The following is a 57,671-nucleotide window of genomic DNA, read 5'->3' on the forward strand; positions in this document are numbered from 1 at the left end:
AACAAGTATAGTATGGTCGTTTCCTTTATCAATACCGTAGGCTAACGCTGCGGCTGTTGGTTCATTAATAATACGTAACACTTCTAAACCAGCAATCGTTCCAGCATCTTTTGTTGCTTGACGTTGACTGTCATTATAGTAGGCAGGTACGGTAATAACAGCTTGTGTTATCGTTTGACCTAAATAAGCTTCTGCATCAGCCTTTAATTTTTGTAAAATCATCGCGGAAATTTCTTGTGGGGTATATGATTTATCATCAATTTTTACTTTATGGTCAGTCCCCATATGTCTTTTAATCGAGCTGATTGTGCGTTCTGGATTAGATACAGCTTGACGTTTTGCTAATTGACCAACTAAACGTTCATCTGTCTTTGAAAAACCCACTACAGAAGGGGTAATTCTATTTCCTTCAGCATTTGCAATAACAACAGGTTCTCCACCTTCCATTACTGCTACACATGAATTTGTTGTACCAAGATCTATACCAATTACTTTTGCCATTGTGTATTCCTCCTTGAAATATGTAAAATTTATTTTTTAAATGAAGTTTCTATTAAGTAACTTCTAATTACTTACTACTTTTACCATACTAGGTCTTATTACTTTACCTCGTACAGCGTAGCCCTTTTGCAATTCTTCGACAATAGTACCATCTGGTTGTTCAGCATCCTCTACTCTCATAACAGCTTCATGCTGCTGAGGATCAAAACCCTTACCAACTGCCTCTACTGTTGTCAAGCCACTTTTTTCTAAGACTTGTGCCAATTGACGATAAATCATCTCTACTCCAGAAAGCATCTTATCCGCATCCTGAGTAGCAACACTGCCTAAGGCACGTTCAAAGTTATCAAGCACTGGCAACAACTCTAAGATAACATTCTGCGCCACAATATTTGATAACTCTTCCTTTTCTTGACGAGTCCGTCGCCGAAAATTATCAAAATCAGCCTGTAATCGCTTATAACGATCATTGGCTTCTTCTAAAAGGCGATCTTTACCAAGAAGTTCTGCCTCTAATGAAGTGCCATCGGCTTCTTCTATCACTTCTACCGTCGGTTCCGATGTTGTAGCGTTATCTTCAATTTCCTGTTCTAACTTTTCTTTTGTTTCACTCAAATATATCACCCCATATATAAAATTCCATTGTTTATTTTAATTTTTGCCACCAAGATTAGCTGTTTTGCTGCTGTTCTCTTCTTTTTTCTTAATAATCGTATCTATACGCAAAATAGCTACTGCCACTTCACCAGCTGCTTTAACTGCATGTAGTTTCACAGTTGCTGGATCCACGACTCCAATGTCCAGCATATTAATGATTTCCCCAGTATCACAATCTATACCCAAGGAGTCTTTTTTCTGCTTTGCATGGGCGGCAATAACCTCTTCTACTTTTTCTAGCGGGTTGTAACCAGCATTTTCTACGATTTGTGCTAAGGGCCTACGTAAAGCTTGGGTGACACAATCAACGCCATATGCCGCCATACCTTTTACTGCCTCCCGTGAGGCATTGATCTCACGGCTAATGGCAACCTCAATGGAGCCACCACCAGGAACATAACCACCTTTAATGGCAGCTTGCACACTAGAAGCTGCATCTTTGGCAATACGTTGTCTCTCTCCTACAACTTCTTCTGTTGCAGCACCTACCAAAATTGTCGCCATTGGCTTACCAGCGCCACCTAAAATACGAATATGTTTTAACTTTTCATCCTCATATACCCTTGCTGCTACGCCTAAATAACCAGCGATATCGGTACACTCTTTTTTAAGACCTGTGCGTTTTATCATTCGGGCCCCTACATGTTCAGCGGCACGTCGTAATTCCTCCGCAGCCACTCGCTGAATCACCAAAACGCCAGAATCTGTAAGTATTTCCTCAGCAATATCATGAACACCTCTGTCTACCAAAACGACCTTAACGCCAAGCTCCACAATTTTATGTATATTATTTTTAAATTCATTTTGCAGCTCAAGATAACGTTTAAAACCAGATTCGGTACGCAGGGCTTCATCCCCTATTTCTTCAGGTTCTAAAGCATCATCAATAACTAACACTTTTGCCTGACTTACTTCTAGGGGCATCTCTGTAGTCATTCGTTTCTTATCAATAATAACACCCATGAATACTTCGTTCTCAGCACCTTCTTGAGATAGGATAATGTCTGCTAATTTAAAATTATTTTCGCATAATTTTTCAATTCCTATAAGGCCTGCAGCTCGAATCACTAGTTCAGCAATATCTTTATATTCACGCCCAGCAATCATGGCAATATTAAGTAACACAGGATCATGTAAGTCATGAATTTGATGGGCCCGTTGTTTTATTCCTTCTAATGCTAGAGCAATACCGTACTTAATACCTTCAATAACTCGGGCAATAGGTACACCTCTTACTACTTGGTTTACCCCTTCTCCCACCAAGCCACCAGCCATAATCGTAGCCGTCGTTGTACCATCTCCTACTTCAGCTTGCTGGGCTCTAGCTATATTAATCAGCATCTTAGCGGCAGGATGATCTACATCCATTTTTTCTAGAATGGTAACACCATCATTTGTAATAATCACTTCACCAAAAGAACCAAGCAGCATAGTATCGAGCCCCTTAGGGCCAATTGTTCCCTCAACAGCTGCCGTTACAACACGAATCGCATTGGCATTTGTCATAAGTGCTGCCAGCCGTTCATCCGCTTCAGAACCATTGCCAGCTTTATTTAGCTTCATTCCTGGTTCCTCCCAATTACAGTTATATTATATGTATGATAGAGTTAGCAATACCTTATTATGGTGAAAAGTTATTCTAACTCTATCGTTTTACACTTTATATTTTTTCAGTACTTCACCTAAATGGTTATGCATAAACTCCAACACTGACATCACTTTACCATAATCCATTCTTGTTGGACCTAATACAGCTACAGTCCCAACTACCTGCCCATCAATACGATAGGTAGCCTGCACCATGCTGCAGTCTTGAATGCCACTATATTTATTTTCATCACCAATCGTAACAATAACACCATCATTTTTTTGATTCTGCAAGATATTCGATAAGAGTTGTTCTTCTTCTAACATATCCAGAAATGATTTTACTTTGTCGATGTTCTTAAATTCGGGCTGGCTTAACAATTGCGTCGTACCACCAAGATACAACCTTTCGTTTTTTTCCACCACTAAAGCCCTTTTTAAGATCCCCATGGCAGTTTCAAATAAATCCACGTCTACTAACATATCATTTTGGATATCTCTCAAAATAGACGCTTCAATGTTGTCAAAAGACAAACCAGATAAACGTCGATTGATATGTTCTGCAATACGTTGTAAATCATTAAAAGAAAGACCTTTGGGTATATCGATTACCTTATTCTCGACAAAGCCTGTGTCAGTTACAACTACTAAAATAGCACGACAATCATCAAATGGCAGGAACTTTAGGTATTTAAAGGCACACTGTGATACCTGAGGCACCAACACTAACGAAATGTTACTAGTAATTTTCGATAAGATTTTCGCAGTTTCCTGAAAAACTTCCTCAACGTGACGAGTTTTTTCCTGATACCAGTTTTTTATTAATGTGATTTCTTTATCTGACATCTGAGTTGGCTCTAATAAAGAATCTACATAAAAACGATAACCTTTAGCAGAAGGAATTCGTCCTGATGAAGTATGGAGTTGTTCAATATAACCTAATAGTTCAAGATCAGCCATTTCATTACGAATGGTTGCTGGGCTAACACCCAAATCATGCTTTCTAGCAATCGTGCGTGAACCAATAGGCTCTGCGGTGGAAATATAGTCATCAACAATCGCTTGGAGAATACTACGTTTTCTCTTATCTAACATACAAGTTCCACCTCCTATTGTTAGCACTCTACACTGTAGAGTGCTAACGCCTATTAAAAAAATACCACTCCTACGCTCGATTGTCAAGATATAATAATCAGTTTTACGCAGGTAAAAATGCACGAAATACTACGTTGCCATACTTCATACCTATTGTTGTTAAATATATTTGATTTTCTTCTACTACAATCAACTTTTGTCTTGTTAGTTTTTCAAGGACATCTTGGTATTGTTCCATAAAATTATACGGAAAATATTTGTTAAACTCATTCATCGATAAACCTTGTACTGTACGCAAAGCTAAAAATACATATTCAGCCATAGCCACTTCTATAGCTGGTGTCTCTCGGTCTTTAATTGGCGATTTCCCCATTGAAAGACATGTTATATATTGAGATACATCACTTATATTAGAAATCCGCTCTTTGTGCAAAAAAGAATGAGCAGCTGCACCTACCCCCACATAAGGCTGATATTGCCAATATTTTAAATTATGACGGCACTCAAAGCCAACTTTCGCAAAGTTCGATATTTCATACCTCATAAATCCATTTCTAGGCAAAAACTCCGTTGTATATTGATACATTTCCTCATCAATTTCTTCATCTGGCAGCATAAGTTTTCCTTGCTTTTGCATTGCCTGAAAAGGTGTCCCCTCTTCTACCTTCAATCCATAAGCCGATATATGGGTAACATTAAGCTTAATTGCTTGCCGCACACTAGCCTCTAAGTCCAAAAGAGATTGTCCTGGTAATCCATACATTAAGTCAATATTAATATTTTCAAACCCTGTACTTTGTGCTACTTGTATCGCTTGCATTGCCTCTTGCCCACAATGTATTCTACCAATTGACTGCAGTAGTTTATCAGAAAAGGTTTGTACACCAAAACTAATTCGATTCACACCACTTGCCTTTAAAGCCCGTAGTTTGTTTTGATCGACTGTACCAGGATTCGCTTCTATACTAATTTCAGCGTTTTTATCAATAACAAAGGAATTGTGTACACATTCTAATATCTCCCGCAAGGAATCCGTTGCTAATACGGTAGGAGTTCCACCACCAATATATATTGTATCAATAACATCCCCAGATAAAACACCGCCCTTGCCAGAAATTTCCTGACATAAGGCGGCAACATAGGGCAGATATAAATGGGTCAAATTGGCCTCGGATGGAAAATCACAGTATAAACACTTTTGCTGACAAAAAGGAATGTGAATATATAGACCCATTTTCATTATCCTAATCACCTTTTTAATCAATCTTTAATATGGCCATAAAGGCTTCTTGCGGCACTTCCACACTACCTACCTGTTTCATGCGCTTTTTACCTTCTTTTTGTTTTTCCAATAATTTTCGTTTACGGCTAATATCGCCACCATAACATTTTGCCAATACATCCTTACGCATTGCTCTTACAGTTTCCCGCGCAATTACCTTATTGCCAATAGCTGCTTGAATTGGAATTTCAAACATTTGTCTGGGAATAATTCCTCTTAATTTTTCTACCAATATACGTCCTCGATAGGTTGCCTTATCTCGGTGTACAATGATGGACAATGCATCAACAGGTTCACTATTGAGCAAGATATCAAGTTTGACAAGTAGGGATTGCCGATAACCAATTAATTCATAGTCTAAAGAGGCATACCCGCGAGTAGCTGATTTTAAACGATCAAAATAATCATAAATAATCTCACTCAAAGGTAAATGATAGGTGAGCATGACCCTAGTCGTATCTAGATATTTCATATCCTTGAATTCGCCACGTTTTTCTTGGGACAACTCCATAACTACACCTACATAGTCATTCGGGACAATCACCATAGCTTTAACATAAGGTTCTTCAATATGTTCAATTTCTTGAGGAGTTGGTAATTTGGAAGGGTTTTCAATTTCGAAAATTTCCCCATCTGTCTTGAACACTTTGTAGATAACACTAGGTGCTGTCGTAATCAGGGTAATACTATATTCCCTCTCCAAGCGTTCCTGTATGACTTCCATATGTAAAAGTCCTAAGAATCCGCAACGGAAACCAAACCCTAAAGCGCTAGAAGTCTCAGGTTCAAATACCAGTGATGCGTCATTCAGCTTTAATTTTTCCAAAGCATCGCGAAGCAGATCATATTCAGAACTATCTACTGGATACAAACCACAATAGACCATAGGAGTAACCTTACGGTAACCTGGTAAAGCCTCAGCAACAGGACGCTCAGCATCAGTGATTGTGTCACCAACTCGAACATCCTTTACATTTTTAATACTACCTGCCACAAAACCAACATGACCTGGAGCCAGTTCACTGACATTGGTCATAGCTGGTCTAAAAACGCCTACCTCAGTCACTTCGACTATCTTATTGGTAGCCATCATTTTCATTTTCATACCAGGTCTAATTGTGCCGTTTATAACCCTTACATAGGCGATGACCCCTTTATAAGCATCAAAATGGGAATCAAAAATGAGTGCACATAATGGCTCTTCCACCGTGCCAGTAGGTGGTGGAATCTTCTTCACAATTGCCTCTAGTACTTCTTCAATACCAATACCCGATTTCGCACTTGTTAACACAGCTTCAGAAGTATCGAGACCAATTACATCTTCGACTTCCTGTTTCACTCTCTCTGGATCAGCGCTTGGTAAATCAATTTTATTAATAACTGTAATGATTTCTAAATCATTATCTAATGCTAAATACACATTGGCCAAGGTTTGTGCCTCAATACCCTGGGCAGCATCTACAATCAATAGCGCTCCTTCACAAGCTGCCAAACTGCGTGACACCTCATAAGTGAAGTCAACGTGTCCTGGTGTGTCGATGAGATTTAACATGTAAGTCTCACCATCTTTTGCCGTATATTCTAACCTTACAGACTGTGCTTTAATGGTAATACCACGTTCACGTTCAAGATCCATATTATCCAAAACCTGGGCTTCCATTTGCCGGGAAGAAAGAGTGCCTGTATACTCAATCAACCGATCGGCTAGAGTAGATTTTCCATGATCTATATGAGCAATTATCGAGAAATTGCGGATATTATTCGTCTTCATATAGGCCTCCTCTCGAAATCAATAGCATAATTACTGCTCTTGATTATATCACTTGGGACCTAACACCTGCAAGTATTACCTGAATTGTTACTATAAACATTTATAGATAGGAAGCCGCTTTGAATAATGGCGGCTTCCTTCTAATAGAACACAATTACCATATATACGAGATTAGAACTTGAGGTGGGCTAACTCTTTCTTAATCATTTGCCATCCCGCCACAATATACGTTTCTACTTCTCTGCTTTCGAGACTCAGCCATGCGATACCTTCTCGGCAATCAAAGTATATATATTTAGGAATTGTTAGCGTATAAAATGGTGTCTTTATTCGTAAATTGTTCTCTTGATTCATAATTTCTGCTACTTTATACATTGCACTTACCTTATAGCTGGCCCCTAATACCTCTAAATTGTAAATTCCCTCACTATTACGATTCATATTAAAAACATATGTATGATTCTCTCTCTCTGTTAAGCTATTTAACTGTTGTTCTGTAGCGACTATACCTAACATAATCGCTACAACTAAAATTAATAAGCCACGTCCAATAACCATGGTATCGCTATAAGCTAAGCGGCAAAACATATCCTCACCTCTATTCTTACATGAGGAACAATTGGATTGCTATTGTTTGTTGCTCTCTTCAATAATTTCCGCCAATATATCACCAAACATTTCAATTCCACGCTCTGCTTCCTCTTTACTACTTTCCTGGCACCCTATTTCAATTAATAATGCCCGTGGGTGAAGATGTTGGTTATAGCGCCAATTTTCCATCTGAATTCCACGGGAAAGACCTGGATAGCGTTGATTCAACTTGGCATCAATTAATTTAGCAAAGGCATGATTTTGCTGCCAATGGGGTTGCACTAAATCCTGTTGTCCTACACAAACGATTATCTTGATTTTTGCGACCTCTACACCATTTACAATAGCCGTATAATTTTCTCGTTTATCGGCATCACGATGAATATCAAAGAGCATCTGAATGGACGGGTTTTCGGCTAACATCTTCCTCACAGTAACTTCTGAAGCATCATAAGCTTTCATAAAACTAGGGTAATCATGAATTGTCGTATTCTGTAGTGTGGAAATACCATAAGTACCTAACTTTTTTGTTAAGGCTTCTCCCACATCTACAATATCTCCTCGCTGACCACCCGGCTTGTGCGCTGCTCCAGAGCTAGGAATAAAGGACTCCGCTGTGTGAGTATAATATAACCCTACCACGGGTTTGCCACTTGGCAAACTGCTTTTCGTTTCAAATTTAGGAAAGTTAGGCAGACTCATAGCACTTACTGTTTGCGGCCCCGCTTTAAATTTTGCTAATATAGGAATTTCAGCCTGAAAGATAGATCTCATATCTTTAATATCCACACCGATAAAAAATAACAGTGTCTCTCTAATGACTTGTTGTATACTATCTTTATTTTTTATCGTAACTGGATTTTTCAATTCTGTAGCAGTATTTAGTCCTGGAACTCCTGAGAATAATATATCACGCCATTGTGGCACTCTATACTGTTTTTGTTGTATTGAACTATTGGCACTCACTGCTAAAGCTTCTTCAGATATCCCAAGATGAGGCCATATTGCTACACATAACAAAAATAACAACAGAAGAATTACTGCTATCCTTTTAGATGATTTATACTTTTCTCTATGGCGAGCGCGTCTTGTTAACATCCTTTCCTCCCACTGACATCTATGCTAAGAATAACAGCAAGCACAGGTTGTCACACTTTTTTGTTTACATACAATGTATATGCTTTGGAGGAGAAGGATAGTACTGATTACGATATAAGAAAACAGCGAGTCATCTTAACCATGTAAATAGGTATGTATGTTTTCATAGTCAATATGCGGGTGCATAGCTTGGTTGATCCCCCCAGCTAAAACGACGGCAATATCATCAATGAAACGATCTACTTCCTTAGGGGTAACCATTAAATCGCCCAACACTTCTGGTAGAACTTGGCCGACAATTGTACGGCGATCTGTATCTGATAAATTCTCCATACTTTTAAAATAACGTGCAAAAGGAGCATGTTCTTGCAATGTATTAATCGTATCCATCGCAATCGTAGAGGCATGAACAACAGTAGGTACCCCAATGGCAATAACAGGCACGCCTAAAGATTCCTTCGTTAATCCAAAGCGTTTATTTCCTACACCTGATCCAGGACTGATTCCTGTATTTGCCAGTTGGACTGTCGTAATCACTCTGCGAGTAGATGCCGCTGCTAATGCATCAATGGCAATAACCAAATTAGGTTTTATTTTACTAACTAGCCCTTGTACAATTTCCACCGTTTCCATCCCTGTAATGCCTAAAACACCTGGTGCTATGGCACAAACGGATCGCACCCCACCCTTAAGTTCAGGTGACAACATTTCCTGCAAATGACGAGTCACTACTATTTTATCAATTGCTCTAGGTCCTAAGGCATCAGGCGTAATATTCCAATTTCCTAGACCGATAACCAATACAGTAGCATTTTTTCCCAAGTCCGCCATATCGACCAGTTCTTTCGCTAAGAGTTTCATAATCTTTTGCTGCAAAGGAGTATTTTTATAGCGAAGCCCCTGGGCTTCAATAGTCACATAAGTCCCTTTTCCTTTACCCATTATTTTCTCCGCCTCGGGAGTCGTAATATTAACCTTAGTAATAATAACTTCCTCATCCTCTGCCGTTTCCACTAGAACACCTGGAATATCTTCACTAACTTCTTTAGTTAACATCTCCCGCACTTCTAGCGCTAAGTCAGTACGACTGCTTCCTGTGAAATGGCCCACCCTCATCACTCCTTATTTATAAAATCAAGGTTATATTACCCTAAATTAATAATAGCTATACAAATCAATACCAGCCTTCACAAACCTTGCCCTATTAGGGCAACATAACTACTCTAAAGAATTCCCAACTTATAGTTATAAATTTATTAAATGTTACTTGCATTTTCCATAATCACATGCTAAGATACTATAGGTAACATGCTCTTTAAGGAGGTGAATCACTTGCCAAACATTAAATCATCTGAACGTAGCGTAAAAACTGATGCTGAGCGACGCGCTAGAAACTTTGCGGTGAGATCAACCATTAGAACTGTATCTCGCAAAGTAGTTGAGTCCGTAGCTGCTGGTAAAAACGATGAGGCGAAAGCCCTTCTAATTAATGCTAGCAAAACGATTGACAAGGCAGCCAGCAAAGGTGTTGTTCATAAAAATGCCGCGGCCCGCAAGAAATCGAGATTAGCTCGTAAACTTAATGCCTTAGCTAAGTAATTAAGAAAAAGCCCCTGTTCATTACATAATGAACAGGGGCTTTTGCGTTTGATTTAACTATTTATCCGATGACTAAACCGCTCTAAGACTCCCATCTTCATCTCGTTAACAGCCTGTAATATCCTGCCCTCTGGTTAGGATAACAGTCTGTAAAACTCGAAGTAAGTTCGCTCTAAGGATTTTCGAATCCAAGGCTCACTTATATAAGTGGGAGTTAAGAGCGGCTAAGTCCCTGGATAAGTGCGCCTAAGATTCAGATGGAGTTAAAACTCCATCTGAATCAAGTCTTCTTTATCTACAAAGGGCAATAATAATTTGTTCAATTACGGAATGATTGGCTCTACCTGATTTTAAATCATAATCCGCAGCTGCCAAAGCCAAGGTTGCTTCTTTCAAGACCTCTAGCCTAAAATTTTGACTCTGTTTTAGCATCTTTTCACCAATGAAGGGCATTACACCAAGCTTTTCTGAAATTTCTTTAGTGCTACGTCCATCTTGTGCCATTTCTCTAGCTTGCCACATAAGACGCACTTGACGTGCCAGTAAAGATAATAATTTAAGAGGATGTTCTCCTGATTTAACCTGTTCTCCCAGCAATTGAAGTGCTTTTCCTAATTGCTTCTGGCTAACAGCATCAATCATAGAAAAGATTGATATTTCTGGAATGGAAGACATGATTTCCACTAAATCATGATGACTAATCATATTTTTTCCTTCCGTAAACAGGGCTACCTTCTCCAATTCATTCTCTAAGAAACCTAAAGATACTTGAGGCATGATACTAATAACTCCCAAGAAGTATTCCATCGCGTCAGAGGCCATTCTTTTATTAAGTTCACTCAGCTTCGGTATAAGCCACCCTCTCACGTCTTTTCCTTTTAAATTAGCAACTTCTACGGCAGCTCCATGCTTTTCTATCATCTTAAAAAGCTTCCGGCGCTTATCCACTTTATCCGTTGTGGAAAGAATAACATGTGTGTAATCTGGCATATTGCTAATAACGCTTAGCAAACGCTCATCCAACTTATCCACAGTTTCGACTTGTTCATTACTTCCTGTTTTTCTTGGACGAAATAAGGAGGTACCACGTACAACAATAACATTTTTTCCACCCATAAATGGAACTGTTTCAATTAAAGCGATAAACTCATTTATAGTAGGATCCTTTTCTAAATGCAAAAGGTTCATCTCTATTTCCTCAGGTGCCAGTACAGCCTTAATAACAGCCTGTTCAATTTGTCTAATAAAATAAGTCTCTTCACCATGCAAAAGATATATTGATTTTACTTGCCCTTTTTTAATTTCTTCTAAAACTGCTGCATAACTCATAACGTCCCCCTATTGCAATCGAATCACTTTATATATTGAAGACTTGATTCATAGATTCTTTAACTACTTGAATCAATCTTACTTATCTAGAACTTAGCTCTGCCCCCTATTTATATAAGATAGAAATCTTATAGCAGGTTAGTCAGAAGATAAAAAAGTATCCACTTCCATTTTTGTACCGTTTGTTTTAAATACGATAGCCCCTTGTCTATCTGTACGATATATTGTAATATGTTGTGCCTCTAAACGTCGAATGGTATCGCCGTGAGGATGCCCGAAAGAATTATTATTTCCTACAGAAATAACTGCATACTTAGGCGCTACAGCTTGCAAAAATTCCACTGTTGAGGAAGTTCTCGCCCCATGATGACCTACCTTAAGTACCGTACTGGAAATATCCTTATTACTTTGCAGCATTTGTTCCTCACCATGGGCTGGAAGATCACCCGTAAATAAGAAACTATACTTCCCGTAACTCGCTCGTACTACGCTTGAAACCTCATTCCCACTCTGTCCATTCATTCCAGTATCAGCATGTAACACCTCAATAACAACACCATCAAGTTCTATCCTCTGTCCTTCGTAAGTAGCAATGATAACGCTACTGCGAGGTATAACATGCAATAAATTAACAACTGCTTGTGTATATTTTTCCTGAGATAACATAACATTTTTCACCGGAATTTCTCTCGCTATCCCCGCTGCTCCACCAGCATGATCTTGGTGACCATGGGTCAAAAAAAGATAATCAAGCCCTTGTATTCCATAATGCCTCAAGTAAGGTAAAACGACGCGGTAGCCAATATCAAACTCTACAGTTTCTCCTATCGTGCCGCCAGTATCCACTAGAATTGCCCGTCCATGGGGCGTAACGATCAGAGCAGCATCACCTTGACCCACATCAATAAAATGAACCGATACAGGGCGAGGATAGACCGTATAGCCTATTATACACAAAACAAGAAATAATACGACAACTGCACTTTTTTGAGGCCATTTTTTAATCGTCTCCCTTAAGGATAACACATTTTTCGGTTTATACCCATACATCCAGCATAGCAATCCATAATAAAGTATACTGCCCAAAATCCCAATAGGCGGTACATATAACTTTGCAGCGGGCATTGCAGCCAACCATTTCGTTAATTGAAGAACGAGTCCAATCAGCAAACTGCAGATAACCATACTTACATTCCCTACAAATCCTACCAGCAAACCACTAAAAGTACCAAACAGTCCTAGTATCAAAATACCTTCAATAATAGGAACAATGATCAGATTCGCTATAAAAGAGCTAAGGGAGAAACTATTAAAGTACCAAGCAATAAAGGGTAATACTCCTACCTGGGCTGAAATGGTGACGGCTAAGGGGCTGGCAAGCCAAAGAGGCAAAAAACGCAATTTACTCACAGTCTTAGCATTTAAGAAAACCAGTCCGGCCGTTGAAGCAAACGATAATTGGAAACTCAAATCATAAATCAGAGCTGGCTGATAAATCAGCATACCAAGCACAGATAAACACAATGCCACTGCAGCATCCTTTTCCCGTTCAAGGCATACCGCCCCTAATCCAATCAAGCCCATAATGAGAGAACGCAATACTGGAGGGGTCAGTCCACAAAAAATCGCATATAAAGCAATAAAAAAAGCTGCGAATAAAGGTACTATTTTATTGGCAAACATAAACCCTTTGAATGCATTATTACCTAATACGGTAATAATCCCCGCTACTAAAGCAATATGAGATCCTGACACAGACAAAATATGTACAATTCCTGTTGTTGAAAAATCAGCTACTATCTCACGCGGAATACCCCCATATCCACCAAATAAAATTCCTTCTAGAATTGCTTCATGACTTTCAGGCATTACCTTTTTTATATTTTCGATTATTTTTTCTCGCCATCTCGTCGCTACCTGTTTCCATGAGTAACTATTATCTACAATACTTATTTCCTTCCCGTAAACAGACATCCTCCCTCGAATGCCTTGTAATTGTGCCGCGGCAACACTGTCGTATTGCCCTGGGTTATTATAGCCATGCAGCATAATAATTTCGCCATTTACTTGCACCATATTTCCTTGCTGGAAGATAGTTTCTTTGTTAGATTGCCTACTAGAAACAAATAACCTCCCTGTGGCAGCCACTGACGGCTTCTCCCTCTGCACTTTTTTTGTTTCTATTATATATCTAACTTTATTTGTTTCTTCCTCTAAAGCAGTTACCTGGGGTGTTTCCACGATCGTACCATAAACAGTCACTTTTTCTCCCGTATAGTGGCTAATATCTACCAGACTTAAGGCATCATCATGAATAAAACGTAACATGCCAATGATAAAAAACAATGTGGCAAACAACCAAGTCGTCTGCTTTTGTCTATAGATTTGTCTGACAAGAATAAACATGGTAACAAAACTACTAACATATATAAAGGGTAACAACCATCTAAAATAATTGGCACACCATATACCTGCAGTAAAAGCAGCTGTAATGAGTACAACTAAATTAGGCATTTATTATTACTCCTTGTCTAATTATTTCACTTTCGACTATCAATTTTAGAAGTCAACTTCTCTTTTCTTCTACTTTCATCTCTATAATTTACCATTAAAATACAAAAATCCTGCATGAATTCATGCAGGATTTTATTACTTCTCGTCCTATAAAATTTTTATCTATCACTTACCTTTGTTTCTGCATTTTTTATTAAGTCATAACTTTCCATGACCCATAGCCTGCTCTAATCCTCCTATTTTACAACCGCAAGGGCCTGTTCAATATCAGCAATAATATCGACACTATCTTCAATACCAATTGATAAACGAATCAGCTCATCGGGCACTCCAGCAGTAGCACGTTGCTCAGAAGTAAGTTGGGAATGTGTTGTACTTGCAGGATGAATCACAAGGGATTTTGCATCTCCAACATTGGCAAGTATTGAAAACAAATTTAACGAATCGATAAATTTCCGGCCTGCCTCTAATCCACCTTTAATGCCAAAGGTTAAAATGGCACCCGCACCTTTAGGAAGATACTTTTTTGCTAATTCATAGTCAGGGTGACTTGCCAACCCTGGATAACTCACCCATGTAACTTGTTCATTTTTTTCAAGATACTCTGCTACAGCTTGTGCATTCTCACTATGACGTTTCATGCGCAAATGCAACGTCTCTATGCCTTGTAAAAATAAAAAGCTATTAAAGGGACTAACTGTAGCACCCAAATCACGCAATACTTGGATACGTAAACGGATAATATAAGCCAAAGGGCCTAATGCAGTTGTATAGCTTAATCCGCCATAACTTGGGTCTGGTTCGCTAAGCAATGGGAATTTACCATTATCCCAATTAAATTTACCACTGTCAATCACTAAGCCACCCATGGAAGTGCCATGCCCACCAATAAATTTAGTAGCAGAGTGAATCACAACATCCGCCCCAAATTCTATAGGGCGAGAAAGATAAGGTGTAGCAAAGGTACTATCAATCAATAAAGGAATATCATTTTCATGTGCGATAGCAGCTACTTTTTCAATATCAAGAACATCAATTTTAGGATTTCCTATGGTTTCTGCATATACTGCCTTCGTCTTATCTGTTATTGCTTTACGGAAATTCTCTGGATCACTAGGATCAACAAAGGTCACTTTAATGCCTAAGCGAGGTAAGGTATAAGCAAACATATTGTAAGTACCACCATACAAAGTAGCGGAACTAACAATTTCATCCCCCGCTTGCGCAATATTAAATATAGCAGCACTAATGGCAGCATGACCTGAAGCAAATGCTAACGCTCCCACGCCACCTTCCAAAGCAGCAATACGCTTTTCCAATACGTCACTAGTAGGATTCATAATACGAGTATAAATATTTCCAGACTCTTTTAAACCAAACAAATTAGCTCCATGCTCGCTATCGCGAAAATTATAAGATGTTGTTTGATAAATCGGTACTGCCCGGGATCCCGTAGTAGGATCAGGTTCTTGCCCACCATGCACTGCTACTGAGTTAAAACGTAATTTTTCTGGTAATGTCATAGTAATATCCCTTCCTTTTTTTCATTTAATATATTTTAGCAAGTCTTGAATTTTTCATATTATCCGAGACTGTACCAAACGAAAAAATCTTTGCTTTAGATTTGTTTAAAAATAGCAACTAGATTTTCAGGTCGCAATTCATTGAAATTTAAAAGTAAAAGACTAAAGAACCCTCCTATTGAAGATACTTTAGCCTTCAGTTTTTTCTGATCAGCTCTTTGTATTTTGCTGTAAAATTATATATATTCGACTTATCCATTGAATACTAAAAACAAAAGACTAAGGAAGCTCCACATATTGGGAACAATTCCTTAGCCTTCAGTTTTCTGATCGACTAACCGTTTATAATTCTGTTATTAACACTATCATAAATAACCATAACTGTCAATAAGTAGCTATTCGTCAAACTAAAACATAAATTTGTTATTTATTTGATCCAGAAGCCTTTGTCCCGATTCGGATGACTTGATCTACTGGTGAAAATTCATCTGTAGCGATAAACTCACGATCAATTTCCTTCCCCTTATAATGCTTGACTCGGTATGTAGTTACTTGGAAACCTTTTAGGCCCTCCTCTTCAACCACCTCTTTGCCGATCTCGAGTTTCGGATCTTGTTTTATAATAGTGTTAGGCTCTAACACCCTTTTATCGGTTGCTACTATTTGAATGTCTGGTGGATTTTCAGTCCTTTTGCCAAAAATCGTAATGTTAACGGTATTACCCAGTACTTCCGAAAGTACATAGATGTTAGATTTTGAGGTATTTTTGAATTTGAAATCTAATAGATTATCTGCTACAGTAGCATCCCGCCCAATAGGAACATAGCCAGGCGGCCTAAAATGCGATGTACGTTCCTCAACCGCCATATCTGCTAATAGAATCGCATTATACAATGTACTACTAACCTGACATACACCACCACCAAAATCAGGTAGTAACTTACCATTGATGAATACTGGTGCTTCTTTGTAACCATACTGCGCTAACCGCAAACCAACGTAGGTATTAAAGGAAAAAACATCGCCACTTTTTACAAGAACACCATTAATGTTTTGGGCGGCAATAAGAATGTTCTCACTACGATTTTTGTCAGAAGAATCGAATTGTGTACTATAAGAAGCAAGGACTCCATTAACATCTGCTAGGTCGCTGGCAATGATCTTCGGCTGGATTTCATTCACTGCTAGCGATAAGGTTAGGGGTAGTCCTGAATTTAACCGATTAGCAATTTCAGTACTATTCCTTACTATATCAACCTTTTTACCAATAGTCTCCGGCAAAATTTCAACTGTATTGTTAGTATAACGTAGTATAGAACTCTGCGCCTCACAGTCAATACTACTCGCTATGCTAATTAATACGGCATTCAGTTTATCCTTATTATATGAGGGCGTAATCGGTATCATATGGCCTTGAATAAGTGCAAAGTATCTCTCCTGGAGTTGACGGATCATGCTTCCTTGACGCCCCACGGCGTAAGCTTGCTTAGCTAGCAGGTCAGCATCGATGTTCAGATCAATTTCTGCTGCGGTCACTGACCATTTATTGTTATAAACTAAGTTAAGTACGGATTGCTGAGTCTTTTCTTTATAGACATCACTAATTTTCCTCTCAGCCTGATCAATAGACAAACCGCCCACATCTATATCCCCAACTCTTACTCCATTATAGATGTCGCCAGTCATCATATAGACAACATTAGTAGCTACAAAACCAACGAGGCTAAATACCACAATTATGTTAAAAAATATTATAAATTTAGTAATTCGTTTCGATTTCACAGGCTGCACAACACCGCACCTTTCTAAGTAAAAAGTATAATAATGAGAGGCCCCAAAAGAAGGAGCCTCTTATTTTAAATATTCATTGATAGTTCGACAAGTTTACCAGCGTTTTGTGCTTCTTGAATAACTTCCTTAGTGATTTCGCCGCCCTGTTCAACAATTACAACACCGTTATCAGCTTCAATTCGACGAGTGGCTTTTTTCCCTAGTAAATATGCCCGTTGTTTTTCTTCAAATTTCTTGACCGAATCGTCACTAGACTCTACCGCAACAGGTTGTGGCATTTCTTCCACAACTGGATTTGTGGTGTTGTTAGTAGTTGGTGTTGGCCCTGGATTAATAGTAACTGTTTCACCCTGAACTATAGAATCTGGGGTAACACTGCTTTTATCGTCAGAAATGATCAAAATCTCTTTACCAAAGGTGCGAATGCATTGTCCTTGTATCTGATCAACTTCTCCATTCGGCCCTTCAATTTGACAACTGCCTATTTTACCAGTTTCATCTACACTATATTCGGATACTCGTCCCTGAAAACCACCACGTTGCGTTAGCACTTTAGCCCCAATCACCTTAACATTAGCGTCAAGTAGTTTTTCAATTTCTTGGTCATGGGCAATAGGAACGATGCTAGAACTATTTTCAACAGTGATAGCATTATCTCCAACACCAATAACAGCTGCAAAAGGTAATAGTTTAGCACCTACTTTATACCAATTATCGTCTTCAATTACCATAGCGGCAACAGCACCTTTCGCTGCGTTGATGACAAGACATTTCACCCGCCCTAACTCGCTACCTTCAGTAATGCTAATAACAGGCAACCCTAAAATTTCACTATTTTTTTTCACAATAATGCCTCCTAATAATTAGATACGTTAGAGAAACTGCGCCATTCACGAAATTCATCATCAATTTTTTTAAATATTTCAATAGGTATTTCACCAATCGGCAAGTGAGCCAAATGATGCTCCGCTAAAGTATTTTTGATGATACGTAAATAAGCAATAGTATTAATAAAATCCTGGTCTAATCCATGATTCTCGCGGATTGCTGATAAATTTCGGCTTTCAGTTAACACTGCAATGGCATCATCATAGGAACCTTCCTTTTTTAGAAGGTTGGCCATCTCAATAACAAGGAAAGGCGCAATTTCCTTGTCTCGATGAAGTTTGAGAGCATATTTGAAGGTAGCAAGAGCGCAGGCATCATCACCACGTTCTTTATAACTAAAAGCACATTCTACTAAATCATCAAGAGAGTCCGAAGCCGGACCAAGTTCAGACTGGCTCTTCTCAATCTCTTCGAAGGTAGTATTTTTGTCATTATCTAAAACTAAGACTTTATTATCGGGCATCATCTCAGCCTTAGATACAGAGATTGAGTCCTCCTCGCAAGTGGAAAAATCCTCCACAATTTCATCTATTATTTTGGGCGAGACAGCAATCTCAACATTCTCCACAATGACTTTTGCTATTGAAGATTCAACAGATGTAGTTTTTACCACGTCAGGTTCTAACAGGTATTCAGATTTTAGCTGTTCTTCAGCGTCTTTAGAACATTCAGGCGTTTCAGCTTCAATGCTTTCATCAGCAGGACTATTGAGCAAATACGGCCTAGTTGATTCCTTTGTCTCGACTCTATTGGCTAGCATTTTATCAACAACTACCTGGGCCTCTTCGTCTTGGCATACCTTCTGGTAAAGATATTCAAACTCAGACAATGAATCCGGTTCAATTTCTACAATCTGGCCACGGCTAGAAATTGAATCAAGTTCTTCCTCACCATCGTAATAAACTATAAATCCAGCAAGTATTATCGCGAAGACAGCAAAAAAAGCAATTGTAACTGCTATACTAGTAAAATTCACTATGATGCGCGGAAGCACTAGACTGAGCAATAGGGCGCCGAATCCACACATTATAAGTGATTTTGGCCGCAGCTTGACACCAAGTACCTTATTCCCTAACGTATACATGATGATTACATTTACCGAAATAGCCACTACTGTAATTACTATGTATTTCATACAATCCCACCAGCCATTCAAAGTTCAGTGGATATATCCTAACGTCAAAAGCTTACCTATTGCAAAGTTTGCCTTATACATCCCCCGGGAATTATCTTACAATAAACTCAACTTCAATTGTTTCTCTTTACTATCGTTTTTGCCCTTTGTACCAAAGTCCTTTTTTTCGAGACTTTATTCCTATCTTTTACCTTATTTTTTTCGAAGTATCCTTTTTTCATGTTTTATAATGCCATCCTATCTTCGTACTAAACGCTTTAATTTATAGATTGAGCTGTGGGACCAAATTTCTATATCACAGAAGTAGCAAAGGGACTTTCGAGCCACCTTTTCTCGAAAATCCCTTTCTACGGTTTTAACCAGTTATCATTCTTGACTACATTTCGTTAAAATCGATAAATCTTTTCATTTTTTACTCTTTTTTGACAAACTGTATGTTTTAAAGAAATGATAGGAGTTATAATGAAAAACAGGGGTAACATTATAACATCAACAAGGAGGGTATATATTGAATCTAAGGCTTATTTTCATAGCCTGCTTACTTCTGATTTCAGCTCTTACCATGGGATGTAGTGAAAAAAGTAGGAGCGCCACTATGAATACTTCCCAGTCCCAAAACACAAATACACCTTTCGTAATTGCAGGATCTGGTACGAATCTCCCTGTTACCGCTAAATTGGCAGAAGGTTATTATGCTAAAACAGGTATTAAAATTGATGTCCCTGGAAGTATCGGCTCTGATGGAGCAATCAATGCAGTAAAAAGTGGGAGCTTAGAGCTAGGACTAATCTCTAAGCATCTTACTTCTAATGAGCGTACAGCAGGATTAAAAGAAATACCTTATGCAAAAGTAGCTGTTGTTTTCGGCTCACATATAAATACACCTGATTCAACACTTTCTGACGCAGATATTATTTCAATAATAAAGGGCTCTAAAACAACCTGGTCTAATGGTACCAAAATACATGTCTTTCTAAGACAAAATAACGACAGTTCCAACTCGACTCTTTTTAATGTAGTTCCAGGTTATCGAGAAGCATTAATGGATGCTTATGAACAGCAGCGCTGGCAAATCGTCTACCGTGATAGTGATATGTCCGAAGTTCTCAAAGAAAATAAGGGTGCTTTTGGCTTAACAGTTTCTACAGAAATCGTAAAAGAAGGTGTAAAAACAAAACCATTAGATTATAATGGCATATCTCCTACTACTGAAAATATCCGCAATGGTACCTATAAGCTAACAGAAGATCTTTCCTTTATTTACAAGGATACTCTTAGTAATCGCGTTGCTGACTTTCTGGAATACGTATTCTCAAAGGAAGGACAAGAAATACTTGAAAAATGGGGCTCTAGCCCAATTAGAAGGTGATTACCATGTCAACACGCCTACAATTTTCTCAAAACTTTTCTCACCAAATGGCTATTCTAGCTACAATAATCGGCATGGCAATCAGTTTAATGACCCCTGTTACTTATGGTATTATGGCTTGGCGGGATTTTAATGAAATTGCAGTTCGCCATACAGAAGATATTGCCCGTAAGGTAGGAAGAAGTGCCATGGATGATCCTGATTTATGGTATTACAATATAACTAAGTTTATAGAGTTTATTAACGCAACAAACTATCAACATGAAATTAAATCAATTAAATCATATGATAAAAATTTGAACCTAAAATTCGAGCATGTTCTAAATGAGAAGGTTAGTCTAACCTATGCTTTTCAAACACCCGTTAAATATGGTAATGAAATTTACGGATATATTGAAATTGAACAAAATATCCAGCCTCTGCTTATAACAATTACGGTTCTACTATTTTTCTTTACATTTTTAGGACTCAGTATAGGCATTCTTCTATACAGGTTTCCAGTCAATATCGTTAAACTAGCGGAAAAAGATGTCCAAAGCCATGCAGACCAAACGAAAAGACAAACTGATTTAGAAGTAGCGCGCCTTGATCGGTTAAGTCTTGTCGGTCAGATGGCAGCTGCTATTGGACACGAAATAAGAAACCCACTAACAACAGTTAAAGGGTATTTGCAATTTCTTTCGCAAAAAACAGTTTTTGCCCCTTTTGCATCCCAATTTAACTTAATGCTTGATGAGTTAAGCCGTGCCAATAGCATTATTGCGGAATTTCTTTCTCTATCCCATGAGAAAGCGATCAATATGACTCTCTGCAGCCTAAATCAAATTATTGAAGCTTTTCAGCCACTCCTTGAGTCAGATGCCCTACTCCACGGAATGAAACTAGATATTGATTTAAAAAGTATACCAAATCTGCTATTGGATGAAAAAGAAATAAAACAGCTGATATTAAATCTTACTAGAAATGGGTTTGAAGCAATGCAATATGGCGGCTGTTTATCAATTCGTTCCTATACTCTAGACAACTATGTTGTTCTGTCCATCATTGATCAAGGGAAAGGAATTGATCCTAACTTGATTACAAAGCTGGGAACGCCTTTTTTTACTACCAAAGACACGGGTACTGGATTGGGGCTTGCTGTTTGTTATAGTATTGCTCACCGTCACAAAGCCAAAATAGATTTCGTAACAAGCAAAGATGGTACAACCTTTTCAATCTTTTTCCCACAAATAGTCTAGATAAGAAAAGTTTTTACTATCTCATAAGATAATTCTCTAGAATTACTCGCAGGGAAACCGTAGACCCCAATCGGAACGAATTTTGTCCATTAGACTCATTACATCTATAGTGTTTTTGTGTGTCATAACACTACTCTCTACTGCATGATTTCTTAGACATCTTTCCACCTCATTGATTTGGTATTCAAAACCATTTATAACAAAAGGAAAATCTTTTATGTATTGAGTACCATTATCCAATACTACCTGGAAACTTTGCAATGCAGAGAATTCACGTAATAAGATATGACCTTTTGTACCGAAAACAACTGCCTGGGGATCAATTATCGAACCAATTGTCGTTATCAAATGGGCTGTTACGCCATTTTCGTAATCCAGCATAATACTGTTAAACGTATCTGTTCCATATTCGCCAATAATCCCTTTAGAATGTACCTCTTTGGGATTATATCCCAAAACCATAGCAGCAACCCCTATAGCATAAACTCCAATATCTAAAAGAGCTCCACCAGCTAACTGAGGGTCAAATTTTCTTATATATCTTGCACCTGTTGGTGCGAATCCATATTGTGCTCGAAAGTGAGTTATCTCTCCGATTACACCGTCCTTAATGATTCTATGTAACTCCTGGTAAGCAGGTAGAAACTTTGTCCAAAAAGCCTCCATAATGAACAGATTCTTTTCTCTAGCAAGTGCTATAAGTTCTCTAGCTTGTGTAGCATTTGTAGTAAATGATTTCTCGCACAATACATTTTTACCATTTTCCAGGCAGAGTTTTGCGTTTTCATAGTGGAAAGAATGGGGTGTAGCAATATATATTACATCAATTTCTGGATCTTCTGCTAACTCTCTGTAGTTAGTATATGCCTTTGGAATTTGATATTCTATTGCAAACTGTTTTGCAGTTTCTTCTTTTCGCGATGCAACTGCGATGATATTTCCACATTCAGATAATTGAGAAATGGTGGTTGCAAATTTCTTGGCAATCGTGCCTGTTGAAAGAATACCCCAGTTTGTTCTTTTCATATTACTAGCCTACCTTTTCACTGATTTTACACAAATGAATCTAGTTCACATCAACATGTTATATTGATTCTATCATAAAAACAAGTAGCTAATCCTAGAACCATATCATAAACTTTCTTACCTTTACCTATAGTAGAGAAATCCTGCCACTGTTTGATGGCAGGATTTCTTTATTATAGATCAATAACGATCTCATCAACTGGATAACAAAGTAGGTGTTAAATATTAAATAATGGCTAGTTCCAACTTTAATAAAGAGAATGCGATCTCTGGCAATATGTCTATTTTGTGCCATTTATCATACTATCGGAAACATTAGATAACTCCCCAGCCATTGAAGCCAGCTCTTGGCTAGCTTTTGCCATCTTTTGAATAGAGTTTTCTTGACTTTGAACTGTGTTATCTATATTGGCGACCTTTTTATTCATAATCTCAATTGAATCCTGGGTTTTCTTCAAGGAAGAATTAATGTTTTTAACTGATTCAGCACTTACTGTTGCCAGTTTACGAATTTCTTCTGCAACTACACCAAAACCTCTGCCAGCTTCCCCTACACGTGCTGCCTCAATTGCCGCATTAAGTCCAAGAAGATTCGTCTGATTTGATATATTTTTTATGAAGTCCACAATATCGTCCGTTTGTTTAATTGTAGCAGCTAATTCTTTACTCAGATTGCCCAAATCATTACACAGGGCTGATAATTCATTCGCGCCTGTAGCCAATGTATCCATGCTAGCGGTAAAATCATCAGATGATTCTGCCAAGGTTCCAGCTATAGTATGAACCTTTTCCTGATTAATAACGGCCTGGGTTGTTATCACACATCCCATTGCCTTATTACCTTCTTTTATCGGAAAGGCACAGGCAATATAGGGAACATCAAAAGCTGACTGTTCTCGGGATATCATACGGACAATGCGCTTCCCTGACCCGATACATTGCTCGCAGACTTGTCCTTTCATCGGTTCTCCCGGTCTAACACCTAAATCAAAGCTCTTCCCTGGTACATAGGCTGTATACATGCCCTCCTTAATAACCGAAACACCAACATCTTCCACAAATATTTCATTGATATAAGGCGCCAGTTCTGTGAACATCCTCACGATTTCCTGTCCCGAAAGATTTGACACTAGCTTTCACCTCACTATTTCTATTTTCCTACTGACCAAGCCACTCAACTCCTCTTTATAGAAAAGGTAGGTTAGATCGCCTTGGTTATTTAGATAAACTTTTTCATTCTGGATTCCAAAGGATTATTATTGATCTGCTCAAAGTCCTTCTTGTATTTTTCCAAAAAACCAGTATTAAAATCGCCCTTGATAAACATCTCATGATTGAGCAATATCTGATGAAAAGGAATAGTCGTATGAATTCCCTCGATAACAAATTCCCTTAGCACTCGCCTCATTCTTTGAATAGCCTCTTGGCGATTTTTCCCCCAGACAATGACTTTTGTTACCATGGAATCATAAAAATGGGAGATCTCATAGCCAGGGTATACAGCGCTATCAATTCGTACCCCAAATCCGCCCGGCGGCAGATACTTTTCCACCCGACCAGGTGATGGCATAAACTGATTTGCTGGATTTTCAGCATTAATCCGGCATTCTATCGCCCAGCCATTGATTGTTACCTCTTCCTGGCTAAAGGAAAGAGGTCTGCCTGCAGCTACAGCAATCTGCTCTTGGATTAAATCAATACCGGTAATGGCTTCTGTTACCCCATGCTCTACTTGAATGCGAGTATTCATCTCCATAAAATAAAACTTACCATGTTTATCTAATAGAAATTCTACTGTTCCTGCTCCGTGATAATTCACTGCCTTAGCTGCCAGTACGGCGGCCTTCCCCATTTGCTCTCGCAATGTTTGATCAAGAGCAGGCGAAGGAGCTTCTTCCACCAGTTTCTGATGCCGGCGCTGAATGGAGCAATCCCGCTCACCAAGATATACCACATTACCATGTTTATCAGCCATAAGCTGTATTTCCACATGTCTAGGCTCTTCCAAATATTTTTCCAGATATACGCCAGCATTGCCAAAAGTAATCTCTGCTTCCTTCTGGGCCTGACGAATAGCTTTGATTAATGCTTCCTCATTTTCCGCCACTCGCATTCCTTTGCCGCCACCGCCAGCCGTTGCCTTCACAATGACAGGATAGCCAATGTTTTTAGCTACCTTGATAGCGGTCTTCACATCTTCAATAATTCCATCCGTACCAGGAACAATGGGTACATCTGCCTCTTGCATGGTTTCCCTGGCAATCGCTTTCGCACCCATTTTGCGAATAGCCTCTGCATCCGGACCAATGAATGTAATATGACAGCTGGCACAAATCTCAGCAAACTCTGCATTTTCTGCCAAAAATCCATATCCAGGATGAATGGCATCTGCCTGGGCATTCGTCGCTACACTTAACAAACTGCTTATATTTAAATAGCTGTCTTTCGACGCAGCAGGTCCAATACAATAGGCCTCATCTGCCAACTTTACATGTAATGCTTGCTTATCTGCTTCTGAATAGACCGCAACAGTTGCAATTCCCATTTCACGGCAAGCCCTGATAATTCTCACCGCGATTTCGCCTCGATTGGCAATCATTACTTTTTTAAACATTTTTTCTTCCCCTTTAGCTGTTCTCTTTTTAAGTGAATGCTAAAACATCTGTTAGAATACAAGAAAGTACATTAGAAACACATTCACGGTCAACAACATCAGCGCTGTTGGAATTTGCGCTTTAATAACACCATTTTTATCCGGTAAATCCAACAATGCTGCTGGTACAATATTGTAGTTAGCAGCCATAGGTGTCATCAAGGTTCCACAATATCCTGAAAACATACCAATTGCCGATAAAACAGCAGGATCTCCGCCATGCAGTTTGACAATAAGCGGCAAGCCAACGCCAGCGGTCATAACCGGAAAAGCAGCAAAAGCATTTCCCATTACCATCGTGAATAACGCCATACCTACGGTATAGGCAAAAACAACCAAAAAGCGATTATCTACTGGAATTGCTGCACTTACTAAATTTGAAACAACTTGCCCTACGCCGGCAGCAGCAAATAAAGCTCCTAAGGTTGCCAACATCTGAGGCAGCACAGCGGCCCAGCCAATGGCGTCGATTAAACGTCGTGACTCTCTAATGGGCTGCATCCCTTTTTCCTTGGTTAACAGCATCGTTGCCAGCAAGGCAATTACACAAGCAACACCTAAACTGACAAGGGTAATATTGCCTTTATCAAATAAATCTAAGCCTGCTATCTTAACATCTTTTAATCCTACTGTACCAAATACGGTAATGATCGGTATGAGCAGTGCAGGCATGAACAACCAATTGCCTAGTTTCTGGGACTGAGTCATACGCTGCTGTTCTGTGGCTTCCACATGTTTACCCATACCTACGCCGCCAAAACCAGCAATAATCGCCATTAGAATGACCATGCCGCCTACATACATAGGATCAATGACGGTACCAAATAAAAAGGAAATAGCATAAAGTGCCCAAAATATACCTGTTAAAATTCGTTTAGAATTCCCATTATCTCTTATTGCCAGCAATGCAATCAATGCTACAAAAAGACCTGCAATATAGTAAATATAAGTAAGACTAATAATCATAATGCTGCATCCCCCTTTACTTTGTCATGAGTAGCAATACCGTTTTGCACATCACGCTCAATCTTACGGTCGAGCAGAAATAATCTCACACCATGAATAACAAAGGCAGCAATTGCTGTTGGAATGCCCCACATGGCAATGTGCAAAGGCTCCATTATAATTCCGTTTTGTTCAAAGAAGCCTTTCATCAGCAGTATGGCACCAAAGGCAATAAAAATATCTTCGCCAAAAAATACTCCTATATTATCGGCAGATGCCGCAAAGGCTTTAATCTTATTGCGGGTATCCTCCGGTAAATTTCCATGCTTATTTTCGGCTGCCGCTTCTGCCATTGGTGCAATTAGCGGACGTACCATTTGAGCATGGCCTCCGAGAGCCGTCAAGCCAATAGCTGCTGCCAATTCACGAATAAAAAGATATAAGATGAGTACACGACCAGTAGTCGCAACTTTTATGTTTCCAATTAATTTTTGGGCCTGTTCTTTCAGGCCATTTCTTTCCAACAGTCCAATAACAGGTAGAGTAAGAATGAATATAGAAAGATAACGATTTTTAATAAACGCATCACCGAAAATGGTGAGAATCTTATCCAATGGCAGATTTCCCGCTAGTCCCGTTACAATACCAGCAACCACTACCACCAGCAACGGATTGAATCGTAATACAAAACCAACTATAACAACTGCAATACCAAGAAGTGTCAACATGTTCTTTGCCCCTTTACTTACTTATTTATTATCTATCTCACGCACTAAAGCAGCTCTATTGAAGGCATCTTACTACTTAAACCCGCTATTTTACCCTGCACTGTTTACGCTCTTTAGTGCCCTCTATTTATCCTTCCGTTTTCACCTGAAATAAGGGCTGCCCATATTCAATAAAATCCCCATTGCGGACCAATAACTCTACGATTTGCCCCTTTACACCTGCTTCTACCTCATTAAATAATTTCATGGCTTCCAATACACAGACGACGGTCTTGTCCTGGATTTGCGTACCTACTTGCACAAATGGATCTGCCCCTGGCTCTGGAGCCGCATAAAAGGTTCCCACTGTGGGGGACACAATTGTGTGCAAGGTTTCTGTTTTAGAATCCGTAACCTCTTCTGTAAGATTTTGCGTTCTCTCTAGCGCTTTAGGTGCGGTGAATTGCGGTTCCTGCGGCGAATCAACCGGCATTTTTTGAACTGCTACTTTTGAAATTACAAGCTTACTTTTCTTCTGCTCCAATTCAAAATGTTGTATAGAAGACTGTTCTACTCTGTTGATAATCTCTTTTATTTCATCAAATGTAAGCATGACATTCACTCCTTTGTTCTATAATAAATGATATTGAATTGCGATTTTAAGCTGCTCCATTTCCTTTTCCCTTGCCACGTATAATCCTTCAGCCTCAGCCAAAGAAATTTCTTGGAATCGAATGGTTTCGCCTGGTTTTACCTGAGCAAGGTAAGCATTATCCACCGCTGCTACCTGAGCAATTTTCGGATATCCCCCTACCGTTTGCCGATCCGCTAATAATACAATTGGATTTCCATCGGGCGGTACCTGAATGGTTCCAAGTGCAACAGCTTCAGAAACCATTTCTAGCGGTTCCGCCAGCTGTAAGCGAGGTCCTGCTAACCGGTAACCCATTCTATCCGATTGAGTGGTAATCTTAAACGCCTGCTGGAAAAAGTGTTCGCGGCTGTCTGAGGTAAAGAATTCAAATTGACTGCTCGGCATAACCCGAATGATATACTCTTGGGATTTCTGAGACGTATAGAATTTTCCTACATACCAGGACGTAAAGGCAAAGGAGTGACTCCCTAGTTTTTTGCTTAATGACACCAACAATGGCAGATCTGTTTGCGGCTCTTTTATTAAAAGAACATCACCCGCTAGCAAAGCCCTGCCTTGATAACCGCCAATACCAGCCCTTATATAGGTACTCTTACTGCCCATCACCTCTGGAATGTTATAGCCGCCTCGAACAGCTAAATAAGCACGGCACCCTGATTGACATACACCAAATTTCAAAACACTTCCCTGCTTAACCAAAATCGGTCTCCCCATGGGAATTGGCTGGCCATTAATAGTGGGTGACAAATCTCCTCCTGTTATAGCCAACAGAATATCTTCTTCTAGGAGCAGGGTCGGCCCCACTAATGTTATTTCTAGAACTGCTTCGCCCTCCTCATTGCCAACTAACATATTAGCAAGACGCAAGGAGTAAGAATCCATACCGCCACTGACAATGACGCCATATTTTTGATACCCAGATCTCCCCAAATCCTGTATGCTGGTTAGAAGACCTGGTGTCATCACTTTTATGCTCATGATCTTCCTCCCTTATACGCTTCATATTCCTTACGGGAAATAGGATAAAATCGGATGTGATCACCGGACTGCAAGAGACTGGGCGGATTGTTATGGGGCTGAAATAGTTTTAGGGGCGTATTACCGATTAACTGCCAGCCGCCAGGTGTTGCAATAGGGTAAACCCCAGTCTGCATACCAGCAATCCCTACAGAACCTGCCGGAATGGACATGCGGGGCGATTGACGCCGGGGAGTAGTAATGGCTTCTGACATTCCACCTAAATAAGGAAAACCAGGCGCAAAACCAATCATATAAACAAGATACTGACCACTTGCATGAATTCGGATTACCTCATCCACGGTAAGATGGTTATATTCTGCTACATATTCTAAATCAGGGCCGAATTCTTCACCATAACACACGGGGAGTTCCACCGTCCTTGGAGTATAATCCACTCCTTCACCCAATTTTGCAATAATTTCTCTTAACAAAGGAGCAAGGATATTAAAGGAGAGCGGCACTTGTCCTTCTATCCTTTCCCCATGCATTTTTTTAATTTCCAGTGGATTATAAAATATCGTAACGCTGGAAAATGCAGATACATATTCAATCATTCCTAGTAAGGGATAGGTATCCAGATATTCTGTCAACACTTTAACTCTATGGTGTATTTCAGGATGAATCCCTGGGCCAAATTCGATTAAAATGGCAGATTCTCCAAAAGGAAGAATCTTAGGTTCCAGCCCAACATTCGTAATTACGGAATTCAAACTCCCACCTCGCTATCTTAACTCCATAAATCTTTTTTAGCTTACCCTACTTAATGCCTACCGCCTGCACAGCTATGTTCGACTTCCCCAGTAACTCTCGAATCTGACAGGCAAATTCCAAGGCATGAGCACCATCACCATGGATACAGATCGTATCTGCCTTTATGAAAATATCCTTCCCCTGTTGAGATAGAACCGCACCTTCTTTTACCATACGAACGACCTGCGAGACAGCTTGTTTCTGATCAGTAATCAAAGCATTCGGTTCCTTGCGCGGCGTTAGTGAGCCATCCATCTGATAGGTTCGATCCGCAAATACTTCATGGGCCGTTTTGAGGCCAATTTTCTCACCGGCGAAAACCAATTCACTGCCAGAAAGACCAAATAAAATAAGCTCTGGATCTACCTTATATATGGCCTCTGCGATAGCCTCAGCAAGATCTTGCCGCTTAGCCGCCATATTATAGAGAGCGCCATGGGGCTTTACATGCTGCATTGTCCCTCCCTCGGCTTTTATAAAACCAGCAAGAGCACCAATCTGATATACAACCATGTCATAGGCTTCTTGAGAAGAGATCTCTATACTTCTTCTGCCGAACCCAATTAAATCAGGCAGTCCTGGATGAGCTCCAATGGCTACACCATTTTCAAGAGCAAGCTTGACCGTTTTGTGCATAACACCGGGATCTCCTGCATGAAAGCCACATGCAATATTTGCCGATGTGAGGAAAGGTAATATATTCTCATCAACTCCCAACTGGTAAGCACCAAAACTTTCTCCTAAATCACAGTTTAAATCCACTCGAAACATATGCATCCTCCCTATATGGCTGAAAAAATAATAGAAAAAGGCGCTTCAAACAAAAAATTATCTTTGTTTGAAGCGCCTTTGCTTCATGATAAATATTATTTAATTCAACCTAGATTACTTGTGACTCATCATATCACTGAAAAGCCTCGATGTAAATTTGAAAAAAACAATAGGGGACTTCAATTTTATTGAAGTCCCCTATTCCTGAGATTTCAGCATCAGATTAACCCTCACTCTTCTTGCATAGGTCCAGGATATCTATATAATCTTGCCTTTCCATGCGTAAGGCGTCGATTGCCTCTTTTTCCGTACTCAAAACAAAGCGAATGCGATCCCCTGCTCTTGCCTGAGCCAACTTTGATAGATCCTTCTGAATTACTGATCCTAATTTAGGAAAACCACGAGTTGTCTGGTGATCCGCTGTCATAATAAAAGGCATACCATGGGAAGGTATTTGAATCGACCCGAGACATGCAGCATCAGATATTATCTCAGCCTTATCAATATGTTTAAGTCTAGCACCTTGGAGTCGATAACCAGTCCGATCTGATTGATTTGTTACAATATAGAAATTTTCAAAAAAAGTAACTAGCGCCTCTTGGGTAAACATAGTATCTTGAGGACCAAGAATCACTCGTAGTTTGATTTCATCAGCATACGAAGGAAAATATTTAGGCTCTAAGCTCCTTGATTTTGTATCAAAATCACTATCATGGCCGACATATAAAACATCCCCTTGACGTAAGGATCTTCCTTCATATCCCCCTACTTTCGCCCAAGAGCAAGTCGATCGGCTCTCTAACACCAGTGGAACTTCAAATCCACCACGAATAGCTAGGTAGGTTCGATATCCGCTGATAGCAGTATCAAATCTAAGTTCACCCTTTTTCGGAACAATAAAAGATGACCAGCTATTTATGGGCTTACCATTTAAAACTCCTTGCATATCTGCCCCGCAAACAGCTACGAATTGTTCCTCATCAAATTTAAACGCTGCTCCACAGCCAGTCATTTCTAGGACAGCAGCATTTCTATGGTTACCAACCATTAAATTGGCAACCTGATAAGCATACCTATCCATTGCTCCCGAAATAGGCATGCCATATGCCTGATACCCCCAGCGACCTTCATCCTGAATGGTTGTAAAATACCCTTGCTGCGTCGTCGTAATCACAAAATTCACCTTCCATTACATATAACTCACTCTAGGTACATATTTGTCAGCTTCTACTTCTCTACGGATGGTAAAATATTCATCGATCGATATCTCTACAAAGTGCAAATAGTCACCCGGCGAAAATAAAAATGGGTTAGAACTTTTTGGATTAAAAGCCTTTATAGGAGTACGTCCAATCAACCACCACTCTCCAGAACTTTCTATTGGATAAAATCCTGTTTGGCTGCCACCTATCCCTACCGATCCTGCCGGAATTTTAGTGCGCGGTTTAACCTGCCGTGGTACCGCAAGTTGGCTAGGCAAGCCCCCTAAGTAGGGAAAACCGGGAATAAAACCCAGCATATAGACTAAATATGGCTTTGAAGTATGAATGGTTATCATTTTCTGAGCGGATAATCCAGTATACCTTGCCACTAATTCTATATCAGGGCCTAGAACACCACCATAACAAACGGGTACATGAACAATTTTAGGAGACAGAGATTCTACGTCTTGCTGCCTAATCTCACTGAAAAGCTCTATGATAAATTGGGATAAATCTTGGCGAGTAATGATTAGTGGATCAAAATAAACTGTTACCGATCGATACGTAGGCACAATTTCTATAATACCTTTAATTTTTTTAATCTGAAGTAATCTACTCATTTGTTGTACAAGTACATTAATTGCAGGAGAAATAACAGTCCCAAATTCAATTACTAATCCATGTTCGCCAGCAACCAGCATTTTAAATTCACTTGCGTATTCTTTCATTTCATTCTCACCTCAATTCTTTTTCCCTTATCATCAACATTTTTTAACAAAAAAAAGGCGCCATAAATGCATCACACATTTATAGCCCCATCGCTATTCATTCTCTATTTATAAACACTTTAACATATTGTACTAGTAAAAACAACGGTACATACTAGAATTCCAATTTCAAACATATTAAAATTCTATTTTATATTCTAAGTATATCACAAGAAATACTAGGCTAATAAACGGTCGTGAATTAATTTTATAAAGGCTTGGATTGCATGAGAAAGCCATTTATCTTTATGATAGGCCAAGTAAGCATTAACCTGAAACTCAGTCCCCCGCCATGGCAAAACTATTAACGTACCTGCTTCAACTTCTTCTTTGACAGCAGATAGAGGCAAAAAGCTTATCCCTAAGTTGCTTATAACGAATTGCTTAATGGTCTGAATTTGGCAAATTTCTAAAATAGTCTTAGGACGAACATTGGCTTTTGCTAACTCATCTTTCAACATCGTTTGGTAGCTTGTGCCTGAATCAATAAAAATCAGCTTTTGTTCCTGTAAGTCTTGAACTCCTAACTCTATCGATTTGGTAAGAGTATGACTTGGTGAAGCAACCATCACAATAGATTCTGACCACAAAAATTTATTGACTAGATCTATCTCTTTCATCTTGGGATCGAGGAAGAAAGCCAAATCCATCATATTTTTTCGTAATAAATTACGAAAATCGCTACCTATGCCAAACTTTATCTTGAGTTCTACATTGGGGTAAAGTGAGGTATATTCTTTTAATAAATCTGTTAAAGAGTAAACGCACAAAGATTCTGGCATTCCAATAATAATAGGTCCCCGCGGTACCTCAGAATTATCTAATTCATTTTTTGCATCCTCAGCCAGTTTAGTGATTTTCTCCGCATAATCATATAACCTTTCACCATCTGTTGTTAGCATAAGCTGATGTCCAAATCTTTCAAAAAGAACGGTATTTAATTCTTTTTCTAACAGTTGAATATGAGTTGTCACTGTAGATTGAGTATAAGCCAAAAACTGAGCCGCTTGTGAGAAGTTACCCAATTTTACAATGCTCATAAAGGTTCTTAGTTGTCGAATTTCCAAATAAATCACTACCTCCTATGTCTCTTTCAATACTATTTTTAGCGATAAGTACAGTATCATTTACTTTTCATCTATCCCATATTTGATAAAGCTATCTTACTAGTTAGAACCTTTCCTTCAAAAAGAGACAGATGGAATCCGTTTTGCAGACTCCATCTGTTTTTTACATAATATAATATTTTACTCACAATTACCATATACAGTGGCAACAATATTCCTATTATTAAAACCCATATTCGAGCTAATATACAGGGATATTCTGTCTGAACATCTCGGCAATTATGTTTTCCATGCTATACATTCCTGGAGGTTGGCCAATGAGAAATTTTACTGCAAAAATAGCCCCTTGACCAAACGCTGCCCTGCTGATGCTTTCATGAGATAATCGAATAGTTTGATTTGGCATCCCGAAGATGATTTCGTGGCGCCCAACAATTCCGCCAACGCGAATTGAATTTAGGTGCTCTTCCACATTGAGGTTAAGAGCATTCGCAATTTTTTGTGCTGTTCCCGACACTTCTTTTTTACCTTTAAAATGTTCCTCTACAATTTCAATATCTGCATGAGGAGCTATTTTCTGCAAAATTTGGGCTGCTACCAGTAATACGTTAATCCCCAAAGTAATATTGGGAGAATAAAGTACCGAAGTAGTCTCTGAAAAGGATTTTAGCAGATCCATTTCCTCCGGTTCATATTTTGAGATAGCAGAAATAATCGGAATTCCCACTTCCGCTGCTTTACTATATAAATGAATCCCTGTAGAATCAGAAAAATCTACAAGCGCATCTACTGGATTTTCTAAAAAGAAATCATCATCAATGTCCTCAATAGAAAAAATCTCCCCTGCATCAAACTCATATCCTAATAGGCGACTTGCATATTTCTGATGATCCTCGTTACTTCTACGCACTACCCACGCCAGCGTAAATAAACTGTCGTTGAGGAATTCATTACTGATAACTTTACCTGTTTTCCCAAAGCCAAAAACACCAATCTTGATTTTCTCCAAAGAAACTCCTCCTTATAACTGTAAGTTGTTAGTCCACTGCTACCTTCATCCTGCATGAAATAGCACTTTTTACAAAACCAGTTTTTGAGAAGGAATATCAAAAAAGACCATTAACTGGTCCATTTCTTTATGGCAGGACAACTAAATCCTTCTCTTTCAACGCCTACGAGGTTAGCTGACGGATTCGGGCAGAAAGAAATTCGCCCTACCTGCTTGCACAGGATTCACCCCAAAAATGGGTCCCCCGCTTCCAATGAATGAAACTCGGCGATTACCTTATAACTATAGAATTTTAAATTCCCTTTCTATATCATACAGTTTTTCTTACTATCTTTCAATCTGTTTTGAGATGGATATTAAATCCAGGGACTTATCAGTATCTAGACTGATTAATTGCGCTATTCTTAGGATAATCAATTAAAAAATCAGCAGCAAAACAAACTGTTGTTTTGCTGCTGATTTTTATTTCGTTAAAGCGTCTTTTGGCCAGGCTGCCAATCAATAGGACATAATCCACCAGTTTGAAAAGCCTTTAATACCCGTAATATTTCATCCACACTACGTCCAACATTTAAATCACTAACGATTTGATAACGAATTATACCTTCTGGATCAATTATAAATAACCCGCGAAGAGAAACACCTTTCTCTTCAATTAAAACGCCATAATCTCTAGATACCTGCTTTGTGATATCAGAAGCTAGCGGATAATTCAATTCACCTAATCCGCCTTCTTCTTTTGAAGCTCTTATCCAAGCACGATGTGAATATACACTGTCAGTACTTATACCAAGTATTTCCGCACCAATTTTATTAAATTCATCTAACCTAGAGTTAAATCCTTTGATTTCCGTTGGACAAACGAATGTAAAATCCAAAGGATAAAAGAAAAGAATGAGCCATTTTCCTTGATAATCTTCAAGCTTTACAACATGTTCCAACGTCTTAATATCCGCCGTAGTAGACATGCTAAAATCAGGGGCTTTTTGACCAACTTTGGCTGACATATAATCACTCCTCTTATGTAGTTAATAACAATTATTATTTACATAATATTATCAATGCCACAGTTTGTCAATCCTTTTGTAGATTTAACTTTATATTTTTTAAAATTTATTCGTTATTCTTTCTTGCCAAAATCGGTGGTAGCAAATCCTTTCGTTGGAAAAGCGCAATTTTCTGGAGCTATCTTACATCTGTCAGTACGAGCAAATCCCATACCTGCCGTACTGCAATCTAATTTACTATCATCTTCTTGAGTGATTTCATCCTGTTTACCAAAGTCAGTATTAGCAAATCCCCTAGTTGGCAAACCGCAACTCTCAGAAGCGATATGATTATTTTCTGTACGTGCGAAGCCTTTACCTGCGGTACTACAATCTGATATACTTTCCTCACTATTCTTGTGGGTCATATTATAATCCTCCTTCTTAATATCAACAATTTGAGTTGAAAGTTTTAAACTACGTTTATTTTACTTTATATCTGCATTTTCTCCGTTCTTTGTTAAATATATTCAACTATTTTCCACTCATTATTTTCAATATGATAACTAATTACTCTTTATCGTTTAGTGATATTAATCATTTCTATCGATTCAGAAATCATTATATACTGCAACCATACATAGGAACTTTTAAATTTAAAAATCTGGAGTTAAGGTTCATACTACTATAGTAACTAACACACAATAAAAAACTAACGGAAGATCCGTTAGCTTTAAAAAGAGCCCGTAATGATCTACGCTACAGCCAATACCGATCATTACATACCTATACGCAATCTTTCGACTACCCACAAGCATTACACAACCGATACTGACCTTTGCTCGACTGCCACAGATACCTACCGAACCGGTCGCAATCTCCCGACAACGGCCGACCCCTATAGCTTCAGCACCCATGACAGTCTTAGCTCGACCGTTACACATCCCTTTTGACCACACGACAACAGTTGGGCTGCCGTACAGCCTTACAAGACATATAACGATCTGCCCGCCGACTACTGCCGAACCTTTCGACCCGACAATAATCTTTGGCCGACCAATACCGAACCCTATTAAGATCCGGCACCAGTCTTGGCTCAACCATTACGAACCCTTTACAATAAATAGTATGGCTTAAAAAGGCAAAGGAATACCTGGGATTTATTGTGTTTTTTTAACCACATACATTGCCAATTGCTTTATATCACTGAACCTGCCCCTTTGGCATAAGTTGTATTTTGTTCTGCGTTGTAATATATACACCTAGAACGGTAAGAGACATACCGATCAAATGGTATGCTGAAATTTTTTCTCCATATAGGAATACGGCAATCCACAATGCATTTATCGGCATAAGGTTAATATAGGCTGATGCCTTGGTTGCGCCAATACGTTGAATCCCCCAATTAAACAGCAAAAAGGCCACTACTGTAGCGCAAGTCGCCAGATATATTATTTCCAGCATCGTTTGGTTGGATAGATTTAAGACTTTGCTCCATTGATCTTCTTTTATTATCGAAAGGACCAGCAACATCACTGCTCCCATCATTGTTGATACAGCAGTGACTACAGTTGTTCCAATGGTGCGGCTGACTTTTTTAACAAGAAGGGTATAAATAACCCAACTTGCAACGGAACCAAATAAATAAATTTCGCCACGACCAATAGACATCTGAGTCAGCACGCTTAGGTCTCCTTTACTAACAACTAAGGAAACACCTAGTAAGGATATGATTACTCCCAGCAATGTACGCCAGTTCCACGCCTCCCCCATAAAGAAACTAGCAATACATGTTGTAAAAACTGGATTAATGACAATAATCAGAGCTGCCGTTACCGCGGAGGTATACTGTAAGCCTGTGGCAAAAAAATAGTTATAGGAAAAAACACCTGTTGCACCTAAAGCTAATAGGTAAAAAAAATTCTGTTTAATAGGCAGCCAAGTCAACTCTTTACGCCAACTGCTCCAAATGAGCATAAGTAATCCAGCAATGATAAATCGAAGGGCTGATGTCGTTAGGGGAGATAATTCCGATAAAATATGTTTCGTTGTCCCAAATGCACCTCCCCAAAATAAAGGCACTAATAAGAGAATGAGATAAATTTTAGTGAGATTTTGTTTTTCCATATTTACACTCCTGTATTTCGAAATGAATAGTGTCTGACTTTTGAATTATAAACAAATGCCCTATCGTTCCTCATCTTGAACAATAGGGCATAGTCTTTAATAGGAAAATCAGATGCTTATTTTTTCTTTCATTTTCTCAAATTTACTTGACCCAATTCCTGGGACCTTCTTTAATTCATCAATATCTTTAAAACTACCATTGGTCTGACGATATTCTATAATACGCTCTGCTAATGCTGGCCCTACCCCAGGCAATGCATCCAATTCGTTTTTTTCTGCAGTATTAATATTAACGGTATTGCTGCTGCCACCCACCTTACTCTTGTTTAAGCCAGCAGCTACGTTGTTCCCTTGGACGATTGCCCTTTCAGCAACATGAAGGTGTGTACCATCTTTTACTGACTGTGCCATATTAATTTTTGTCACATCGGCATCAGAGGTAAGACCACCAGCCATCGCAACGATATCAAAAACTCTTGCATTTTGTGAGGCTTTAAATACACCTGGGTTATGAACTGCTCCACTTATATACACAAAGATTTCACTGGTTTTTTCTTCGATAATAGGAGCACTTTTGGCTAGGGCTTCACTAGAAGATGTCGACGCTGATATTGAATTCTTCTGCCAAAAACTATAAAAACTACCTGCTACAATTAATACCGCCAGCATCACAATAAATAATATTTTATTCCTTTGCTCAAGCACGATATCCCTCCTGTTGTAACTTGTACTAACACCTTCGACAAAGTAAAGTGTTTTCCTTTTATTTACAACAAAAAGTTCAGTTATTCTCAGTTAAATTTTTTATTTATTCAATCCGCTCCAAATTAGGATTTTCACAAACGGACCGACCAATCTTAGAAAGATTACGCCACTCACCATTTACTTTTATACGAACAATATCTGCCGTAAAATCATTATTGGTTTCATCTGAATTCTCCAGCAAAGATGAGCCAACTCCATAGATATCTACAGGCACATCCATCTCCTCAAATTCACGAATTTTCTTGGCGTTGAACCCTCCGGTAACACAAATTTTGATTTGTTCACACCATTCTTTAGCAATCACTATTTCCTCAGGTGTCAGATCCCATTCAGTATACACTGTATCAATTGCCTCTCGCAGGTTCCACACGAGCCTTGGTGATACCCCCATATCTTGTTGCTTATTTCCTGTGGGTACAATAGACTTGTCCCGCATATTTTTAGAAGTATCAGGGCGTACTCCATATAGTTTATATTTTTCCGCTTCTTCTAGCTGTCCCGCTTTAAAGTAAGCAAGATATTTTACAAACATAGCTGTCATTACAGCTTTCGTTTCACCAACACAGTCATTATGAAAATCAACTAGCACTAGTCTAGAAACTTCTTTTGGGAAAATCCTAGAGTATTGCATCATGGTCTCTACAGTGTCTCCCATGAAACAGCAAATTGTCGCATGAGCGATAGTGCCTCCGCCCTCGCCCCCCCACCAGGTACCCTGTTCATCGGTACTGACAAAACGACAATTCTTTTTACTGTATTTTTGATTATAAGCCTGAATTGCTATAGAATATGCATACCCATGCAAGGCTTGCATCTTATAGTGGGCAAAACGTGCAGGAAAAAACAAAATATCTTTCGCACGACTAGCAACTAGAGTGTTATATACATTCGTCGCAATACGAGTGGGTTCAGCAATAACTCCAAGTATCACTGTTTCCAGTTTTGCAAAATCCCGATAGCGACCACGAATCCTCAGAACAGGTTGAACGCTTAAAGGATCACCATCATAATAGACAAACGTACCATCTTGTACAGCCTCCACCTCTAGTTGATGATAAGTATTTATGAATTGCCCGTCATCATTAAAGTACCCCGTACACATTTTTATAATCGCAAGAGCCTCATCTACTCCTGCCACCAAACTACACGGTCTTCTCCGTGTAAAAAATTGCATCTCCACTTCCACATCGCCAACCTGTACGGTGGAACAATCTATTTCTTTAATATCACTATTACCAGCAAAATGATATTCTTCCTTTGCCAACGCTTCAAGCAATATTACATTGTTACTAAAATATTTATCAGAATACCAACCTCGTCGAATTTTATCTGCCTCAATTTTAAAAATTTCTGCTGCTAATCTTTCTCCATTAAATATAGCCATTTTCCTGCCCCTTTCACCTTTAAAAATCCAGACTCTGTATTTTCAATAGCTTCCATGAATATTTTTCCATACGTTCCTTATTCATCATTTTTTACACAAAATTCCTCATCGTCCTTTTCCGTCCACTTAGGATTAAAACGATAAAGTTTTGAAGGCCTAAAACGTTTCCCCTCAGATAACAGAGTGGTTTTCGTCAGCATTCGCTTTACTTTTTTTCTAAAATAAGCATCTGCCAATTCTCGGCTATATAATACCTCATATACTTTTTGTAATTCAGTAAGCGTAAATAATTCTGGCATCAAACTAAAGGCGATATCTGTATACATTACTTTATTTTTCATTCTATCAAGAGCATATTGAATAACTTTCGCATGGTCAAAGGCCAAGCCATTCTTATTCTCAATATAGGTGTTTTCTGTTTTAGAAATATGACCTTCTACTATTGTTTTGACCATAACATGGTCTTTTATCGTAATTTCCTCATTTTCAACTATAATCTCAAATGTTTTTTCAAGAATGTAACCATTTGCTGTTGGACTTTTTATTTTTTCGATTACCTTACTACTAACATTGAACCATCTTACATCCTCTGCGTCTTCACCGGATTTTACAATAAATTTTTCTCTATCTACTAAAGCCATATAGGATGTACTGATTACTCTACGTCGAAGATCAGGGTAGACCCGTCCCCAGGTATACAGTTGTTCCATATACACATTTTCTAGATTGGTCTCCGCCTTTAACTCCCTTACGGCAGCTTCGTCAATACTTTCTTCGTAATTTACAAACCCACCTGGAAGCGCCCATTTACCTTGCTGAGATTCACTTTCTTTCGTCGATAAGGGATCTTTTTTCTTCTTTACTAACAATATTTGCAGAACCTTATCAGGGAGCCGTCTAGGATCCTTATCTTCACCATCAATCGCACTAAAGATAACCATATCAACTGTATTAGATGATTGTATATAGGCACTTTTATCACAATCTCTAAAAAAACCATTTTTAGCATCACTCATATTTTTACCTCCCGCTAATCATCAAAATATAAAGAGTAATTGGCGGTTTTTATTTAGGATCTTTTTGATATTATCCTTTTGATATTATCTTATTAGTATTATTATACATGTCCATTCTATCCTTGGCAATAATTTTCAGAAAACTTCCTCGAATTTAGTCATACTGTATTATTTTCAAGATGGATTTGTAATAATAAAACCCGATCTAATCAATTAGATCGGGTTTTACTTTCTTAATTACACTCTTAACGTGCTACAATATTAACTAACTTTCCTGGTACGGCAATTACTTTTATCACTTCTTTACCTGACAGCAAAGCTTGTACTTTTTCTTCCCCTAGAACCTTTTCTTCCAATTCTTTGGCATTTAAAGTAGCAGAAACAACAATCTTCTCTTTTACCTTGCCATTCATCTGTACAACAATTTCTACTTCCTCTAGCTCGATTGCTTTTTCATCAAAAATAGGCCACAACTGTTTGTGAACACTACCTTGACCAATCGTTTCACTCCATAATTCTTCTGTAATATGAGGTGCAAAAGGAGCTAATAAACATAATAAACTTGATACGGTCTCCCTCACCAATCCAGGATTTAATGATATATTCTGATCTTTAATAGTATACATGGCATTTACCAATTCCATGATAGAGCTGATAGCTGTATTAAAATTAAAACGATCGCCAATGTCTTCCGTTACCTTTTTAATTGTCCCATGCAATACACGTCTAAGGTTACGTTCATCCTTAGTAAGAGTGCTACTATCATACTCAGTTTCTTCCCCTGCCATGAAAGAAGCATAATGATCAATTATACGCCATAAACGTCCTAAGAAACGATAAGAACCTTCTACTGCTTGGTCATTCCATTCTAAATCACGCTCAGGTGGTGCCGCAAATAGAATAAATAACCGGGCTGTATCCGCGCCATATTTTGCAATGATTTCCTCAGGAGATACTACATTGCCTTTTGACTTAGACATTTTAGAACCATCTTTAATAACCATACCCTGTGTTAGCAAGTTTTTGAAAGGCTCATTCACATTAATTAAACCAGCATCTTTTAATACTTTAGTAAAAAATCTTGAATACAATAGATGCAATATAGCATGTTCAATGCCGCCAATATATTGATCTACAGGTGCCCAATAGTCTGCTTTTGTAGAATCAAAAGGCGCTAACATATTCTTCGGATCTGTGTAACGCATATAATACCAAGAAGAACAAATAAAAGTGTCCATAGTATCTGTCTCACGTTTAGCAGCACCGCCACATTCAGGGCATGTGCAGTTTACAAATTCTTCTACCTTAGCTAGAGGCGAAACAGAACCTGCACTGAAATTAACATTTTCCGGTAATAAGACAGGTAACTGATCTTTAGGTACAGGTACACTACCACAGCTAGGACAATTAATAAGGGGAATTGGTGCGCCCCAATACCGCTGACGCGAAACTAACCAGTCACGTAAGCGATAATTTACACGCCGTTTGCCATAACCTTGTTCTTCCAACCATTTTGCAATTGCGACCTTCCCAGCTTCACTCTTCAATCCCGTAAATTGTCCAGAATTTACGATAACACCATCACCATCGTAGGCACCTGTCATAGATTCAATCGTTAGCTCTTGCCCTTCAGGTTGTATTACCAATTTTTTTGCTAATTTATATTTATTAGCGAATTGCCAGTCTCGTTCGTCATGTGCAGGAACGCCCATTACTGCTCCCGTACCATATTCCACTAATACATAATTAGCTACCCAAATTGGCACTTTTTCATCAGTAAAAGGATTGACTGCATACGCCCCAGTAAACATGCCTTCCTTCTCAAATTCACTAGAAGTACGACTAATTTCGCTCATATTTCTTACTTTTTCTACAAATTGACGAACAGCCTGTTCATTTTCTTTACCAGCAATAAGTTTCTCAACTAGTTTATGTTCAGGGGCTAATACCACATAACTTACCCCAAAAACGGTATCATGCCTAGTTGTATAGACAGCGATTTCTTCTTCAAAGTCAGCTACGGCAAAGGTAAACTCGGCCCCTTCACTGCGACCAATCCAATTTTCTTGCATAGTTTTGACTCGCTCAGGCCAGCCTTTTAATTCGCTAAGATCACTTAAGAGTCGATCTGCATATTCTGTTATTTTGAAGAACCATTGTTCTAATTCTTTTTTCACCACGACGGAATCACAGCGCCAACAGCAGCCATCAATTACCTGTTCATTTGCTAGTACCGTATTACAGTCATTACACCAATTTACCGCTGCTTTTTTCTTATAAGCAAGTCCTCGTTCCACGAACAGCAAGAATAACCATTGGGTCCAACGATAATAGTCAGGGTGACATGTGGCAACTTCTCTATCCCAGTCGTAGGATAGTCCCAATTCTTGTTGTTGACGGCGCATATTTGCTATATTTTCCCATGTCCATTCTGCTGGGTGAACACCATGTTTAATTGCTGCATTTTCTGCAGGCATACCAAAGGAATCCCATCCCATTGGATGAAGAACATTATAGCCTTGCATGCTTTTAAATCTAGCAATTACATCACCTATCGAATAATTGCGTACATGACCCATATGTAAATTGCCCGATGGATAAGGGAACATTTCTAGAACGTAATATTCCGGGCGCTGACGATTTAGCTCTGTCTTAAAAGTGTTGTGCTCAGCCCAGTGCTTTTGCCATTTTGATTCAATTTCCTTAGGAACATATCTTTCATTCATTAAAAAAAGCCTCCTATTTATAAAAAATAAAAAACCGCCCCTTGGCTAATTAGCCAGGGACGAGTTATACATACCCGCGATACCACCCTGATTGATAGCAACTGCCATCCTCTCAATGATTGTTAACGCTAATCAAGCGTTAGCCACTACTAATTCATGGCTACTCCTCCGCAGTGAGTTCAACTTATTTGGGATTGGCTCGCATCATCCGCCAACTGTCTGCACCACAAATAAAAGCTTACTATTCTGCCTCGTAGGACTTACACAATATTATATCCCACCCTATCTAGAAAGTCAATTAACACTATTCAGTCTATTTTTTTACCAATTGTTCTATATTCAAAAGGATAGGCATACATTTTTTCTTGGGAGGTGTATTCTGTGTATAAGTTAATCATTGGCAATATTAGAATCACTGTATCTGATGATTCGATTAGTCGCGAACAAGCTACTGCCGCTGCTAGGCAATCCATCGCAGCAGCGCAAGGGCAAGGAAAAGTTTTATCCCATATTGAAATTACTAAAGGGGAAACAGGTCTTGATATAATCCCCACAGAAAAAACAGGACATAGACAGTCACGTAAAACCATTAAGCAAAGTATGCTTGACGGTATGCAGGTAGCAATTCAAGAAAAACTCTACCCCACTGGTACCTTTAGCAATAAAGACCTTTGGTACGATGGAGATACGGGGCAGGAATGGACTGGTAATGCCGTAAGTGATGCTAGAGATGAACTTGTGAAAGCTTTTGAAAGTTGGGCTTCGACTATCAAGTAAACCAATGGCTTGAATTTGGACTGAATAAAATAATATTTGATAAGGATACCTAAAAAGAAGGTATCCTTATATTTTCGTTAAAGAGCCTGCCTTCGGGCATTTTGCATATCTAGTGCCTCAAGAGATTTTATAGAATTTTCGCGAACCTCTTTATCTTCTTCACTTTCAATCCACCCCTTAAGTAAGGTAACCACTTGCTTCATTTCCCACTCATCCCATAACACACGTCCATATAATAAAGCAACCAGTCTTCGTACTTCAGGCTGCTCAATAGTAGAAAACTCATTTATCATTATTCTTTTATATAATGTCAAAAATAAGGGTCGAACACAAGTTACTTTTTCAACCATTGTTGCAGCCTGCACCCGAATGGCAGGATCTTCATATAATATCCCTCGCATAACTTCATCAAATAGAAGCGGATCAGCAGCCGCAAGTTCGAGTAAGTTTTCTAAAAAATTATTGGATGCTTCTTTATCCTCACGTAATATTTCCCACGGAATTAACAAATTCTATTTCCTCCTCAAAAACCTTCTTTTTTTCTATAACGTATATGCAATCTTATAAAATCATAACCTTATTATAACTTGAATATTCAATAGCACTAAGAAAAAATTTACTTCTTGTGAAATGCAGAATCTATTTTCCATATGCCGTTGAAAGTTCAACAGCTGAAAACCTATTTTTCGAATATCTTCCATCATGGTAGCTATACATGGATGTAGCTGTAAAAACATTGTCTTTTTCTTTGTAATATTCGCAGGCAATTTACAAGTCTCCTGCATAGAACTCTTCAATTAATCGTTTTTTTGCTATGCATTTTCAAAAAGCTCCTATAGACGACAACTAAAAACTCATGTATACAATCACCTCGAAAACAGGTATACTAGGGCATACTGATAAAATGTAATAGGGAGACATAACTGATGCTATTTCGCAAGAAAAAAGTATATGAAGATATTTATAAATGGCGTCGTCATAATAATGGTACATGCTTTTATTGTTATGAGGATAAACCAGTAGCAGTATCCTTGGTTGGGGATAAAGGAATTTGCCAAGAATGTCTTGACCATTTTAAAGTTGGACACGCTGGTACAGATCGTCATGTCATCGCCCACCTTACAAAAGAGATCCGCAGCCATGAAGAAGCCGTTGAATGGTTAAAAAAGCATGGTGTAAAGCTAGCGCCAACTGGTTGTAATGACAAGGTCCATTATTATATGGCAATTAATAACCTTGGAACCTTCAATCATTATCACGATATTATCTATGGCACTGCTGATCTTAATACAGTAAGCAGCGATACAGCTAAGAAAATCATGGACAGCTACAATGATATAGAAATATTTAATGATGGCAGTATTCGCATTATTTATTAATTTAACTGCCACCTATCAATAGGAGGAATCATTCGTGGAACATTTACAAGATACTACTCTTAACCCTATCGTCCTATGCGAAGCTTCTTTGGTTGAAGAGATGAAACTAGCAGTAGATGCTGAAAGATTACCTACTCAATTTACCGCATTTGATGTGAAGAAATGGATGAAAAGCGATCAGATTACCAAATCTGACGGTACCCCTTATGATGAAATATCTACTGAATTATTATTAAACTATTCTAAACATACTCCGATAACACGAAAAAGAAAACTAAAGGTGTTATATTCTAGCGCAAACTCGCGGGTATTTTCATTTAACCCATTTTAACGTAAAAAAACTGGCTGCCAAGATGGCAGTCAGTTTTTTTACAAATTTATTTATTTTTTTGTAAGATACTTCCGAATATCTACAGCAACAGCAGCTACGATAATGAGACCTTTTATAATAAGCTGCCAATAAGGATTCATACCGACAAAAGTCAAACCATAATTGATAACCGTAAAAATAACTACCCCGACTAAAATACCAGGTACGGTACCAATGCCCCCTGTTGTGGATACACCGCCAACAACACAAGCTGCAATAGCATCTAATTCGTACATGTTGCCATAATTATTTGTAGCACCACCCGTTCTTGCTGCTTCCAATACACCAGCAAATCCATAAAGTGCTCCAGCAATTGCATAAATCATAACTAAGTTAAGACCAACATTAATACCCGAAACGGTTGCCGCATTCATATTACCACCAATGGCATACATGTTTTTCCCTAGTTTGGTTTTATTGAAAATAACCCAAACTATAAAGGCTACTATTAATGCTATGAGAACTATGTAGGGTATCGAATAAGGACCAGTACCAAAAGATCCTGAACCAATTATAGTAAAGTCGGATCTTAAACCGCCAATTGGCTGAGATTCGTTCGGTTTCATATCAAAATAAATCGAGTTTACACCATAGACCATTACATAAGTTCCTAACGTTGCAATAAAAGGTGGTACACTGAATTTCGCTACAATCCACCCATTTAGTAAACCAACAATAAGTCCGCCAAGTATAGCGATCACAATTGGTATCCAGATTGGAAGTTGAGGTAAGTCAGGAAAAAATCTCCGGGAATAATCTGCAACCTGCAGCATAGAACCCGACAATACTGCTGCTAAACCAACAACACGCCCTGCCGAAAGATCGACACCTGCCGTTATCAAAACAAAGCCAGCCCCAAGGGCAATAATTACTCGGGTAGAAGATTGCATTAAAATATCACGTAAGGTATTTATCGATAAAAAATTTGAATTATACACGGCAATTGCTACAATCAATACAAGCAAAACACCATATATTGCATACTGCAATAAGAACTCATTCATTTTCTTTGTATCAAAGTTCATTTTGGACCCTCCCTTGTTTACGCCATGTATAATGTTGCATGACGCATGATTTCCCGCTCTGTAGCATTCTTTTGATCAATTATTCCAGTAAGCCTTCCTTCGCACATTACCATAATTCTGTCAGACATCCCTAATATCTCAGGCATTTCTGAAGAAATCATAATGATACTCTTGCCTTGTTTAGCTAGTTCAGCAATAATCGTATAGATTTCAAACTTTGCACCAACATCAATACCACGAGTTGGTTCATCAAGAAGCAGTATATCAGGATTCATTAGTAGCCAACGGCCTAACAAGACTTTTTGTTGATTTCCACCTGATAAATTTTTAATTAACTCTCTAACAGAAGGCGTTTTTACCCGAAGCCTTTCAGCACTCTTAACTGCATCTTCTTTCATCTTCTGTTCATCAAGTAAGAAATAAGGTGTCTGGTAAGCATCAAGGTTAGCAATTGCCGTGTTTTCCGTTATGGGTAACACAGGGAATATGCCTGTCACCCGACGCTCCTCTGTAAGCAAGGCTATCTTATGTTTTTTTGCATCGGCTGGTGATTTTATTTTAACCTCTTTACCATTTAAAATAAATTTTCCTGCCGCTATTGCACGCAATCCAAAGATAGCTTCAATTAACTCTGTACGTTGTGCTCCTACAAGACCACCAACCCCTAATACTTCTCCTTTTCGAAGATCAAAGGTTACATTTTTAAAGGAACGCGGATTTGGTGACGTTAGATTCTCAACTCTTAACACAACTTCGCCAGGTACATTCGTACGCTCGGGAAAGCGTTGCGTCAGATCACGTCCAACCATTTTGGAAATAATAAGATCCGTAGTCAATTCTGCTGCATTCCAGGTGCCAATATACTTACCATCGCGCATAATGGTTACCTCATCCGATATTTGAAGAATTTCTTCCATTTTATGAGATATATAGATGATAGAAACTCCTCTTTTTCGTAGATCACGTATAATTTTAAACAGTTGTTCTACTTCTGTACCAGTCAATGAAGAGGTTGGTTCATCCATTACGATAATTTTTGAATTGAAAGATACGGCTTTAGCAATTTCTATAGACTGTATTTTAGATACGGATAAGGTTTTAACTAATGCGTTCGGATTGATGTCAATTTCAAGTTGCTCAAACAAAGCGGTTGTATCAGCATACATTTTTTTATGGTCCACGAATTGAAAAGGTCCAATACCTTTCATTGGAAAGCGTCCAAGCCATACATTTTCCATAACATCTCTATGAGGAATGGGATGCAATTCCTGATGAATCATGGAAACTCCATAATTCAGGGCATCCTTAGAATTATGAATATCTAGTTTTTGTCCATTTAAAATGATTTCACCAGCATCCTGCTTATATATCCCAAAAAGACATTTCATTAATGTAGACTTTCCTGCACCATTTTCCCCCATCAAAGCGTGAACAGTACCAGGCCTTACTTTAAGTGTCACATCATCTAGGGCCTTTACCCCAGGAAACTCTTTGGAGATATGATTCATTTCAAGTAAAAAATTTGTTTCTGTCATTTTTTAGCGCCTCTCTTTCTCTTGAAGGCTTTTTTCTACTTCATTAAATAGAATGGCAAGGTACAACGTGAGCTACATTGGCCCTTGCCATTTCTAACTACAGTTCTCTATTGAATCTTAGGTAAGTCCCAAAATTACTTAGCTTCGTTCATATTTTCTTTTGTAATTTTCTTATAATCAATCCATACATATTTACCATCAGTAATAGTATAACCAGTGTTTTCTTTCGTAGGTGCTTGACCTTCAGCCAATACATTTGCAAGATTAAAAGTTGCTTTACCTTGGTTATTAGCATCGTTTAAAACTGTTCCAAACAAAGTACCTTCTTCTAATGCTTTCAAAGCTGGAGCAGTAGCATCAACACCAACTACAGGCATATATTTTCCATCTTTAAAATATCCTTTAGCTTTCAATGCTTCAATAGCACCAAGAGCCATGTCATCATTATTTGCTAATACGACATCTATTTTTCCTTCATTTGCTGCTAAGAAGGCTGCCATTTTTTCTTGACCTTTTACACGATCCCACATAGCAGTATCTTCAGCTACTTTTTCAACCTTCATACCAGCATCTTCGATTGCTTTAATGGCAAATTTAGTACGCATTTCAGCATCTTGGTGACCTGGTTCACCTTTGAGCATAACATAGTGGATTACGCCGTCTTTTGTAGGATGAGCTTTGAAATAGTCGACAACTAATTGTCCTTCCATGATCCCAGATTGCTCAGCTTTAGCGCCTACATAGAAAACTTTATCCCATTTTTTCATATCTTCTGGAAGAGGTTCACGGTTTAAAAATACTACAGGAATATTAGCAGCTTTTGCTTTATCAACAATTACGCCAGCTGCATTACGATCAACTGGATTAATAGCAAGTGCTTTTGCTTTTTTGTTAATAAATAAGTCAACCTTGTCATTCTGGGTAGGCTGTGAATTTTGGCTATCAACGATTTCTAATTGAGCCTTGCCTTCGGCAGCCTTAGAAATAGCACTGCGTACACCACTCATAAAGGTATCATCAAATTTGTAGATCGCAACACCAATTAAGTTCTTACCACCTTTACTTGCGTCCCCAGCAGCAGGTGGTGTTGAGCTTGAACATCCAGCTACCAATGCCCCCGCTAACAACGTTGAAATCAAGAGTCCCTTCCAATTCTTTTTCACAGATTAACCCTCCTCAAATAATTTATGTGGAATATTACATATTATAAAACGTTGTGATTACCTGAATATAATGAATTTACACTATAAACAGGCTGCTTTAACTGTTTTATAATAATGCCACCATAGTGAACTACCGTTGCCCAAGCCATATTGACTCTGTAATTTCAGCAAACACAATGTCAGCTGCACCTTTTAGTGTATTCTCGGTAGTTGTCGTCAAAAAGCTGATCTCTAGTACACTGCTACAGCTTTCAAAGGACCTGTCTTTTACGATCTGTCTAACTATATCTTCAATATACTGGCGTCCTCTAACGATTCCACCGCCAATAATGACAATTTCAGGATTAAAAATGTTAACAAAATTCGCAATGCCAATCCCTAAATAGCGGGCTACCTTTCCTAACATACGAATTGCCAATTCATCTTTGGCATCTGCAGCCTGATAAATAGTTTCAGGAGTAACATTTGATAGATTTCCGTCTACTAACCCATAAATCAATGATTCTTGCCCTTCTTTTATTGCCTTAACTACCATGTCAACTAAGGCATTTTCAGAAGCTAGTGATTCTAAACATCCATAGTTACCACAACTACATATTGGCCCAGCTACATCAATCGTAGTATGACCCACTTCACCAGCACTGTCATTTACACCTCGATAAAGTGCACCATTAAATATAATGCCACCACCAATACCATGACTTACTTTCAATAGAATCATACTGCTGGCTTCTTTTACCGAGCCATAATAGTACTCGCCATTACTTAATGCTTTTACATCATTTTCAATAAATGCAGGTAAACCAATTCTTTCTTCAATAATGTCTTTAAGTGGTGCATTCTTCCAGCCAATATTAGGGACAAACACTGCTACTCCATCTCGTATTCGAACTGGACCTCTAACAACGACTCCTACAGCAAGTACAGGAATTTTCGCCATGTTTTGGCAGGCAACAATAATATCCATCATAATCTCAAGAACTTCTTCGGGTTTTTTCCCCTTAATACTTCTATGGTCTTCCCATTGTATTTGAAACTCAGGATCAATCACATAACCTATCATTTGTTCCGAACGAACGTAAATAATAATTACAGTAGCAAGCAAATTATTAATTTTTAATAACAAAGGCCTGCGACCACCGCTAGACTCACCAATACTATCTTCTACGATTAACCCTAAATCCAAAAGTTTGGTAGTAATATTAGTAACTGTAGGAGGGGTCAATCCTGTCATTTTCGCGATTTCCACTCTTGATATGGGTCCCTGACGCCGAATCACATTCATCGTCTGCTCGTCATTACTACTGCCTATTTTGAACGTATTTGCTATGACATTTTCCACTATATCCCCTACCTTATTAGCACACCATGAGAAATCACCTTATTTTTCAGCTTTATATTATAGCCTAGGCTTCAACTCTGGTATCTCCATAATCTATCGACAAATTTTTGTGCTAGAATGTCAAAATAATAATAAGAATCCCGCAATTTAGAATATTTCAATTATTTTTTTTTACTCATATTAACTTTTAGCATCCAATAATCTCACACCATCGACAATACTTGCTACATAAAAATCGGGTAGTAAGCCTGTTGTTTTTTGATACTCTTGAGCTACGACAACTTTAAATTGATCTATATTACATGTTGCTACCAAAGCAATAGCACAGCCACCAAAGCCGGCTCCCGTCATACGAGCCCCAATACACCCTTTCGCTAAAAGAGCATTCTCAACAATGCAATCCAATTCTACTCCCGTAACCTCATAATCAGCTTTTAGCGAGATATGCGACTGGGTCATCAGATTTGCAAAGCCAATGATATCACCTTTTTCTAATAGCTCAACTGCTAACAGTACCCTGTCATTTTCTGATATAACATGGTGTGCTCTGCGGCGCAATACATCATTTTCTACATATTTGTCTATCTCTAATATAGAAACTTGACAAAGGCTTTCAACCTGTCGGTGCTTCTTTATGATGTCAACTACTTGTTCGCACTCATCACGACGCTCATTATATTTGGATTCTGCTAACTCTCGTTTCTTATTCGTATTCATTATAACCAAACTGTATTCTCCCAAGGCAAAGGGAGTATACTTATAATGTAATGTATTGCAATCCAGTAATATGGCAACGTCTTTTTTACCCATGGCTACGGCAAATTGATCCATAATACCGCAGTTAACTCCAATGAATTGATTCTCCACCTTCTGAGTAAATTTTGCAATAGCCACCTTGTCAATATCCCTCTCGCCATCAGCATAACGCAACATAAACGTTACTAATACCAGCAAGGCCGCTGAAGAAGAAAGGCCCGCCCCATCAGGAAGATCACCTGAAAATAATATATCGCAACCTTTTAACAAATGTCCATCATCTAACAGCTGTTTAATAACCCCTTTAGGATAATTAGCCCAGCCATCTTCTGGATTATATACAATTGGTTCTGCCAAATTAATAGTAACACTTTGTGAAGCATTCGTGGATTTTAGTTGAATGAATTGATCAGAACGAAACCGCAAGGCACCATATATCCCCAAAGATAGAGCTGCGGGAAATACATAACCACCATTATAGTCAATGTGTTCACCAATTAAATTAACCCTGCCAGGAGAGAAAAAAAACTGCACTGGCCCCTGCTCACTTCTTTCACCATATTTTTCTTTAAAGAGACTTTTAAAACGAAGAATATCCATTTTCAATCCCCTCCTGCTATCCTTAGCGAAACGTAACCTCCACGCGGAAATGTCATAAAAGTATTATATATTTACTATTACTTATTTAAGCATTTTATTAAGTTAAATAATGTATTCGCCTTTATTTTGTAAATTCCTTTCTGAATCAAAAAATTTTTCAGTTTTTTCCATCAACTTTTTTATGATTAAAAAGAACTTGGCTTTTTTGCCAAGTTCTTGGATTTATATACTATTTATTTTTTAAAATTTCATCAATTTTCGCTAATTCTTCGGAGCTGAAATCGAGATACTGTAATGCTCCTACACAGTCATCAATTTGACTTACCTTACTAGCCCCAATCAAGACAGATGTCATTTGCTTCTTACGAAGCACCCAGGCCAAAGCCATTTGAGCCATGCTCTGCCCTCTTTTTTCAGCAATTTGATGTAACGATCGAACTTTAAAGAGTAATTCTTCTGTAATATCTTCTGACTTTAAAAACACACTTTGACTCGCTACTCGAGAATCTTCCGGTATGCCATGTAGATAACGATTAGTAAGTACACCTTTTCCTAAAGGAGAAAAAGCGATACAGCCAACACCAGCCTCTTCCAAAACGTCTAATAATCCTTCCTCAATCCATCGATCTAACATAGAATACCGTGGCTGATGAATGAGGCAAGGTGTACCTAGCCTTTTAAGAATTGCAAATGCTTCTCGGGCTTGTTCATGCTTGTAATTGGACAAACCAACATACAGTGCTTTACCTTGACGCACAAGTAAATCTAGGGCTCCCATTGTCTCTTCTAGGGGAGTTTCAGCATCGGGGCGGTGATGATAAAATATATCAACATAATCAAGTCCCATTCGCTTTAAGCTTTGATCTAGGCTCGCAACAAGATATTTCTTAGAACCAAAGTCCCCATAAGGACCAGACCACATAGTATAGCCTGCCTTCGTAGAAATAACCATCTCATCCCTATGACGTCTAAAATCATCGTGTAGAATTCTTCCAAAAGTTTCTTCAGCCGATCCAGGAGGGGGACCATAATTATTGGCAAGATCATAATGTGTAATTCCTAAATCGAACCCCCGACGTACCATAGCTCGGCTATTCTCATAAATGTTCACATCACCAAAATTGTGCCAAAGCCCCAAGGAAATTGCCGAAAGCTTTAATCCGCTATTCCCACAATAATTATACTTCATTTCATCATATCTTTCACCACGTGCTACATATACCATCTGCCTTACCCCCTTATTTATTTTTCCTTATCCCCAGATAAAGCCAAACACCCTCTGCATTAAATCAAAATACAAAATTACACCGATAATAAGTAATACACCTCCTGCTATACGCTGCAGTAAGGGCAGCCACCTAACTATCTTTCCCATTTTATAAAAGTAGTTCTTAATTAATACAGATACTAATAAAAACGGCACTGAAAATCCCATTGCATAGACAAACAAGAGCAGTGCTCCTTCTTTAAGACTAGTATTCACACTGGCATACAACAAAATCGAGGCTAGGATAGGCCCTGTACAAGGAGTCCATCCTGCAGTGAAAGCTACTCCCAAAATAAACGCACCAATCGGCCCTTGCAATGTATTCGTTAATAAGGGTCGGTATTCTCGTTCCAACCAATTTACTTTTAAAACTCCTAGCAAATGCATTCCCATAAGTACCATAAAAAAGGCACCTACTTGACGAATTATTTGCTGATAAGCAAGAAAAACTTGTCCAAAATAAGAAGCAGTCGCACCCATCACAACAAAGACTAAAATAAATCCGCAAAAAAAGCAACTGGCATGTAAAAGAAAATGCCAATTATCTCCTTCCTTGCTTCCCACCCCTGTTTCCTGCCTACCTGCACCAGTTAAAAAGGCGGTATAGGTAGGCAAAACAGGTATTACACATGGTGATAAAAAGGAAAGAATGCCTGCGATAAATGCAGTGAGTAAGGTAACATGATTTTGGTCCATTTCCTAATCTCCTACATACTGTTTATGATACCGTCTAATTCATTCATGGTCATAGCACCTGACTGCCGATGCTTTATAATTCCGGTTTTATCAATAATAATCGTAGTAGGGATCGCAGCAACTTGAAATTGTTTGGCCACAATACCATCTTTATCTAATAAGACAGGCATAGTGTACTTACTTTTATTCATGAATTCACTTACTTTTCCATTAGACTCTTGCAGATTGATTGCATAAAAATTTATTTTCTGCTGATTTTTCTTGGCAAACAGATCTAACTCGGGCATTTCTTCCTGACAAGGTGGGCACCATGTTGCCCAAAAGTTAAGTACCGTAATTTTGCCAGGTTGCCCTACCGTAACCTTATCACCTGCCAAGCTAGCAAGAGTAAATACTGGAGAGTTTTTCCCCACCCTTGCGCCAATATCAGGGGATGCCTGTGGCTTTTGAGCCTCTGGTTCAGAGTTTTTTACATATAAGAATCCTGCAACTACTAGAGTAATTCCTACTATAACTGCGAAAAGTTTTCTACCCACGTTATCACCTCCAGTTACCTCTATTATTTCTTTGTTTGTTTAATAACCATATTTTGTTATACTATAGATACTGATCAAAAATACTACGTTTATTTTTATTACTAGGAGGCATATATGCACCAATATCTTTTCTTTATCGGAGATTTCCCAATCAGGGCCTATGGATTAATCCTGAGCCTGAGCATCATTTTGGCTACAGGTACAGCCTACTTTTTAGCGAAACAAGATGGCCGTTGGCATGATCATGTTGTTGATATAGGCATCTATGGAGGGTTATCCGGAATTGTTGGTGCCCGTTTATGGGACGTCTTCTTCTTCGACTGGGGCTACTACCAAAACCATCTATTAGAAATTCCCTTTGTATGGCAAGGGGGAATGGCGATTCAAGGCGGCATCCTGCTAGGATTTATTGCCGGTTACATCTATACAAAACGCCATAATATTGATACGTGGGCTTTTGCTGACATTGTAGCTCCAGCTATTATCATGGGACAATCCATCGGACGTATGGCAAACTTACTAAATGGCGATGCATTTGGTCATCCGACAGGCGGTCCTTTTGGTATTATTTACCCGGCAACCACTTTGGCCTATCAAGTATATGGAAACCAGCCCCTTTGGCCTGCTGAAGTTTGGGAAGGACAAATTGATATTATTATTTTTGTCTTGCTCTTATTATTTCGCACTACCAATCATGCTAAAGGCCAAGTATTCATCCTCTATACTATTTTGTATTCCATTGCCCGCTTTTTCTTAGAGTTCTTGCGCGGTGATTACGGCACATTACTTTGGGGCTTAAAGTCAGCCCAATTGACTAGTTTAGCCATTATATTGATCGGCAGCGCCTTCTTTATATGGTGTGGTATTAAGAAAAATCAGCAACCCCAAAAAAGTAAAGGTAAAAGATAATTATTATCATTTATTCTATACTATCTAACGAAATTGTCAATCTCAGCCAATACTATTTTCTAAGGAATACAGCCTCAAAACCATTTGGTTTTGAGGCTGTATTTCTCCATAAAGTCAACATTTTTTTATATTATTTTTCGTACACAGCGATCAATTCAATTTCTACGCTTACGTCCCGTGGTAATCTTGCTACCTGTACACAAGCACGTGCTGGTGGTTCATTTTTGAAATACTCAGCATAAATCTTGTTCATGGCAGCGAAATCTTCCATGTCCTTTAAGAAGACACCGGTTTTCACTACATTATCAAAACCTAAACCCTCTTTTTCTAAAATAGCCTTTAAGTTATTAAGTACTTGATAAGTTTGAGATTCAATCCCACCATAAACAATTTGTCCTGTCATTGGATCTAAAGGTATTTGTCCTGAAACAAATAAAAAACCATTCGCCTTAATAGCCTGCGAGTAAGGGCCAATGGCCTGGGGCGCAAAATCCGTATTCACTACTGTCTTCATAATAGAGCCTCCCTTGGCATTTTTTCATTCATTATATTATTTTCGTTACCCAACAAAAAAATCCTGTAAATTTCCATAAAAATCTATACTTTATGAATAATTACCTATAGTTTATCCATTGTTAGCAATAGCCCATATAAAAGAGCCTGGGGACGAGGTGGACAGCCAGGTACATAAATATCAACAGGCAGCACTTTATCAACCGCCCCGCACATCGCATAACTACTACCAAAAACCTGGCCACTAGCCGCGCAGGCTCCAACTGCCATAACCAGATTAGGGGTCGGCATAGCTTCATACGTCATTAATAGCGCTTGCGTTAAATTCCGTGTCACCACACCTGTCACCATAAGCATATCTGCATGTCTTGGTGAAGCTACAAAATCAATTCCATACTGTTGCAGGTCATAAAAAGGGTTGCTCAAAGCATTCATTTCAAAATCACAAGCATTACAAGAACCAGCATCCACATGTCTGATATGCAAGGAGCGACCAAATATAGACTGAATCTTTCTACCTAACAGTGTACCTATATTTGCCGTGATGCTAGAACAGGTGGCTAATTTATACTTGCTCGTATGCTTTAGCTGCTCTGCTTCACAGCGTTCTACACACCGGCCGCAAAATATGCAAGCCTTATGATCAATTGTCAAATAGCCAGCTTGTTCACGAATGGCTTTTGTCGGGCAACTAGTAATGCATCTGCAGCAATTTTTACATTCACCCTTTTCTATAGTGATTTGGCCACGAAAACGCTCTGGAACTTCTCCCTTATCATAATCTTCCGTCACTACACCAGTGGCCATAATTTTTTTTAATATATGTATCATTTTCTACCACTCCTAACGATCCAAACATGCATAGCATAATTCAAAACTCTTATTAATGAGTGGAAAATCTGGAATAATATTACCAGGTGCAGCGATAGCTACTGCTGGCCAATTCGGATAGGAGGCTGACCTAATAAAATGACGATATATTGTATTATTTTCGCCTATCATGATCCAGTGAAAATTACTCCCCCGGGCCGATTCACTCCAGCCCATCCCACTGCTATATGGTGTAATCCTTGGTAACGAAACATTAAGTCCTTTGGGTATATTGGGCATATAATCCAGAACTTGCTTAATTATTTCTATGGATTGCTCTACTTCTTCTTTCCTAACCCATAAACGAGCTGCTACATCCCCTTGACTATATACTGGCACTTTAAAATCTAAATTATTATATAATGAATAGCTATAGTCTCTTCTCATAT

Annotated in this window: 55 protein-coding genes, 1 riboswitch and 1 other annotated feature (2 of these 57 only partly in view); of the genes, 7 read left to right on the forward strand and 48 right to left on the reverse strand. The window is 38.6% G+C overall.

The genetic code is table 11. From position 1 onward, the window contains the following. The 9 genes from dnaK to gpr all read right to left on the reverse strand — a co-directional run. Positions 1 to 501: the 5' end (the start) of a molecular chaperone DnaK gene (gene dnaK / locus UFO1_RS13505; protein WP_038671574.1), read on the reverse strand. It extends 1,326 nt beyond the left edge of the window; the window shows 501 of its 1,827 coding nt (coding positions 1–501); it begins with the start codon at positions 499 to 501; the stop codon falls past the left edge of the window. Positions 502 to 564: 63 nt separating this feature from the next. Then, complete coding sequence (grpE, locus tag UFO1_RS13510) at positions 565 to 1,125, reverse strand: nucleotide exchange factor GrpE (protein ID WP_038671576.1); 561 nt, start codon at positions 1,123 to 1,125, stop codon at positions 565 to 567. A 27-nt stretch (positions 1,126 to 1,152) separates the two neighbouring features. After that, positions 1,153 to 2,721, reverse strand: a complete 1,569-nt coding sequence (locus UFO1_RS13515) for a TCP-1/cpn60 chaperonin family protein (protein WP_038671577.1) — start codon at positions 2,719 to 2,721, stop codon at positions 1,153 to 1,155. A gap of 90 nt (positions 2,722 to 2,811) precedes the next feature. Next, positions 2,812 to 3,840: a heat-inducible transcriptional repressor HrcA gene (gene hrcA, locus UFO1_RS13520; RefSeq protein WP_038671580.1), complete on the reverse strand. Its 1,029-nt coding sequence runs from the start codon at positions 3,838 to 3,840 to the stop codon at positions 2,812 to 2,814. A gap of 103 nt (positions 3,841 to 3,943) precedes the next feature. After that, positions 3,944 to 5,080: a radical SAM family heme chaperone HemW gene (gene hemW, locus UFO1_RS13525; RefSeq protein WP_038671582.1), complete on the reverse strand. Its 1,137-nt coding sequence runs from the start codon at positions 5,078 to 5,080 to the stop codon at positions 3,944 to 3,946. Between the two features lie 16 nt (positions 5,081 to 5,096). Continuing rightward, positions 5,097 to 6,893 carry a translation elongation factor 4 gene (lepA, locus tag UFO1_RS13530; RefSeq protein ID WP_038671584.1) on the reverse strand — a complete coding sequence of 599 codons (1,797 nt, stop codon included), beginning with the start codon at positions 6,891 to 6,893 and terminating at the stop codon, positions 5,097 to 5,099. 171 nt (positions 6,894 to 7,064) lie between these two features. Then, on the reverse strand, positions 7,065 to 7,481 hold the full coding sequence (locus tag UFO1_RS13535) for a hypothetical protein (RefSeq protein ID WP_038671586.1): 417 nt from the start codon (positions 7,479 to 7,481) through the stop codon (positions 7,065 to 7,067). Between the two features lie 39 nt (positions 7,482 to 7,520). Further along, positions 7,521 to 8,582 carry a stage II sporulation protein P gene (spoIIP, locus tag UFO1_RS13540; RefSeq protein WP_038671588.1) on the reverse strand — a complete coding sequence of 354 codons (1,062 nt, stop codon included), beginning with the start codon at positions 8,580 to 8,582 and terminating at the stop codon, positions 7,521 to 7,523. Positions 8,583 to 8,717: 135 nt separating this feature from the next. Next, a complete protein-coding gene (gene gpr, locus UFO1_RS13545) occupies positions 8,718 to 9,692 on the reverse strand; it encodes a GPR endopeptidase (protein ID WP_038671590.1) in 975 nt (324 codons plus the stop codon). A gap of 222 nt (positions 9,693 to 9,914) precedes the next feature. On the opposite strand from gpr, the gene rpsT reads away from it, so the two are divergent. Continuing rightward, a complete protein-coding gene (gene rpsT / locus UFO1_RS13550; RefSeq protein ID WP_038671591.1) occupies positions 9,915 to 10,181 on the forward strand; it encodes a 30S ribosomal protein S20 in 267 nt (88 codons plus the stop codon). Positions 10,182 to 10,472: 291 nt separating this feature from the next. Here rpsT and holA read toward each other — a convergent pair whose 3' ends face one another. The 6 genes from holA to UFO1_RS13580 form a co-directional block, all read right to left on the reverse strand. Next, positions 10,473 to 11,510, reverse strand: coding sequence for a DNA polymerase III subunit delta (holA, locus tag UFO1_RS13555; RefSeq protein ID WP_038671593.1), 1,038 nt, complete (start codon positions 11,508 to 11,510; stop codon positions 10,473 to 10,475). A gap of 138 nt (positions 11,511 to 11,648) precedes the next feature. Further along, positions 11,649 to 14,024 carry a DNA internalization-related competence protein ComEC/Rec2 gene (locus UFO1_RS13560; protein ID WP_038671595.1) on the reverse strand — a complete coding sequence of 792 codons (2,376 nt, stop codon included), beginning with the start codon at positions 14,022 to 14,024 and terminating at the stop codon, positions 11,649 to 11,651. 236 nt (positions 14,025 to 14,260) lie between these two features. After that, positions 14,261 to 15,547, reverse strand: coding sequence for a homocysteine synthase (locus tag UFO1_RS13565; protein WP_038671597.1), 1,287 nt, complete (start codon positions 15,545 to 15,547; stop codon positions 14,261 to 14,263). Between the two features lie 423 nt (positions 15,548 to 15,970). After that, entirely contained in the window at positions 15,971 to 17,338 is a 1,368-nt protein-coding gene (locus UFO1_RS13570) for a VanW family protein (protein WP_038671599.1), read from the reverse strand. A gap of 65 nt (positions 17,339 to 17,403) precedes the next feature. Further along, entirely contained in the window at positions 17,404 to 18,183 is a 780-nt protein-coding gene (locus UFO1_RS13575; RefSeq protein WP_038671601.1) for a PRC-barrel domain-containing protein, read from the reverse strand. A gap of 11 nt (positions 18,184 to 18,194) precedes the next feature. Further along, positions 18,195 to 19,361: a hypothetical protein gene (locus UFO1_RS13580; RefSeq protein ID WP_038671603.1), complete on the reverse strand. Its 1,167-nt coding sequence runs from the start codon at positions 19,359 to 19,361 to the stop codon at positions 18,195 to 18,197. 508 nt (positions 19,362 to 19,869) lie between these two features. Between UFO1_RS13580 and UFO1_RS13585 the strand changes: the two genes are divergently transcribed. Together UFO1_RS13585 and UFO1_RS24100 are read left to right on the forward strand one after the other, a co-directional pair. Next, positions 19,870 to 20,730, forward strand: a complete 861-nt coding sequence (locus UFO1_RS13585) for a substrate-binding domain-containing protein (protein WP_038671605.1) — start codon at positions 19,870 to 19,872, stop codon at positions 20,728 to 20,730. Positions 20,731 to 20,735: 5 nt separating this feature from the next. Then, the gene (locus UFO1_RS24100) at positions 20,736 to 21,968 is read left to right on the forward strand and encodes an ATP-binding protein (protein ID WP_051788935.1); all 1,233 of its coding nucleotides are present in this window, start codon (positions 20,736 to 20,738) and stop codon (positions 21,966 to 21,968) included. Positions 21,969 to 22,010: 42 nt separating this feature from the next. Here UFO1_RS24100 and UFO1_RS13595 read toward each other — a convergent pair whose 3' ends face one another. The 21 genes from UFO1_RS13595 to leuS all read right to left on the reverse strand — a co-directional run bounded on the left by UFO1_RS13595 (position 22,011) and on the right by leuS (position 43,544). After that, positions 22,011 to 22,994, reverse strand: a complete 984-nt coding sequence (locus tag UFO1_RS13595; RefSeq protein WP_038671607.1) for a Gfo/Idh/MocA family protein — start codon at positions 22,992 to 22,994, stop codon at positions 22,011 to 22,013. A 281-nt stretch (positions 22,995 to 23,275) separates the two neighbouring features. Next, on the reverse strand, positions 23,276 to 24,124 hold the full coding sequence (locus tag UFO1_RS26130; protein ID WP_038671610.1) for a methyl-accepting chemotaxis protein: 849 nt from the start codon (positions 24,122 to 24,124) through the stop codon (positions 23,276 to 23,278). An 89-nt stretch (positions 24,125 to 24,213) separates the two neighbouring features. Beyond that, positions 24,214 to 25,608, reverse strand: a complete 1,395-nt coding sequence (gene accC / locus UFO1_RS13605) for an acetyl-CoA carboxylase biotin carboxylase subunit (protein WP_051788936.1) — start codon at positions 25,606 to 25,608, stop codon at positions 24,214 to 24,216. Positions 25,609 to 25,659: 51 nt separating this feature from the next. Further along, complete coding sequence (locus UFO1_RS13610; protein ID WP_038671611.1) at positions 25,660 to 26,613, reverse strand: DUF979 domain-containing protein; 954 nt, start codon at positions 26,611 to 26,613, stop codon at positions 25,660 to 25,662. Next, the gene (locus UFO1_RS13615; RefSeq protein WP_038671614.1) at positions 26,610 to 27,320 is read right to left on the reverse strand and encodes a DUF969 domain-containing protein; all 711 of its coding nucleotides are present in this window, start codon (positions 27,318 to 27,320) and stop codon (positions 26,610 to 26,612) included. Before UFO1_RS13615 ends, UFO1_RS13610 begins: the two co-directional genes overlap by 4 nt. Before the next feature lie 127 nt (positions 27,321 to 27,447). Then, positions 27,448 to 27,912 (reverse strand): acetyl-CoA carboxylase biotin carboxyl carrier protein, encoded by a 465-nt coding sequence (gene accB / locus UFO1_RS13620; RefSeq protein WP_038671616.1) that lies wholly within the window; start codon positions 27,910 to 27,912, stop codon positions 27,448 to 27,450. Between the two features lie 18 nt (positions 27,913 to 27,930). Beyond that, positions 27,931 to 28,932 carry a biotin-dependent carboxyltransferase family protein gene (locus UFO1_RS13625; protein ID WP_038671618.1) on the reverse strand — a complete coding sequence of 334 codons (1,002 nt, stop codon included), beginning with the start codon at positions 28,930 to 28,932 and terminating at the stop codon, positions 27,931 to 27,933. Then, the gene (gene pxpB / locus UFO1_RS13630) at positions 28,929 to 29,684 is read right to left on the reverse strand and encodes a 5-oxoprolinase subunit PxpB (RefSeq protein ID WP_038671621.1); all 756 of its coding nucleotides are present in this window, start codon (positions 29,682 to 29,684) and stop codon (positions 28,929 to 28,931) included. Before pxpB (UFO1_RS13630) ends, UFO1_RS13625 begins: the two co-directional genes overlap by 4 nt. A 46-nt stretch (positions 29,685 to 29,730) precedes the next feature. After that, positions 29,731 to 30,495: a 5-oxoprolinase subunit PxpA gene (gene pxpA, locus UFO1_RS13635; RefSeq protein WP_038671624.1), complete on the reverse strand. Its 765-nt coding sequence runs from the start codon at positions 30,493 to 30,495 to the stop codon at positions 29,731 to 29,733. A gap of 223 nt (positions 30,496 to 30,718) precedes the next feature. Continuing rightward, on the reverse strand, positions 30,719 to 31,669 hold the full coding sequence (locus UFO1_RS13640) for a biotin-dependent carboxyltransferase family protein (RefSeq protein ID WP_038671627.1): 951 nt from the start codon (positions 31,667 to 31,669) through the stop codon (positions 30,719 to 30,721). 15 nt (positions 31,670 to 31,684) lie between these two features. Then, positions 31,685 to 32,425, reverse strand: coding sequence for a 5-oxoprolinase subunit PxpB (gene pxpB, locus UFO1_RS13645; protein ID WP_038671629.1), 741 nt, complete (start codon positions 32,423 to 32,425; stop codon positions 31,685 to 31,687). Between the two features lie 218 nt (positions 32,426 to 32,643). Continuing rightward, positions 32,644 to 33,540: a LysR family transcriptional regulator gene (locus UFO1_RS13650; RefSeq protein ID WP_236639194.1), complete on the reverse strand. Its 897-nt coding sequence runs from the start codon at positions 33,538 to 33,540 to the stop codon at positions 32,644 to 32,646. Between the two features lie 232 nt (positions 33,541 to 33,772). Further along, positions 33,773 to 34,540, reverse strand: a complete 768-nt coding sequence (locus tag UFO1_RS13655) for a 4-hydroxy-tetrahydrodipicolinate reductase (RefSeq protein WP_084159833.1) — start codon at positions 34,538 to 34,540, stop codon at positions 33,773 to 33,775. A gap of 144 nt (positions 34,541 to 34,684) precedes the next feature. Further along, positions 34,685 to 34,820, reverse strand: a riboswitch (cyclic di-AMP (ydaO/yuaA leader). Positions 34,821 to 35,010: 190 nt separating this feature from the next. Next, positions 35,011 to 35,547: a peroxiredoxin gene (locus tag UFO1_RS13660; protein WP_038671634.1), complete on the reverse strand. Its 537-nt coding sequence runs from the start codon at positions 35,545 to 35,547 to the stop codon at positions 35,011 to 35,013. Between the two features lie 113 nt (positions 35,548 to 35,660). Further along, positions 35,661 to 35,954 carry a hypothetical protein gene (locus UFO1_RS13665; protein ID WP_236639195.1) on the reverse strand — a complete coding sequence of 98 codons (294 nt, stop codon included), beginning with the start codon at positions 35,952 to 35,954 and terminating at the stop codon, positions 35,661 to 35,663. A 249-nt stretch (positions 35,955 to 36,203) separates the two neighbouring features. Further along, the gene (locus UFO1_RS13670; protein WP_236639196.1) at positions 36,204 to 36,626 is read right to left on the reverse strand and encodes a hypothetical protein; all 423 of its coding nucleotides are present in this window, start codon (positions 36,624 to 36,626) and stop codon (positions 36,204 to 36,206) included. Between the two features lie 103 nt (positions 36,627 to 36,729). Further along, positions 36,730 to 37,653 carry a DMT family transporter gene (locus tag UFO1_RS13675; RefSeq protein ID WP_038671636.1) on the reverse strand — a complete coding sequence of 308 codons (924 nt, stop codon included), beginning with the start codon at positions 37,651 to 37,653 and terminating at the stop codon, positions 36,730 to 36,732. A 108-nt stretch (positions 37,654 to 37,761) separates the two neighbouring features. Continuing rightward, positions 37,762 to 38,358, reverse strand: coding sequence for a helix-hairpin-helix domain-containing protein (locus UFO1_RS13680; RefSeq protein ID WP_038671638.1), 597 nt, complete (start codon positions 38,356 to 38,358; stop codon positions 37,762 to 37,764). 103 nt (positions 38,359 to 38,461) lie between these two features. Further along, positions 38,462 to 39,802 carry a nicotinate phosphoribosyltransferase gene (locus tag UFO1_RS13685; RefSeq protein ID WP_038671639.1) on the reverse strand — a complete coding sequence of 447 codons (1,341 nt, stop codon included), beginning with the start codon at positions 39,800 to 39,802 and terminating at the stop codon, positions 38,462 to 38,464. A gap of 77 nt (positions 39,803 to 39,879) precedes the next feature. Beyond that, on the reverse strand, positions 39,880 to 40,818 hold the full coding sequence (locus tag UFO1_RS13690) for an NUDIX domain-containing protein (protein ID WP_038671642.1): 939 nt from the start codon (positions 40,816 to 40,818) through the stop codon (positions 39,880 to 39,882). 245 nt (positions 40,819 to 41,063) lie between these two features. Further along, positions 41,064 to 43,544, reverse strand: a complete 2,481-nt coding sequence (leuS, locus tag UFO1_RS13695; RefSeq protein WP_038671643.1) for a leucine--tRNA ligase — start codon at positions 43,542 to 43,544, stop codon at positions 41,064 to 41,066. Between the two features lie 52 nt (positions 43,545 to 43,596). Next, positions 43,597 to 43,808 (reverse strand) — a binding site (T-box leader). Positions 43,809 to 43,925: 117 nt separating this feature from the next. Here leuS and UFO1_RS13700 point away from each other — a divergent pair. Next, positions 43,926 to 44,321 (forward strand): hypothetical protein, encoded by a 396-nt coding sequence (locus tag UFO1_RS13700; protein ID WP_038671645.1) that lies wholly within the window; start codon positions 43,926 to 43,928, stop codon positions 44,319 to 44,321. A gap of 77 nt (positions 44,322 to 44,398) precedes the next feature. Here UFO1_RS13700 and UFO1_RS13705 read toward each other — a convergent pair whose 3' ends face one another. Beyond that, positions 44,399 to 44,830, reverse strand: coding sequence for a hypothetical protein (locus UFO1_RS13705; RefSeq protein ID WP_051788937.1), 432 nt, complete (start codon positions 44,828 to 44,830; stop codon positions 44,399 to 44,401). Between the two features lie 417 nt (positions 44,831 to 45,247). Between UFO1_RS13705 and UFO1_RS13715 the strand changes: the two genes are divergently transcribed. Together UFO1_RS13715 and UFO1_RS13720 are read left to right on the forward strand one after the other, a co-directional pair. Continuing rightward, on the forward strand, positions 45,248 to 45,700 hold the full coding sequence (locus UFO1_RS13715) for a hypothetical protein (RefSeq protein ID WP_038671649.1): 453 nt from the start codon (positions 45,248 to 45,250) through the stop codon (positions 45,698 to 45,700). Between the two features lie 34 nt (positions 45,701 to 45,734). Next, a complete protein-coding gene (locus tag UFO1_RS13720; protein WP_038671651.1) occupies positions 45,735 to 46,031 on the forward strand; it encodes a hypothetical protein in 297 nt (98 codons plus the stop codon). Between the two features lie 50 nt (positions 46,032 to 46,081). Here the strand turns inward: UFO1_RS13720 and mglC are convergent, their stop codons facing one another. The 8 genes from mglC to UFO1_RS13760 all read right to left on the reverse strand — a co-directional run bounded on the left by mglC (position 46,082) and on the right by UFO1_RS13760 (position 54,990). Continuing rightward, entirely contained in the window at positions 46,082 to 47,095 is a 1,014-nt protein-coding gene (gene mglC, locus UFO1_RS13725) for a galactose/methyl galactoside ABC transporter permease MglC (protein WP_038671653.1), read from the reverse strand. Between the two features lie 17 nt (positions 47,096 to 47,112). Next, positions 47,113 to 48,630: a sugar ABC transporter ATP-binding protein gene (locus UFO1_RS13730; protein ID WP_038671655.1), complete on the reverse strand. Its 1,518-nt coding sequence runs from the start codon at positions 48,628 to 48,630 to the stop codon at positions 47,113 to 47,115. Between the two features lie 134 nt (positions 48,631 to 48,764). Then, a complete protein-coding gene (locus UFO1_RS13735) occupies positions 48,765 to 49,793 on the reverse strand; it encodes a galactose ABC transporter substrate-binding protein (RefSeq protein WP_038671657.1) in 1,029 nt (342 codons plus the stop codon). 130 nt (positions 49,794 to 49,923) lie between these two features. Next, entirely contained in the window at positions 49,924 to 51,135 is a 1,212-nt protein-coding gene (locus UFO1_RS13740) for an ROK family transcriptional regulator (protein WP_038671659.1), read from the reverse strand. 180 nt (positions 51,136 to 51,315) lie between these two features. After that, positions 51,316 to 52,491: a galactokinase gene (locus UFO1_RS13745; protein ID WP_071842020.1), complete on the reverse strand. Its 1,176-nt coding sequence runs from the start codon at positions 52,489 to 52,491 to the stop codon at positions 51,316 to 51,318. Between the two features lie 229 nt (positions 52,492 to 52,720). After that, a complete protein-coding gene (gene mgrA, locus UFO1_RS13750) occupies positions 52,721 to 53,716 on the reverse strand; it encodes an L-glyceraldehyde 3-phosphate reductase (protein WP_038671661.1) in 996 nt (331 codons plus the stop codon). Positions 53,717 to 53,743: 27 nt separating this feature from the next. Beyond that, positions 53,744 to 54,454, reverse strand: a complete 711-nt coding sequence (locus UFO1_RS13755) for a cytochrome c biogenesis CcdA family protein (RefSeq protein WP_038671663.1) — start codon at positions 54,452 to 54,454, stop codon at positions 53,744 to 53,746. Positions 54,455 to 54,465: 11 nt separating this feature from the next. After that, positions 54,466 to 54,990, reverse strand: coding sequence for a TlpA disulfide reductase family protein (locus UFO1_RS13760; protein ID WP_038671665.1), 525 nt, complete (start codon positions 54,988 to 54,990; stop codon positions 54,466 to 54,468). 114 nt (positions 54,991 to 55,104) lie between these two features. On the opposite strand from UFO1_RS13760, the gene lgt reads away from it, so the two are divergent. Further along, on the forward strand, positions 55,105 to 55,899 hold the full coding sequence (lgt, locus tag UFO1_RS13765; RefSeq protein WP_038671666.1) for a prolipoprotein diacylglyceryl transferase: 795 nt from the start codon (positions 55,105 to 55,107) through the stop codon (positions 55,897 to 55,899). Positions 55,900 to 56,029: 130 nt separating this feature from the next. Here the strand turns inward: lgt and UFO1_RS13770 are convergent, their stop codons facing one another. The 3 genes from UFO1_RS13770 to UFO1_RS13780 all read right to left on the reverse strand — a co-directional run. Then, entirely contained in the window at positions 56,030 to 56,413 is a 384-nt protein-coding gene (locus UFO1_RS13770; protein WP_038671668.1) for a RidA family protein, read from the reverse strand. A 104-nt stretch (positions 56,414 to 56,517) separates the two neighbouring features. After that, positions 56,518 to 57,243 (reverse strand): NADH-quinone oxidoreductase subunit B family protein, encoded by a 726-nt coding sequence (gene nuoB, locus UFO1_RS13775; protein WP_038671670.1) that lies wholly within the window; start codon positions 57,241 to 57,243, stop codon positions 56,518 to 56,520. A gap of 12 nt (positions 57,244 to 57,255) precedes the next feature. Then, positions 57,256 to 57,671: the end of an NADH-quinone oxidoreductase subunit C gene (locus UFO1_RS13780; RefSeq protein ID WP_038671671.1), read on the reverse strand. The gene runs 1,090 nt beyond the window's last position; 416 of the gene's 1,506 nt are visible here — the last part of the coding sequence; the start codon falls outside the window, past its right edge — the gene reads right to left on this strand; it ends in the stop codon at positions 57,256 to 57,258.

The organism is Pelosinus sp. UFO1 (assembly GCF_000725345.1).
Lineage (GTDB): Bacteria > Bacillota > Negativicutes > DSM-13327 > DSM-13327 > Pelosinus.

Excerpts from the sequence above, each read along its gene's own strand:
- UFO1_RS13515 (WP_038671577.1), bottom strand. The coding sequence starts at position 2,721 with ATGAAGCTAAATAAAGCTGGCAATGGTTCTGAAGCGGATGAACGGCTG.
- hrcA (WP_038671580.1), bottom strand. The coding sequence starts at position 3,840 with ATGTTAGATAAGAGAAAACGTAGTATTCTCCAAGCGATTGTTGATGAC.
- hemW (WP_038671582.1), bottom strand. The coding sequence starts at position 5,080 with ATGAAAATGGGTCTATATATTCACATTCCTTTTTGTCAGCAAAAGTGT.
- lepA (WP_038671584.1), bottom strand. The coding sequence starts at position 6,893 with ATGAAGACGAATAATATCCGCAATTTCTCGATAATTGCTCATATAGAT.
- UFO1_RS13535 (WP_038671586.1), bottom strand. The coding sequence starts at position 7,481 with ATGTTTTGCCGCTTAGCTTATAGCGATACCATGGTTATTGGACGTGGC.
- spoIIP (WP_038671588.1), bottom strand. The coding sequence starts at position 8,582 with ATGTTAACAAGACGCGCTCGCCATAGAGAAAAGTATAAATCATCTAAA.
- holA (WP_038671593.1), bottom strand. The coding sequence starts at position 11,510 with ATGAGTTATGCAGCAGTTTTAGAAGAAATTAAAAAAGGGCAAGTAAAA.
- UFO1_RS13560 (WP_038671595.1), bottom strand. The coding sequence starts at position 14,024 with ATGCCTAATTTAGTTGTACTCATTACAGCTGCTTTTACTGCAGGTATA.
- UFO1_RS13565 (WP_038671597.1), bottom strand. The coding sequence starts at position 15,547 with ATGACATTACCAGAAAAATTACGTTTTAACTCAGTAGCAGTGCATGGT.
- UFO1_RS13580 (WP_038671603.1), bottom strand. The coding sequence starts at position 19,361 with ATGAAATACATAGTAATTACAGTAGTGGCTATTTCGGTAAATGTAATC.
- UFO1_RS24100 (WP_051788935.1), top strand. The coding sequence starts at position 20,736 with ATGTCAACACGCCTACAATTTTCTCAAAACTTTTCTCACCAAATGGCT.
- UFO1_RS13595 (WP_038671607.1), bottom strand. The coding sequence starts at position 22,994 with ATGAAAAGAACAAACTGGGGTATTCTTTCAACAGGCACGATTGCCAAG.
- accC (WP_051788936.1), bottom strand. The coding sequence starts at position 25,608 with ATGTTTAAAAAAGTAATGATTGCCAATCGAGGCGAAATCGCGGTGAGA.
- UFO1_RS13610 (WP_038671611.1), bottom strand. The coding sequence starts at position 26,613 with ATGATTATTAGTCTTACTTATATTTACTATATTGCAGGTCTTTTTGTA.
- UFO1_RS13615 (WP_038671614.1), bottom strand. The coding sequence starts at position 27,320 with ATGTTGACACTTCTTGGTATTGCAGTTGTTATAGTTGGTTTTGTATTA.
- accB (WP_038671616.1), bottom strand. The coding sequence starts at position 27,912 with ATGCTTACATTTGATGAAATAAAAGAGATTATCAACAGAGTAGAACAG.
- UFO1_RS13625 (WP_038671618.1), bottom strand. The coding sequence starts at position 28,932 with ATGAGCATAAAAGTGATGACACCAGGTCTTCTAACCAGCATACAGGAT.
- pxpA (WP_038671624.1), bottom strand. The coding sequence starts at position 30,495 with ATGTTTCGAGTGGATTTAAACTGTGATTTAGGAGAAAGTTTTGGTGCT.
- pxpB (WP_038671629.1), bottom strand. The coding sequence starts at position 32,425 with ATGAAAGAATACGCAAGTGAATTTAAAATGCTGGTTGCTGGCGAACAT.
- UFO1_RS13660 (WP_038671634.1), bottom strand. The coding sequence starts at position 35,547 with ATGTCAGCCAAAGTTGGTCAAAAAGCCCCTGATTTTAGCATGTCTACT.
- UFO1_RS13665 (WP_236639195.1), bottom strand. The coding sequence starts at position 35,954 with ATGACCCACAAGAATAGTGAGGAAAGTATATCAGATTGTAGTACCGCA.
- UFO1_RS13675 (WP_038671636.1), bottom strand. The coding sequence starts at position 37,653 with ATGGAAAAACAAAATCTCACTAAAATTTATCTCATTCTCTTATTAGTG.
- UFO1_RS13685 (WP_038671639.1), bottom strand. The coding sequence starts at position 39,802 with ATGGCTATATTTAATGGAGAAAGATTAGCAGCAGAAATTTTTAAAATT.
- UFO1_RS13690 (WP_038671642.1), bottom strand. The coding sequence starts at position 40,818 with ATGAGTGATGCTAAAAATGGTTTTTTTAGAGATTGTGATAAAAGTGCC.
- leuS (WP_038671643.1), bottom strand. The coding sequence starts at position 43,544 with ATGAATGAAAGATATGTTCCTAAGGAAATTGAATCAAAATGGCAAAAG.
- UFO1_RS13715 (WP_038671649.1), top strand. The coding sequence starts at position 45,248 with ATGCTATTTCGCAAGAAAAAAGTATATGAAGATATTTATAAATGGCGT.
- mglC (WP_038671653.1), bottom strand. The coding sequence starts at position 47,095 with ATGAACTTTGATACAAAGAAAATGAATGAGTTCTTATTGCAGTATGCA.
- UFO1_RS13730 (WP_038671655.1), bottom strand. The coding sequence starts at position 48,630 with ATGACAGAAACAAATTTTTTACTTGAAATGAATCATATCTCCAAAGAG.
- UFO1_RS13745 (WP_071842020.1), bottom strand. The coding sequence starts at position 52,491 with ATGGATATTCTTCGTTTTAAAAGTCTCTTTAAAGAAAAATATGGTGAA.
- mgrA (WP_038671661.1), bottom strand. The coding sequence starts at position 53,716 with ATGGTATATGTAGCACGTGGTGAAAGATATGATGAAATGAAGTATAAT.
- UFO1_RS13755 (WP_038671663.1), bottom strand. The coding sequence starts at position 54,454 with ATGGACCAAAATCATGTTACCTTACTCACTGCATTTATCGCAGGCATT.
- lgt (WP_038671666.1), top strand. The coding sequence starts at position 55,105 with ATGCACCAATATCTTTTCTTTATCGGAGATTTCCCAATCAGGGCCTAT.
- UFO1_RS13770 (WP_038671668.1), bottom strand. The coding sequence starts at position 56,413 with ATGAAGACAGTAGTGAATACGGATTTTGCGCCCCAGGCCATTGGCCCT.
- nuoB (WP_038671670.1), bottom strand. The coding sequence starts at position 57,243 with ATGATACATATATTAAAAAAAATTATGGCCACTGGTGTAGTGACGGAA.